Raw genomic sequence first — 50,372 nt, 5'->3', positions numbered from 1 at the left:
CCACTAGGTTATCTTCTCAAGCAAGGCTTAAAAATTCTAATGGTGTGCAGAGGCTTGGTGTATTGTGTGCTGATCCTATTTATTTGGCTTATTACTGATTTTTTGTACCTCATTTGCAGTTAGGCTTCCCAAAATCCATATTAATAAAAAAGATCAGCTAATAACCAACCATTGATTGTTTATAAGGCCAAGATCAGCGAAAATAGTCTTCAATTACGATTAACATAACGGATCGCATGTGAAGGGCCAATTTAGGGCTTTTCTGATGGTGTGTTGAGCTTTCGAGGTTGCTCTATACCAATTTTATTAAAACAAGATCGTTCTAGCGTATTAAATAACTCACTAACTACGTTAAAAATTATTCATAGAGAATAACTCTATGTGATAATTTCGCCTTGTTATTGCGCTATTTTATTATCGCTATAATAGAACGCTAATTTAATGCAATTGGTATTATTTAAGCCTTGAAAGCTCAGCATACTTAAAGTGGATAATATCCGTATACAAACTAAAAGAACTTTTTTAATGGCAGATCAAAATCTCCTTAGCGAAATTAATAAACGACGAACCTTTGCTATCATCTCTCACCCAGATGCTGGTAAAACAACCATTACCGAAAAAGTATTGTTATTCGGACAAGCGATTCAACGAGCCGGTACCGTAAAAGGCCGTGGTTCTAACCAACATGCAAAGTCTGACTGGATGGAAATGGAAAAAGAGCGTGGTATATCTGTTACTACCTCTGTAATGCAGTTTCCATATAACAACGCACTTGTTAATTTACTTGATACGCCAGGACACGAAGACTTCTCGGAAGATACTTACCGCACATTAACTGCGGTAGATTCGTGTTTAATGGTTATTGATGCGGCAAAGGGTGTAGAAGATCGTACCCGTAAGCTAATGGAAGTTACACGCCTGCGTACAACGCCAATTGTTACGTTTATGAATAAATGTGACCGTGAAATTCGCGACCCAATGGAAGTGCTTGACGAAGTTGAAACAGAGCTAAATATTGCCTGTGCACCCATTACTTGGCCAATTGGCTGTGGTAAAGAGTTCAAAGGTGTTTATCACATTCATAATGACGAAGCTGTTTTATACAAAACAGGTCAGGGTCATAAAATTCAAGAAGTTCGTACCATTAAAGGTCTTGATAACCCAGAACTTGATATTGCCATTGGTGAAGATTTAGCTGCGCAATTACGCGATGAGCTTGAGCTTGTTATTGGCGCATCAAACGAATTTGATTTAGATCTGTTTTTAGCAGGTGAGCTTTCGCCAGTTTATTACGGTACCGCACTTGGTAACTTTGGTGTTGACCACGTTTTAGATGGTTTAACTAAATGGGCACCAACGCCACTGCCTCGTGAAACCGAAGACAGACTTATTGTCGCAACTGAAGAAAACTTTACTGGTTTTGTATTTAAAATTCAGGCCAACATGGACCCTAAGCACCGTGACCGTATTGCATTTATGCGTATTGTATCGGGTAAGTACAGCCAAGGCATGAAAATGAATCACGTGCGAATTGGCAAGCAAGTGAGCATTTCTGATGCGGTAACCTTTATGGCGGGCGATCGTGAGCGCGCAGCTGACGCTTACGCGGGCGATATTATTGGTTTGCATAACCACGGTACCATTCAAATTGGTGATACGTTCACACAAGGCGAAAAACTTAAATTTAGCGGTATCCCTAACTTTGCGCCTGAATTATTCCGCCGTATTCGTCTTCGCGATCCACTTAAGCAAAAGCAATTATTAAAAGGCTTAGTACAGCTTTCTGAAGAAGGTGCTGTGCAAGTATTTAGACCGCTTATAAACAACGATTTAATTGTGGGCGCGGTAGGTGTACTTCAGTTTGATGTAGTTGTAGCGCGCTTAAAAGCCGAATATAACGTAGATGCTATTTACGAAGGTGTAAACGTAAATACAGCGCGTTGGGTAAGCAGTGACGATGTGAAAAAGTTTGAAGACTTTAAGCGCAAGTGCGAAAGTAATTTAGCACTCGATGGTGGTGATAACTTAACTTACATTGCGCCGAGCCGTGTAAATCTTAATTTATCCGTAGAGCGTTACCCAGAAGTGACATTTAACCACACTCGCGAAAACTAGAATCGACTGACTACAGTTAACTGAAAGCCTGCTTTGGCGGGCTTACAAAGGTAAAAAATATGAATATTCGTACTATTTTAATCGAAAAAGCCATTGCCGCTATGGCGGGCGCAGGCTTACCTGAAGATACAAACCCAGCAGTAACACAAAGCACACGTCCACAATTTGGTGATTACCAAATTAATGCAGCAATGGGCGCGGCTAAAAAAATGAAAAGCAACCCACGTGAGCTTGCGCAAAAAATTATAGATAATCTTGATGTAAGCGATATTGCTCAAAAGACTGAAATTGCTGGCCCAGGTTTTATTAATATTCATTTAAAGCCTGAGTTTTTAGCGCAAAGCGTACAAGCCGCTAACAGTGATGCAAAGCTTGCTGTAAACGAGCATGCTAACCCGCAAAAAGTGGTTGTTGACTATTCATCACCAAACCTTGCTAAAGAAATGCACGTAGGCCATTTACGTTCAACCATTATTGGTGACTCAATTGTGCGTGCGCTTGAATTTAGAGGTGATACGGTTGTACGTCAAAATCACATGGGTGATTGGGGCACGCAATTTGGTATGTTAATCGCGCATTTAGAAGATCAAATTAGCCAAGGTGTAGATTTAGATTCTGTAGCGCTTGCTGATTTAGAAACCTTTTATCGCGATGCTAAAAAGCGCTTTGACGATGAAGAAGGCTTTGCAGATAAAGCACGTAATTACGTTGTTAAATTACAAGGCGGCGACGCACACTGTGAAAAACTTTGGAAACTATTTATAGCCACCTCAGTTAAGCACTCTGAAGAAGTATACAAACGTTTAAATGTAACGCTTACTCAAGCCGATATTATGGCTGAAAGCGCATACAACGCAGAGCTCAACGATATTATTAGCCTACTTAAAGATAAAAACATTGCCGTAGAGTCGCAAGGTGCACAAGTTGTATTTTTAGATGAGCTAGCTAATAAAGATGGCGAGCCTTCAGCGTTTATCGTACAAAAATCTGGCGGTGGCTTTTTATATGCAACAACAGATTTAGCAGCATGTGATTACCGTTCAAATAAATTAGGTGCTGATCGTATCTTAATTTTTGTAGATGCACGTCAAAACCTACACTTTAATCAAGTAGAGCTTACAGCGCGTAAAGCAGGTTTATTACGAGACGAAACAAGTTACGAGTTTTGCCCGTTTGGCACCATGATGGGCGCCGATAACAAACCATTTAAAACACGTACTGGCGGCACAGTAAAACTTGCTGACTTATTAGAAGAATCAATTAACCGTGCAGCTGCAAAACTAGCTGAACGTGAATCGGATTTAAGTGATAGCGATCGCAGCGAGATTGCACGTAAAGTAGGTATTGGCGCAGTTAAATACGCCGACCTTTCTAAGCACCGTACCAGCGATTATATTTTTAACTGGGACAGCATGCTAAGCTTTGAAGGCGCAACCGCCCCTTACTTACAATATGCTTATACACGTATACGCAGTATTTTCCGTAAGTCAGGCGTTGATGCAGCTACATTAAATTCAGATGTTGCAATTATTGAGCCTCAAGAAAAAGCACTAGCACTTAAGCTACTACAGCTTGAAGAAGTACTTGATTTAATGATCAGCGAAGCAACACCGCACGTACTATGTGGTTACTTATATGAGCTAGCAAGCTTATACATGACATTTTACGAAGCCTGCCCAGTACTTAAAGAGGGCGTAGAGCCAAGCGTGCGCGATAGCCGCTTAGTGCTGTGTAATTTGGTTTCTAAAACATTAGAAACGGGATTAGATTTGCTAGGCATTGAAGTTATGGAGCAAATGTAATCACCGTCGTATTTTAACCTAATACTGCGTTATCCAATCCGACTTACCCTAATCACATACAAACCGTATGCTCATAGGGATAAGCCGGATTGGACGCCTTGTCTTAGGCTAAACTACTTAGGTAAACCGTATGCTGCGTGTAGTTCGCTTTGACTGCGTTGTCGTGCTTTTTTAGCCTAAGTCACATACTAAATGTATGCTCCTTGGCATAAAAAAGCACTCCGTCTTGTCAGCACTTCTACACTTGCAGATATCTGAGTTGTGTAGTTTACGTTGTAGGTTGGGTTGAGTGAAACGAAACCCAACGATACGCCTGAGACTCTATGTTTATTACTATCGAATGCACCTGAGGCTCTGTGTTTATTGCTATCGATACACCTGAGACTCTATGTTTACTGCTATCGAATACACTCGAGACTCGGTGTTATTGCTATCGAATGCACCTGAATCTTAATATTTGTTATTACTCAACATCTATTGTTTTAAGCTCGCTACTCTAAGCTCTTTTCTAAGGCTTTATTTAAAGGATTTGTTATGAAACTCGAAGATATCCGCCGTGAATACCTGCAAGACGCGTTAAGCGAAGATAACTTGCAAGATGATCCATTCAAGCAGTTTGAAACATGGCTTGAGCATGCAGTGGCAAGCCAGTTACCCGATCCAACTGCGATGGTTGTAGCAACTGTTGATGAAACCGGTCAACCTTCACAGCGCATTGTGCTTTTAAAGCATCTGGATGATAACGGTTTTGTCTTTTTTACCAATACAGGTTCGCGTAAAGCGCAAGAGCTTAAAGGTAATAACAAAATATCGCTGCACTTTCCGTGGCACCACATGGAACGCCAAGTTATTGTATATGGCGAGGCTAAACCATTGCCTACCTCTGCTGTGGCAAAGTATTTTTTATCTCGTCCTAAAGAAAGTCAATTAGCAGCGTGGGCGTCAGCGCAAAGTCGTCCGGTGTCATCACGTAAAGTACTCATGGAAACCTTCGCCAACATGAAAAATAAGTTTGCTAAAGGTGAAATACCACTTCCTGATTTTTGGGGCGGATATTGTGTAGTGCCCACTAAAATTGAGTTTTGGCAAGGTGGGGCGCATCGTTTGCATGATCGCTTTATATATCAGCGCCAAGCAGATAATAGCTGGCAAATTACACGCTTAAACCCTTAATAAATAGATGAGTAAGTAACCGTGCAATTTATTGACTCTCATTGCCACCTCGACTTTAGCGAGTTTGATTCGAATCGTGAATCGCTCATAAACGAGTGTGTAGCAAAGGGAGTTAATCAGTTTGTTGTGCCGGGGATTACGCTTGCTCAATCGCATACTCTCATAAAACTCAAAGCAACTTACCTAAGTATAAAAATAGCCGCAGGGCTACATCCTTACTTTTTAGAGCAACATAACGAATCGCACATAGAAGCGTTATTTGAATTCGCGACTGCAAATAAGCATCAGTTGGTAGCTATTGGGGAGTGCGGGCTTGATCGAAGTATTGAAAACCTTCCTAAACAAACTTATTTATTTGAGCAGCAAATAGGGCTTTCTAATGAGCTTAACTTACCGCTTATTGTGCATCATAGGCAAAGCCATGATTTAATTGCGCAATCGTTTAAGCGGTGTAAGCCAAAAAACGGGGGAGTGATTCATGCCTTTTCGGGCTCACTTCAACAAGCGCAGTACTATATTAAGCAGGGTTTTAAGCTTGGCGTAGGCGGCATTATTACCTATGATCGCGCAGTTAAAACACGCGCTGTTATTGCTGCTATTGAGCCTGAGCACTTAGTGCTTGAAACCGACTCACCTTCAATGCCGTTAAGCGGTCATCAAGGTGAAGTTAACACGCCACTGCATATACCTGATGTATTTAACGCGTTATGTGATTTAAAGCCACATAGTGAAAGAGGGACGCTTGCAAAGAAGCTTTACGATTCTTGTTCAGATGTTTTTTGCATATAGCGATTTACCTGCCAGCGTTTTAATCCTCGGCCTAATTGCCACGTAAAAATACACGCAATCACTAGCATTAATAGTACCTGCCGACCTAAATCGTGAAAATGGTTGTGGCTGTCGGATATTGCGGCGCGAGTTAAATAAGTAACAGACACAAAGCCTATAGGGCGGTCATCATCGCTTATCACGGGTTCCATAAAAGGTGTTTTTAGCTTACTAATACCCGGTGTAGAGTCAGGAAGTTGTCCATAAATATGGTGTGACTGCCAATTGTCACTGCTAGCAATTAAAATGCCTTGTTGATCATAAATAGTCGCAGAAAGTACAAATTCATCTTTACTTATATCGTTACAAATGGCGTTGAGCTGTGGTTTGTTTTTTTCAATAAGCGGTGTTTTAACATTTAAAGCCATAAACTGAGTGAGGCTTTTTGCCGTGCTATCGGCACTATCATAAAGTAACTGATGACTCTGAAAACTACTATTAACACCTACCCAGCTTAGTAATACAAAACAACCAGCCGCTAGTATTAAGCGAACAAGTCGTTTTCTTTGAGAAGCAGTAATAGGGTTTTTAATATGGTTATTTTTCATAGTCACCGTTTATGCTACTGACAGCATTTTGATTTGATGTTACAACTACACTAACTATAACCTTAAACCCCACCTGATGGCGAATTTAGTGTTGAGAATACCAGTTATGATATGCCAATTATCAGGAAAATAAAAATAAACACGGAGATCCCATGTCGCAAATCAACATGGCACAGCAAGCTGCTGAGCAACCATTACAACACTTAACTCTAAATAAATGGTTTAGCTATAGTGGTGGTGTATTTACACCTCTCAATTATATACCAAACAAAGCATTAGGGTTATTTAGCATCGCATTTGCGGGTGATTTTGAAGAAAAACACATTGTTAGCATTATTGATTTTTTAGCTACGCATAACCAAACAGTCAGTGCTATATGTCAATATCAACCAGATTTAGGGTTAGCTCCAGCACTGTGTTTTTACGTGCAAAACTCCGATCAAGCTATAAACCCGTTAGTGCTACAAGAGTTTTCAAACACCCTAGATTGTCAATTAGTGCAAGTTGCTACTGCGCCTAATTTATATGAGCCTGGTTTATTGGTTATGGATATGGATTCAACTGCAATAACTATTGAGTGCATAGACGAAATAGCACGCCTTGCGGATGTTTACGACGAAGTAGCCTCTGTAACCGCACTTGCAATGGCGGGTAAACTTGATTTTAGCGAGAGTTTAAATCAGCGCGTAGCTAAACTGGCTGGTATTGAAAAAAGCTTAATTGAAGAACTAAAAAGTGCATTGCCACTCATGCCGGGTATTAAAGTGCTGTGTCAAATTCTAAAACAGCATGACTGGTATTTAGCAATTGCATCAGGTGGTTTTGTACCGTTTGCAGAGCGCGTTCAAGAGCTTATTAATTTAGATGAAGTGCACGCTAATGTACTCGAGTTTAAAGACGATAAACTAACAGGTAAAGTACTGGGTACAATTGTAGATGCACAACAAAAAGCAATTATTCTAGAGTCGTTACAACATAAACTAGGGCTTGAGAAGTCGCAAACAGTTGCTATTGGCGATGGCGCAAACGATTTAGTCATGATGGGAAAAGCTGGCCTAGGTGTAGCAGTGCATGGCAAACCTAAAGTAGTTGAGCAAGCACAAGCGGCTATTTGTGAAGGGTCATTATTACAATTGTTGTATATGTTGGCCATTCCGTTAGATAAAGAGCCCGCTCTTTAAAGTTGTTTAAGTTAAACCGCTTAGCGTAAGCGGTTTAACCAAATTAGTTTACGGCGGCCCATTTGTTCAACTTGCTCTTTTTTAAGCTCTAAATGGCTTAGAGCTTCTTCAGTTATATCTACTACGTCCCCCACACCCGCAACAGCCCATAAAGCTTCCTCTAAATCTTTTGCTTTATGCATAGCGTATTGGCTTACGTATTTTAGCTCGTTTGATAGGTAGTCAGTATCGGGGCGACCTGTGCGCGAAATATACAAACGCATCACAAATATAAGTTGTGATGTAATGTCTTTACTAATTTGTTTATAAAAGCTGGAGTAGTCTTCACCTAAAGCGCATTGGCTAACAATAGCCTCTTCAATTTTGCCCTTACGAGGGTCGAAATTAATAGCGAGTGTAAAAGCAAGCGGTGCATCTTGGCGACTGCGATCTTTAATATTAGGCGTTATTACATTAATAATTTGCTCTTCGGTAAGAATACTCGAAAAGTCAGTTTTGTTACCTAATAAGCCAAAGTTTTGCAAAATAACATGCATAGGACTGGCGTATAAGCCATAACCAATTGCACCTGTTTTAAAGTGTGCAGCTTCTTTGTGTAAATACAGCGGAAATTGGCATACACTTTTTGTAACCATATTTCTAAGTGCAGTAGATAAGCCTTCTACTTTTGGCGCTTCTTCAGATACTTTAAGTTTGTCTTTATTACCTTCTATTAGCTGAGTGAAAAAAGTCACGCCAGCATGGGGTAAATCAGCAACACGATTCGCTTTTAGGTTAATAGTAGTGAATGACTTACTAATGGCCATTATTTCGTACTTTAGTTCGCTAAGTTTATGCTTTTTAGTTATTTTTTGAAGCTCAGGAAATGTTAAAAGTACTATATCGCCTTTTTTAAATGTGACTGGTTGCTCGCACTCTAACTGCAAACCCATTACAGAAAAGTCACGTGTATAACCGTTAAATACTTCATCATTAATAGTGACACTAACTGGTGTTTTATAAAGGTAGCGCTTATGCGAGCGTAAATTTACGTATTCAAGTGGCACAATATCTAAATAAGGTGGCGTTTTATGTTTGGCGTGGCCAAAATGCTTAAGCTGATTTACTAACGCTTTATCAAAAGTAAGTTGTTTATAATCTGCTTGCTCTGTTTTATTGCCAATACTTGTAAGTACAACAATATATTTAACGTCTTTTATAAGGCCTTTAACTCGAGGGGAAGGCGGCTTGTTGAGTTTTTCAATATTAGCGCCAGCACTATTAGGTAATGAAAGCGGTATAAAAGAATCATCTGGATGACTTGGCATTATTTGTATTTTAAAGCACTGCCAACTTTCTTTTTGGCTACCAAAACCTAAAAATAGATCACGTAATTTAGGGTTATTATTTAGCTCAGTTCGTGTCGCGGAGTAATAGTAAATTTTACCCGATGATATATGTGTAAATGTATAGAGGTAATCTTCTTTGACCGCGGTAATTTGGGTTAGTAATTGTGTAATGCGCTGATGATTGAGTATATTGTACAAACACGGTGTTTTTCTTTCATTGGTAAAATAGCGCTGGATAAAAATATTATTTTCAGTAGTAAGGCTAAGGCTTGGGTAATACTGTTCATCTTTTTTGCTTAAAAATACATATAAAGACGTTACACGAGGGATGTAGTATTGCTCATACCCCTTTGATACTACAGCATCGAGCGTGTTATCTAAATTTACTTTATAACGACGTTTATTACCGTGAATAAAGCTTTCTAAAAAGTCATTAAAGGCATCGTTATTTTCGATATAAGTGCGTTTTAAGCGAATGTGGTTGTATTCACGAGAGATATTTTCAACGGCAACAACCTCGTATTGAATACCGTTCTTTAGGCCAAGTTCAAAGTCTTGTTCAAGGCCTACCAAGCGCATTGCTATTAGTTCACCTTTTTTTATAGAGTAGCGCGTTGCAAGCTTAACTTTACAACCGCTTAAAGATATATCTGAGGTGCTAGCAGCAATGTTCTTTTTATCTTTGTAATCAATAGTTACTTTTATTGAGTAATTCATCCGTTCTTCACGGCGGCTCTCGTAAGAGGCAAACTTAATTACTTCAGTGCTTAAGTTACTTTCTGATTCTTGTAGTTCTGATTTTTCGGCGGCTTGTTTTTGTAATACGCGGTGGTTATTTTCTGTATTCATTACGGCTTCGTAAACGGCTAGGGTATATTCACCATGCTGTTTAAGTGCTTTTTCAAACACTTCAATGGCTGTGTCATCCATAAAGTGCTGTTTGCCGTTATGCTCATACGGTTTTACTTGGCCCGTCACTAATCCACGAAGATCAACAAAGCGTGCCACTGGCTGAGATAAGCGTGACATTTCCATTTTCATCAAAAATTGCTCAGGTTTGGTTAACCCAGCGGTTTTTGATTTGAAAATTAGGTCAAATTTAGCATTGCCTAAATATGTTTTTAACTCATTCACGAGGTCTTCGTGTTTGAGCATTATGTCATCAGCCATTTATAAAACCATCACCGTCTAATTGAAAAAGTAGGTATACTGTTAAGTCCATTTATTAGAAGTTCAATAAACGTTAAATCGCGCTATGTTATTAATATAGGTACAATTATTTTAGTTACTACTGTTTAGCTCTTGTTATTATGTGTTATATGCCATTTTGTTGGCAAGTTACTTTAAACTATTTCAAAGCAAAAAGTATGCCCTAAATTATAGCTAAAAAGAAACACCATGTGTATTTAATGATTGTGACGCTAGATTTTTACGCAGGCAAGAGTTTGTTGCTAAGTAAATGCTTGAAGTGGCAAAATAAGTTATTAACAGTAAATGTTTTTAAAATTAGAGAATCGTAGATAAGGTTATAAATGACTAAAGCGGCAAAAATAGAGTTTGTGTGTACAGAATGTGGCATGAACTACCCACGTTGGCAGGGTCAATGCCGCTGCGGTGCGTGGAACACATTAGCAGAATTTAAACCTTCAGCAGGGCAGAGTAAAAAAGCGTCAGTTCGAGCAAATGTAGGTGGTTATGCTGGCGGTGCTGGTGGCGGCTCTAAAAAAATTAATGATATTGCTACGTCAGAGGCAGAAAAACAGCTGACAGAAATTGGCGAGCTCGATCGTGTGCTAAGCGGTGGTGTAACTACCGGCTCTGTTAATATAATTTCGGGTGATCCAGGTGCTGGTAAAACAACCTTGCTATCTGACCTAGTCGCGAGAATGTCACAACGTATGCCGTCACTTTACTGTACGGCCGAGGAGTCATTATCGCAGTTTAAAAACAGGGTAAATCGTTTAAAGTTAAACTATAACCCTGACGAGCTTTATTTACTTTCAGAAACCAGTGTTGAAACCATCATTGAAGAGCTCGAGAAAAATAAAATTAAGTTTGCTGTTATTGACTCTATTCAAGCGGTTGTAACCGAAACGGCAAATGGTAGCCCAGGTTCCCCTTCGCAAGTAAAAAGTGCCGCCCAAGCATTGACTCAATACTGTAAGCAAAATGATGTAACCATGTTCATTATTGCTCATGTAAATAAAAATAACGAAATAGCAGGTCCTCAAACACTTGTACATATTGTCGATGCGCTTTTACACATAGACACCAATGATGGGCAAATTCGAACCCTTAGGGCAAATAAAAACCGCTTTGGTGATATAGATACCGTTGGCATTTTTAAAATGTGCGAACGTGGGATGTTAAGCGTTGATAACCCGAGCGAAATATTTTTATCGGGGTCTACAACTGACTCGCCAGGCTCTACAATTACCTGTATCCGTAAAGGTAATCGAAATTTACTACTTGAAATTCAATGTTTAACTACCGAAACCGAGGCGGAATTTCCGCAGCGTGTTTGCGTTGGTTTAAACATGAACCGCATAAAAATGCTGACTGGCATATTACGCAAACACACTAAAACCAAAATATTCCACGATACGTTTTTTAATATTGTGGGTGGCCTAAGAATAGATGAAACAGAAACTTGTATTGATTTAGCATTAGTAACCGCGTTACTTAGCAGCTTAAACGAATTTGTTGTGCCTCGTACCACGTGTATCATGGGTGAGCTTAGCTTAAATGGCGATGTACGCCCAATTGACAGTGGAGTACCACGTGTTAAAGAAGCGGCACAACATGGTTTTACAGAAATATATATTCCATTTCGTAATTACCATAAGTCGATGGAAGGGCTGGGCGCTAAAATTACCCCAGTTAAAACAGTACATGAGTTGCTTAGTTTAATTAATTAATACTTACGGGTGTTAATGTGTAATGTTACTCTTAATAAAACTCGGTTTACACAAAGAATAGAATAAGGAAATAACATGAAAAAGTTAGTAATAGTTGCAGCGATTGTAGCTGCGGGCGTTGGTGGCGTGAGCTATGCAAATTATGTAGCTACACAAGAAGTGCGTGCAGAAGTAGATAAGCAACTTGCTCTAGTAAGCGAGCAAACTGGCGCTACATTTAAATACGCTGGTTTATCGGCAAGTGTTATTTCAAAAAGCGTAGAAATAACAAACATGGAAGTAATAAGCCCAGAGGGCGACAATGTTGCTAATATTCAAAGCATTGAAATAACCGGTTACGAGCCAGATAAAATATCACCGCATACATCATTTGATGTAAAAAGCTTTCAGTTTGATAAAGGTTTTGTTTCAAAATTACCTGCTGATACAAACGAAATGCTCGCGTCGGCAAGTTACGACTTACATTCATCACTTGACTACGATGAAGAGTCTGGCAATAGTGATGTAGTAGTTAAGCTTGATGCAAAAGACATTGTTAGTTTTAATATGGATATGGGCTTGGCTAATTCAAAAGCATTAATGGATGCTTCATTGGCGATTAGTAAAGCGCAGCAAGAAGCGGGTAACCAGCCACTTACTTATGAGCAAGAGTTACAGCAGCAAACACTTGTTATGCAAGCAATGAGTAAGTTAGAGCCGCGCAATGTTAGCTTTGCCTTAAATAACCAAGGTAAGTTAAAAGACTTACTATCAAGTGAGCTTGAAAAGCAAGGCATGACGCTAGAGCAAATGGAAATGATGTTAGAGCAGCAGTTACAACAAGCTCCTGTAACTGAAAATATTGCAGAGGCTTTAACAAGCTTTGCTAAAGGTTTAAATTCATTCAGTGTGTCTGCAAAGCTACCTGAAGGTAAAACTATGATGGAAATTAACCAACAAGTTATGATGCTAGTAGGGCAACCTGAAGAGCTAGTTAAGTTTATTAACTTAGAAGTTAAAGGTGATTAAGCCTTAGTTTTGTATTAATAAAGGCGCCAATTGGCGCCTTTATTATTTTGTGTTGTTATAAGCAGTTAGTAACTCTGATTGCTAAAGCAGTTTGCTTTTATGATATTGGTGATTATTTGTTGTGATGGTTTTATTTTTTCCATCGCTAAAAATTCATCAGGTTGATGCGCTTGGTTAATTGAGCCGGGACCCATTACAATTGTTTCACAGCCAAGTTGTTGTATAAAAGGAGCTTCAGTACAGTAATTTACCGCGAGCGCTTTTTGCCCCGCTATTTTTTCAGCCATTTTTACTAAAGCACTGTCGGTGCTGCCACTAAATGCCGGAATGGGTTCGTGTAAATCAATAACACTCACAGCGTTAGGGTATTGATCATTAATTTCTTTCGTTGCATCGTGTACTAATGCTTGTAGTTCTTTAATGCTTAAACCCGGTAATGGGCGCATATCTATATGCATTTCACAGCAACCACAAATTCTATTCGCGTTATCGCCACCATGAATATTACCTAAATTTAATGTTGGATAAGGAATTTCAAAGTGATTTATTGAATACTTATGCTTTAGTTGCTCTTTTAAGAACATCAATTTTGTAATCACTTTATGCATTACTTCAATGGCGTTAAGGCCACGTTCGGGATCTGAGCTATGCCCAGAGCGACCAACTACTCTTATTGCTGTACTCATATGGCCCTTGTGCATAAATACTGGAGTCATATCAGTAGGTTCGCCAATTATACAGCGCGCAGGTTTTAAATTAGGGTGCTTACATATTTGCTGTGCACCTGCCATAGTTGTTTCTTCATCGGCAGTGGCGAGTATTAAAATAGGTTGAGTTTGCTGCTTTTCATCAAGCTCACTAATCGCATGTAATACAAAAGCAAAAAAGCCTTTCATATCAATGCTTCCTAGCCCGTACAATTTATTGTCGAGTTCGGTAAGTTTAAACGGATTGTGGTTCCAGCGGCTGTCATCAAAAGGCACTGTATCAGTGTGGCCCGCAAGCATTAATCCGCCATCGCCTTTCCCGCGTTTTGCTAATAAATTAAAGCGGCCCTTACCACCTTCTAGTTCAATAATTTCACACGTAAAACCAAGTGTTTCACACCAGTTTGCAAGGAGTTCGATTACGTTTTTATTGCTCATACACAGGTTGTCTTCAATTGCGCTAATAGAAGGGGCTGCAATCAATTGTTGATACATAGAAATAAACGAAGGCAAAGGCATAAAAAAATCCAAAATTATTATTCAATTTAATTGCATAACAATATAAAAGTATTTATGATGAATATCAATTCACTTTTTAAGCATAAATATATTAAAGTAAAGCTATGAAAATAATGCGACGATAATCTACAAATTCATTAAATTAAGTCTTAATTTAGCGTTTTAGCTAGTTTAAGCGAACAACATATATATTTAGCAGTAAATTTAAAAATAACGAGTAATCAATGAATGTAGTTATTATTGGCGCAAGCGGTTACAGCGGCGCAGAGTTAGCAAGCTTAGTTGCTAATCATCCAAACCTTACCTTAACAGGCTGTTATGTATCTGAGGGTAGCTTAGATAAAAATAAATTACTAAGTGATTTATATCCAGAGCACCTTGGCTTACTAGATTGTCCTTTACTTCCTCTTAGTGCATCAGCTTTTGATGACATTCAAAATGATGCTGACTATGTATGTTTATGTACCGATCACAAAGTAAGTGTTGATTTAGCGCCTCAATTTTTAGCTATGGGTAAAAAAGTATTTGATTTGTCTGGTGGTTATCGCCTAGCAAGTAATGATGATTACGTTACTTACTATGGTTTTGAGCATCAACACCCAGAGCTTTTAAATGAAGCGGCTTACGGTTTAGCAGAGTGGAATAGTGATGCTATAGCTAACGCAAAGCTAATTGCTGTTGCAGGCTGTTACCCAACTGCCGCACTTAATGCACTTAAACCGCTTAAAAAAGCAGGCTTATTGAGCAGTGAAAGTATTATTATTAATGCCGTATCGGGTGTTACGGGTGCCGGGCGTAAAGCGAGTGTAGGAACACATTTTTGTGAGGTATCGCTTGCACCTTATGGTTTGTTTAACCACCGCCACGGTCCTGAAATTGAACAACACCTTGGCCACAAAGTGTTATTTACACCGCATTTAGGTAATTTCCCGCGCGGTATTTTAGAAACTATTTATGTACAACTTAAGCCAGGCGTTACCAAGGAAAACGTTGCATCGGCTTATCAAGTACTTGCTAACGAGCCATTAATTCGTTTGTTAGGCAATAAAATACCTTCAATTAAAGGTGTAGCTAAGCAGCCATTTGTTGATATTGGTTGGCAACAACAAGGCACGCAGTTAATTGTAGTGTCTGCGATTGATAACTTATTAAAAGGTGCTGCTGGTCAAGCTTTGCAATGTATTAATATTTCTATGAATTTAGAGCACACGACCGGCTTAAAAGGGGCGTTTTAAATGAGTAAAAAAACGTGGGTTATTAAACTCGGTGGTGCAGTACTTAATACAGAAAATGCAGCAAAAGCGTTATTTGATGTACTCAATGAGCAAAAAAATAATGAGTTTGTCATTGTGCACGGCGGTGGCTCTTTAGTTGATACATGGCTAAAGCAAGCCGGTTTTGCTAGTGCTAAACACCAAGGCTTACGTATTAGTCCAGCAGAGCAAATGCCTTATATAGTTGGGGCACTTGCAGGTTGTGCTAATAAACAATTAATGACTCAAGCGATTAATGCAGGGCATAAACCTGTTGGCTTAAGCCTTTTTGAGGCGGGTGTGACTGCTACTCAAAAGCTAAAAGCGCTTTGCTTAGTAGGTAAGTGCAAAAGCAACGACGATTCTATCATCAATGATTTACTTAGAATTTCTCGTTTACCTATTGTTAGCTCTATCGGCTTTGATGAACAAGGCTTGTGGTACAACGTAAATGCAGATGAAGCTGCAGCGGCTATTGCCAGTAATTTAAATGCAGAACTAATTTTTATGACGGATGTAGAAGCGGTACTTGACGCAAATAAACAACCGTTACATCAACTTGACACAAAACACATTGATACTTTAATTACAGATGGAGTAATTGTGGGCGGGATGGAGGTCAAAGTTAAGACCAGCCTTCACGCTGCCCAACATTTACGACGCGGTGTGTATATTTCCAGCTGGCAAAAGCCAGAAAATTTAACTGCTCTGCTACAAGGTGAGCATGTCGGAACAAAGATTACACCATAGGTTTATTATGTTTGAGAATTTTTTAACGGGTTTAGAGTTAGACAAAGAAGGCGCACTTAATTTATTAAAGTTAGCGCGCGATATTAAGGCAAAGCCAGAAAAATACAGCCAAGTATTATCAGGAAAATCAATCGTAACATTGTTTGAAAAACAAAGTTTACGTACACGTTTATCATTTGATATAGGTATTAATCGCCTTGGCGGCCATGCTGTTTATTTAGATCAGCAAAATGGTGCTATGGGTGCACGCGAATCAATTAAAGATTTTGCACTTAATATTTCTACTTGGGCCGACGGTATTGTAGCGCGTGTAAATCAACACAGTACATTAACTACGTTAGGTGAATATGCATCAGTACCTGTAGTTAATAGCTTATGTGACTTGTACCACCCTTGCCAAGCTCTTGCTGATTTTTTAACACTTCAAGAAGTACATGGGGATGTAAGTGAGCTTAAAGTAGCTTACTTAGGTGAGGGCAATAACGTGACTCATTCATTGATGTTACTTGCTGCAACGCTAGGTACTGACTTTGTTGCTGTAACCCCAAAAGGATGTTCACCAGATTCGCAAATACTTAAGAAAGCTGAGCAAATTGCAGCAATGAATGGCGCATCAGTTATGGTGAGCGATAGAGTTGAAGCTGCGGTTGGTGCAAATGTTGTATACGCAGATACATGGGTATCAATGGGTGATACAACGCCGCTTGAGCAAGTAAAAGAAAAATACATGCCTTATCAATTAAATCAGGCATTGCTAGATCAAACTGGTGCGACTACGGTATTACATTGCCAACCGGCACACCGTGAATTTGAAATTACCTCTGAGGTAATGGATGGTCCAGCATCAAAAATCATTCAACAAGCAGAGAATCGCATGCATGCGCAAAATGCTCTGCTAGTTACATTACTAAATCCAAATTTTGTTAAGGAACACCTATGAGTTCAATTAAAAAAGTCGTTTTAGCCTATTCTGGTGGTCTTGATACGTCGGCTATCGTGCCATGGTTAAAAGAAAACTACGGCTGTGAAGTAATCGCGTTTGTTGCCGATGTAGGTCAAGGCGCTGAAGAACTTGAAGGCGTAGAAGCTAAAGCAATTGCCTCTGGTGCTTCAGAATGTTACGTAGTTGACTTAAAAGATGAAATGGTAAGTGATTACATTTACCCAACGCTTAAAACGGGCTCAATTTACGAAGGTACTTATTTATTAGGTACTTCTATGGCGCGCCCAATTATTGCTAAAGCACAAGTTGAAATTGCACGTAAAGTAGGTGCTGATGCACTTTCTCATGGTTGTACTGGTAAAGGTAATGACCAAGTTCGTTTTGAATCATGTTTTGCGGCCCTTGCCCCTGATTTAAAAGTAATTGCGCCATGGCGTGAGTGGGACTTATCGAGCCGTGAATCATTACTTGATTACTTAGCAGAGCGTGACATTCCGTGTTCAGCATCTGCTACAAAAATTTATAGCCGTGATGCTAACGCATGGCATATTTCGCACGAAGGTGGTGAGCTTGAAGACCCATGGTGTCAACCAACTGAACAAGTATGGACTTGGACTAACTCTCCAGAGCAAGCACCAGATAAATCAGAACTAGTAACATTAAAAGTTGTTGAAGGCGAAGTGGTTGCTGTAAATGGCGTAGAGCTTAAACCTTACGATTGTTTAGTCAAATTAAACGATATTGCATCGCCTCATGGTGTTGGACGTGTTGATATTGTAGAAAACCGTTTAGTTGGCATGAAGTCACGCGGTTGTTATGAAACGCCAGGCGGCACAGTCATTATGGCTGCGCTTCAAGCCATTGACGAGCTAGTGCTTGATAAAGCAAGCCGTAAGTGGAAAGAAGTACTCGGTGGCGAGTTCTCGCATTTAGTATACGACGGCCGTTGGTTTACGCCTCTTAAAGATTCTATTTTAGCCGGTGCTGAAGCACTTTCTAAAGTGGCAACAGGTGAAGTGGTACTTAAGCTATACAAAGGCCAAGTAACTGCAGTTCAAAAGCAGTCACCAAATAGCTTATACAGCGAAGCATTTGCTACATTTGGCGAAGATGATGTGTACGACCAATCACACGCTGAAGGCTTTATTCGTTTATTCTCGCTTTCAAGCAGAATTTCAGCACTCGCTAAAAAGTAATTTATTACGCCCCTTATAAAAGGGGCACTACAGGGTTTGGAGAGATTTCATGGCATTATGGGGCGGACGTTTTTCTACGGGTCCAGATGAGGCGTTTAAGCAATTTAACGACTCTCTTCCCTTTGACTACCAGTTAGCAGAGCAAGATATTATTGGCTCTGTGGCATGGGCTGGTGCACTTGAACAGGTAAGTGTACTTTCAAGTGACGAGCACACAAGATTAGTGGCTGCATTAAATGAGCTGCTTGAAGAAGTTAAAGCAGATCCACAAGCGGTAGCTACTTCAGGTGCAGAGGATATTCATTCACATGTTGAAGCAGCTCTAATTGAAAAAGTAGGTGATTTAGCTAAAAAATTACATACAGGCCGAAGCCGTAATGACCAAGTTGCCACCGACTTTAGATTATGGTGCCGTGATACGGCTGACCATTTACTAGATGCTATTGCACAGCTTAAAGGCGAGTTTGTAGCGCTTGCAGAGCGAGAGCTTGGCACAATATTACCAGGTTACACGCACTTACAGCGCGCACAACCAGTATTGTTTAGCCACTGGTGTATGGCGTATGTAGAGATGCTAGAGCGTGATGAAAGCCGCCTGCAAGATGCTAAAGCGCGCATGAATTTTTGCCCATTAGGCAGTGGTGCATTAGCAGGTACAGCTTATCCGATTGATCGCCAAGCATTAGCACACGGATTAGGTTTTACAGCGGCTACAAAAAATAGCCTTGATGGCGTATCTGATCGTGATTTTGTGTTAGATCTTTTAAGTTGTGCGTCTATTTCGATGATTCACTTATCTCGTATGTCAGAGGATTTGATTTTTTATAATTCGGGTGAAGCCGGATTTATAGAGCTTGCTGATAACGTAACATCAGGCTCATCGCTCATGCCTCAGAAAAAAAACCCTGATGCACTCGAGCTTATTCGCGGTAAAACCGGACGTGTGTTTGGTGCATTTAGCGCTATGATGATGACGTTAAAAGCGCTGCCACTTGCATACAATAAAGATATGCAAGAAGACAAAGAAGGCCTGTTCGACGCTATGCCAACATGGCTTGCATGTATTCATATGGCGCAAGCATGTATTAAAGGCGTTAAAGTAAACGGTGATAAGACACTTGCTGCAGCAAAAGGAGGGCATGCAAACGCCACCGAACTTGCTGATTACTTAGTTGCTAAAGGTGTGCCATTTAGGGAAGGGCATCACATTGTAGGTGTACTTGTACAGCTTGCGATTAGCGAAGGTAAAACGCTTGAAGAGCTATCGCTTGAGCAGTACAAATCAGTAAACACTGTATTTGAAGACGATGTTTACCCAGTACTTGAAATTGATGCGTGTATAAAAGCACGTAAAGCCCTTGGTGGGACGTCTATTGAACAAGTAACGAATGCTGTTAAAGAAGCCAAAAAAAAACAGCAAATAACGGTACGTGATGCAAATTTAGATGATGTAGAAGCAATTGCCACGCTTATACAGCATTGGGCAACGGTAGGTGAAAACCTGCCTCGTGCAAAAAGTGATATGGTGCACTCTATTAACGAGTTTGCAGTAACAGAAATAAATGGAAAAGTGTCGGGCTGTGCGTCGTTATACATTTACGATACCGGCCTTGCTGAAATACGCTCATTGGGTATAGACCCAAAAAGTAAAGTGTCGGGGCAGGGTAGACAGCTTGTAGATCATCTACTTACTAAAGCCAAAAAATTGGCACTTAACCGAGTTATTGTATTAACACGCGTACCAGATTTTTTTGAACAACAACGTTTTACTTTTTGTAGCAAAGACTCTTTGCCTGAAAAAGTAATGAAAGATTGTGAACTTTGCCTTCGTAAAGAAAATTGTGACGAAGTAGCAATGGAATATATTTTGAAGCTAAGTACACGTGCGGAGATCCCGTGTAAATACGTAGCTTAAACTCCCTGGATACAAAAAACGTACGGTTATCCCTGTGCGTTTTTTTATGTTTGCAGTAAACTGGTCGGAGCTGTTTGGTTTGATTATATAAGTATGTTTTAAGTGAGTTTTAAGGTGTCAAAAAAAGTTGGCACATTGGTTGCTTTATATAAGGTAGATAGCAAAATAGCTATCACTACTTTAAACAGGTGATGCATTTATCTACATAATAATGTGGTTAAAAGTTGCACCAAATATAATTAAAACTTTTACAAGGATCAATCACATGCAAGTTTCAGCTAATAGCCAATTACAAATGCAAGCATACAACAAAACACAACAATTAAAGCCTGCAATGGAACAAACTGCTAGCCCTAAAACCCTGCAATCTGATACAGTGAGCTTTTCTCAAGAGGCTATTGCTGCAGCTGGTGCAGAATTACAGCGCGGTGGTGGTATGATACCTATAAAACCTAAGTGATTAATTAAGGTTATAAATGTTTTTAACTGAGTTTTTTGGCTTTTTTTCGCTTTCTGCATTTACAATGTGGGGGTTTTTAATGGCATTTTTTTTCAATGTCTTTGTTTACTCCCTAAATGTGAAAAGAGATACAAACCTATTATTCAGTTCGTTTGTAATGATGGTTTCTTATACACTATCAGATTACTTCTTTACATGGCTGTCGATAAAAACTACAGTATATTTGGATTGGGCAATATATGATGTTCTAACTATTCTAATTCTTTCTGTGAGCCTAGCCTGTAAGAAAAAAACCTCCGTTTCATTCATATACTTGACCGTAGGACTATCAATAAATTTAACTTTTTTTCTTTTGATGTATTTTGATTTATATGTACATCAAAACAAAGAACGGTGGTTATTATGGGACATTTACGCAGTTTCAGTTAATATTATAGACGTAATGATGATAGTCGCATTAATTGTTGATAGAGACTTCCTCGGTCTTCATAAATTAAAGAACAAAATCCTCAGCTACTTCAAGTCAAACGATACCCATAAAGTAACCTAGTTTAAAATGTACTTAACTGGTGCTTTTCTGGATTATATAAATGCTTTTACACAATGGGGCTTTTTAATGGCCTTTTTGTACTGCTTAGTATCTAGTGTCAATATTAAAAATAAATCCCTTCTCATTACATCAAGCATTATGTTGTGTTCATATTTTTTAAGTGGATACTTTACTATATTGAATGCTCCTTATTTAGATTGGATTTTATATGATTTTCTTACCATAGTAGCGATACTCTTTTTTATAAAAATTGACTTTATTAAATGTTGCCCAAGTGCCAATTTTATTCTGATAGGTTTAGTCATTAATAGCCTCCTCGCATCAGTAATGCATTACGATCTATATATTCTTTACCACTTAGATGAGTGGTGGTATTGGAGTTTTTATTCTGTTGGGAGTACTTTAATAGATGTATTGATGATGCTCTCGCTAATACTTAATAAAAATCTTATAAAAATGTCGCCTTTAAAAATTATTAATTTGAATAAAAAAAATCTTAATAATAATGAGTGAACTCATAATTAGCCCAACAGTTTCTTTGTACATAGGTGCATTTGTACAATGGGGATTCCTTATGGCCTTTTTGTACTCCCTTGCTCATTCGATTAATAAGCCTAATAAAGAAAGAGTGTATTTGTCTTTGGTTATGAGTATTTCATATTCATTTAGTATATTTACAAATCTGGATACGGTAACTTATCTAGATTTTTTGTTTTCCGATATTTTAACTCTCCTAGTTATTATTTCCCTTAGGCGGCTCTGGCATGATGGTATTACCTATCTATATATCATTACTGGTTTAGCTATAAACTCAACTCTACATTTTCTCATGCATTACGACATCTATATATCAAATAATACAAGCTACTGGTGGCTTTGGAATGCTTACGCAATAGGGGTCAACGCTGCTGATTTCATAATGGTAGCTATATTTTTTATAAACAAAGATTTTTTATACTTGATGAAATTTAGAAATGGTTTGATTGCGAGTTTGAAGAGGATAGTTAGTGTCTGACATACTGTGGGATCTGGTAGCGATTAGAGATTATGTAGGTATTTTTATTACATGGTTCTTTGTAATTGCATTTCTTTATAATTTATCAGCAAGCATAAATAGTCCCTATAAAAATACAATGTACCTTTCTGGTATTATGATGATTTCGTATACCTTAAGTACACTGTTCGATATGGTTATAGTGTCTCACTTAAACTATTTTTACTTCGATATTGTAACTCTAATTATTATTTTTACGTTTAGGTACTACAGCCGAAGCCCAATTCCTAACGCATTTTATTATCTTGTATTTGGTCTGAGTATTAATGCATCTTTATTTTTAGCTATGCATTACGATATAGAGATTCTAGGTACTCTATATTATTGGTGGTTTTGGAACGTTTATGTATTTGGTATGTACTTTACAGATTTGATAATGCCATTAGCGCTTATCTTTAACAAAGATTTTTTAGGTCTAGTTAAGCTTACTAAATTTTTAACTGAAAAATTTAAAAGGTCACGCAATGCATGATTTTTTATGGCAGCTGGCTAGTTTATACGACTATATAACTATTTTTACTACATGGTCTTTTGTACTCGCTTTTTTATATAATTTGTCTGCAAGCATTAACAAGTCTGACAAAAGCTGCACACAACTTGCATTCATTATGATGGTATCTTACACCTCAAGTATTTTTATGGATCCCTTGAGCAACACACCCCATTTGACCCTTTTTATATTTGATATCGTAACTATGTTTTTTCTGATTATATGGCTGATATACTTTAGTAAAAACCTCCCCGTAGCCTTTTATTATCTTTTAGTTGGACTTAGCTTTAACGCATTTGTTTTTTTTGGAATGCACTACGACAGTATTGTTTTAGGAAATTTGGATTACTGGTGGTTTTGGGCCTTATATGTAATAGGGCAAATAATTTCTGATTTAACGATGCTTTTAGTTCTCCTAATTAATAAAGACTTTTTAGGTTTGGTTGCATTAAAACGGTATTTACTTAATCGTATAAAAAACACCCATCAAAAGGTTGAATAAAATGGAGGAGCTATTTTGGCAATTAAATTCAGTTAACGAATATTTTGGAATATTTATTACATGGCTTTTTGTTTTTTCTTTTTTGTTCACTCTATCAGCGGCTATTAATAAGCAAGATAAAAGCCGAGTTCACCTTTGCTTTATTATGATGGCTTCGTATACATTTAGTTTGTTTATGGACATAACTACTGCGGCTCCGCATTTAAAGTTGTTTATATTTGATGTGCTAACAATTGCCGTTATTTTTATGTGGCGTATTTTTTTAGGACGTAAAATACCGTACGGATTTTATTATCTTATTGTAGGGCTTGCTATCAATGCCTCACTGTTTATGGGGATGTACATTGATAATACTCTTTATGGCAATTGGGATTTTTGGTGGTTGTGGATGCTGTATGGTTTTCTTATGCCTATTATTGATATCACTATGGCGCTAATACTAATTATCAATAAAGATTTGCTAAAACTTGTTTGGTTAATTAAAAAATTAAAATCATCTATACAAAAGCCGAATTAGCGCATACAAGTTATGCGCTAATTCGGGAAGTGTTATTGGGCACCACAGCCCAATTTAGTTTTTAGCGCTTTAACAATTACCGGGTCTACAAACTCGCTTACATCACCATTGTGGCGAGCTACTTCTTTAACGAGTGTTGATGAAATAAATGAATTTCGCTCAGCGGGTGTTAAAAATACACTTTCTAAGTCGGGGTTCAGGCGGCGGTTCATGTTAGCTAATTGAAATTCATAGTCAAAATCAGATACAGCTCTAATACCGCGAATAAGCACATTAGCATTGTGCTCGCGTGCAAGATCAGCCAATAAACCAGAAAAACCAATCACCTTAACATTATCTATGTGGCTTAAAATAGAGTTTGCAAGCTCAACACGTTCTTCAAGGTTAAAGCAGGGTTTTTTACTCGGGTTATTAGCTACCGCAACTAATACAGTATCAAACATTTTAGCTGCACGTTGAATAAGGTCTGTGTGCCCATTAGTTAGTGGATCAAAGGTGCCAGGGTAAATTGCAATAACTTTCATAATGTTCACTATTTATTATTTTAGCGCTAGTTTAACAGTGTTTATGCCACAAAGCAGCCTAGCTAAAAAAGCATATAAACACTTACTTTCTTTAAACAGGTCAGTCCATGGTGGGAGTGTTTTAATGATTCATATTTGTTTATACTGTTTACCTCTTTTGAGTGTAATGTAGCCTATAGATAATTTGAGTATTAGCATATGAATACCAAGGATAAAATAATACACACCAGTATTTTGTTGTTTAACGAAAATGGTGAGCGTGCAATAACGACAAATCATATTGCATCAAACTTAGGGATGAGCCCGGGTAATCTTTATTATCATTTTAAAAATAAAGAAGACATTATCCGTCATATTTTTGCGCTGTATCGCGATCATTTAAATACTCACTTTAAACCTATTAATAAAGATGATGATGCATTTAATCATTTAACGGCTTACCTAGATTCGTTATTTGAGCTGATGTGGCGCTATCATTTTTTTTACGATAATCTCGGGGATATTCTCTCTAGAGATGCTGATTTAAAACAAGCTTATATTGATTTTCAGTTAGAGTTGTTAGAGCAAGTTCGTAAAATTATTTTAGGACTTCGCGACAGTGAAATGATTGCTATTGATGAGCAAGATGTCATTGATTTAGCACATACACTAAAGCTAACGGTTAGTTTTTGGACGCCTTATATTAAAGCCCGTAGGCCAAGTGGTACGCTTGCTGAGCAAGATATATATCATGGCATTTTAAAAGTACTTACATTATTTAGAGCGTACAGTACCGATAAAAGCATTGATAAAATGAACCTGCTACGTGAAAAATATACTGAATTAGCGCAACAAGCCTTAGGGCCTGTTGACCTTTCAGGATTAAAATTTGTTCAATCTAGGGGCGATTAAATCGCGACGCGAGGTTTGTAACCTAGTGGGCTAAGTAAAAACCAAGCAACAAAGAGTTAATCGCCCCTAGGCTAAACCCTTTGGGCAGCGCTTGTTTGGTATTTATGCTACGTTATCGCCTATTTATGGGGAATAACCACACTACATAGGCTCTGCCTTGCCTAAATACCAAACACACTGCTGCAAATTTAACCTCGAAAGATAAACAGGCCCTAGCTGTAGTTTAATCGATAGTAATAGGCTGTTTCCTAGGCGCTGAATTTTTTGCTATAATCCCGCGCCAAATGCCTGGGAGCGCGAATTCCCGCAGTCTAAGAGTGAACTATGCTTAAATTTATCGTCAAACTACATCCTGAAATAGCCATTAAAAGCCGTTCAGTCCGTAAACGCTTTACTAAAGTGTTAGAAAATAACATTAAAATTGTATTGCGCCGTGTTGACGAAAAAGTACAAGTAAGAAATAACTGGGATAACATTTCAGTTGTTACAAAGCTTGAAGACGCGCAAGTTCGCCTTGATTTTATCGATAGCCTTAAACGCATCCCTGGCATTGTTCAATTTATTGAAGTAACCGAAACACAATTCGAAACTCTTGATGATATTTATCAAAAAACCATCGCTTTAGTTGGTCATACTATTGTAGGTAAAACCTTTTGTGTTCGTGCTAAGCGCATAGGGCAACACGATTTTACCTCAACTGATTTAGAGCGTTATGTTGGTGGTGGATTAAATCAACATATTGAAGGCGCAAGCGTAAAGCTTAGCCGCCCAGAAGTAACAATACGCCTAGAAGTAAAAGACGATAAAGCTTACATTGTTTCTCATACACATTTTGGTATGGCTGGTTTTCCTCTGCCAACTCAAGAAGATGTGCTTTCGCTTATGTCTGGTGGTTTTGACTCTGGCGTAGCAAGTTACCAAATGATTCGTAAAGGCGCACGAACACACTTTTTATTCTTTAATCTAGGTGGCGCAGCGCACGAAATTGGCGTTAAGCAAGCAAGCTACTACTTATGGAAAAAATACAGCTCTACACATAAAGTTAAATTTGTAACGGTTGATTTTGAACCTGTTGTTGCTGAAATTTTAGAAAACGTTGAAAACAGCCAAATGGGTGTTGTACTTAAACGTATGATGATGCGCGCGGGTAGTGTAGTTGCGCAAAAGTTAAACATTCAAGCACTTGTCACTGGTGAAAGTATTGGCCAAGTATCTAGTCAAACATTAGCGAATTTAAGCGTGATTGACCGTGTTACTGAAACGCTTATTTTACGCCCGCTTATTCAACACGATAAGCAAGAAATTATTAATATTGCTCGCCAAATTGGTACGGCTGAAATGGCAGAAACAATGCCTGAATACTGTGGTGTTATTTCTAAAAAGCCAACGGTTAAAGCCAAAATAGACGTTATTCTTGGTGAAGAAGAAAAGTTCGACTTTGATGTACTTGATACCGTTGTAAACAACGCACGTATAATGGACGTGCGTGATATTGACGTAGAAGCCAAACAAGAACTTAAAGAAGCTGAATCGGTTGCTGATTTGCCTGTAGGCTCTGTGGTAGTTGATATTCGCTCACCAGAAGAAGAAGAAGCTGCACCGCTTGCAATCGACGGTGTTGAAGTGGTTCATTTACCGTTCTTCCGTCTGGCGACTAAGTTTGGTGATTTACCAAAAGACACCGACTACTATTTATATTGTGATCGAGGCGTAATGAGCCAACTACAGGCACTTATGCTGCACGAACAAGGCTTTGAAACGGTAAAAGTTTACCGCCCATAAGGTTTGTCGTCTTAAAGTTAAGAATTTATATAAGCGTGGTTTATACCACGCTTTTTTTTGCCTGAATTTTGACAAACAACTCATCATTGTAAGGTGTAGGAATACCGTGAAGTTTACCTTGTTGGCTAATATAGCCACATATAGCTGATATTTCAGTTTCTCTGCAATGCGCTACGTCTTGCTGCATTGAAGAGTAATTGTCAGACGTTAATTCCATTATTTTATAAGCGGTATTAAGTGCTTTAATCAATGGGATATTAAGCCCTTGTACGTTTGCTATATTGCATGCTTCAGTGAGTGCATTAAAAATTATAGCGTTGTACTTAGGTGCGCGTAACTCACCATTTTTTACATTACTTAAAGCGCTTAATGGGTTAATGGCAATATTTACGAGTAGTTTTTCAAAACGAAGCTGCTGAATGTTATTAGTAAACTTTAGGCTGGGTATTACTTTAAAAATATCAGCTATTGGCGCGCTATTTTGAAAAGCTAATTCATTACAAGCACCAATAACACTTTGTCCCTCACCAGTGTGCTGCACAATGTATTGGTTTGATTTAAAGCCCGCTATGCTTGTCGTTAAAAAGTAGAGTGCTTGGTGAGTGCTTAGCTGGCTATTTACCTCATCAACATTACCCATTCCGTTATGCGAAAGTACAACAGAGCAATGATTTGGTAAAAACGGCTTTATTTGCGTAAATGCATCAAGTACTTGAAAGGCTTTAACGGTAAATAAAACAACATCAAATTCAGCCGCTTTATTTAGCTGATTTAATGAAATAAATTGTGCGTCAATTTTTTTAGATGCACCCTTTCCTCGACTATAAAAGCGGGTATTTGTTGGGCTTTTGCGAGTTAAAACACTGACATTATGCGACGCACTTAGAAAATGACTAAGTAACAAGCCAATAGCACCATCGCCGACAATTAAAATATTAGCCATATGGGTTCTTTTTTCGAGGTGTAAAAATTACTCTAAGTAAAAAGTAGCTTGCGGCACCTGCAAAATCAGCAAAAAAATCACCGAGTGATGCTTGCCTATATGGAAGTGCGTCTTGCATTATTTCTATAGAGGCGCCATAACCTGCCAATAAAAGTATTTGCGCATATAAAGGAAGCTTAAACGCTTTATCCATTATTATGGCTAGTATAAAAAAAATCCCAAAATGGGCCACTTTATCAACATGAGGAAATAAATTTACAACGCCACCTTTTATTTCTTTGGCAAATAAAAAGGTAAAAGCTACTATGCTGATTAAAAAAATTGCTTGATAAACACGCCTTGTCACGACAAATCCTAAAATCGCTTAAAAAAGAGGCGCAAGTATATCAAACTAATTTAATATCGCACCTGAACAAGATGCAGAAAAATGTAAAGATTTATAATTTTAGCGTTATAATTACCACATAAAATTAAGATTAAATAGTTAGGAGCAAACCAATGCCTTCATTTGATATTGTATCTGAAGTAGAAATGAACGAAGCTAAAAACGCAGTTGATAATGCAAATCGTGAGCTAGAGACTCGCTTTGACTTTAGAGGCGTTGATGCATCTATTGAGCTAAATGACAAAACAATTAAGCTTAAAGCTGAAGCAGACTCTCAGGTTATGCAATTATTTGATATTTTAGCTAACAAAATATCTAAGCGTGGTATGGATGTATCAAGCTTAGAGCTTCAAGATATTACCCGTGCAGGTAAAAATGTATTTCGTAACGTTGGCTTAAAGCAGGGTATCGAAAAGGACATGGCTAAAAAAGTAGTTAAAGCCATTAAAGACTCTAAAGTTAAAGTTCAAGCTGCTATCCAAGGCGAAGAAGTACGTGTAACGGGTAAAAAACGTGACGATCTTCAAGAGGCTATGCAAGTAGTGCGCAGTGCTGAGTTAGGTCAGCCTTTTCAGTTTAAAAATTTCCGCGATTAATTAATAAATAGTTTTAAATTAAGCATGCTTTAATCTGTTTATACTTACAGACAGATTGAAGCTACTTACTCTTTTTAAATATCTCACTATTATCCCTCTTTGCTGCCTAGATACTCCCGTATGTATTAATCTTCTTTTTGATATTTAAGCTATTATATTTAATCACATGCAATTAAGTACTTCACACTAGAAGGTATTAAAATGAAACGTCATCAATTATTTTTGTTATTTGTTTTGCTTACATTTACCAAACCAAGCTTATCAAAAACAGTTGATATTGATGTACTGGTTGAAGATGGCTACTTTCCCATTATTATTAATGCGCAAAAAAAGCAGGGTTTTGCTCCTGAGTTTATTAAGATTTTAAACGGCGCACAGCAGGAGTTTAATTTCGTACTTAAGTCTCTACCTGTAAAAAGGCTTGCTTTGTCAGTTGAAAAAAATAATTTTGATGTTTTATTTTTAATGGCACTGCAATGGATACCACAATCAGCGCAAGAGAATATTAAAAAAACCGAATTTTATACCATTACCAAAAATGAGCTTTATACGCTTAAAGAAAATACAAATGAGCAAGCTTACTTTGACGACATTACGTCATTAACAAAGGTTGGGGTATTGGGGTACTCGTATCAATTTGCTGGATTTAATACAGATGCCGAATTTTTAAGTGAGGAACATCAGGTAAGTTTAACCATTGATGAATTCAATGTGGTTAAAATGCTGCTATTAAAGCGCGCGGAAGTAGGTGTTTTAAATAATATTGCTTACCAATATTTTAAAAATAAAAATACTTTTAATATGGATTTACTCTATAAAAGTAACGTACCAGATGCCGTTTATAAAACGCACTTTTTAGTTAACTCTAAATCAAATAAGATCACTAGTAATAAAATGGATGAAATACTAAGCTTACCTACTGCACAAATACAACTTCAGAAGCTACTTGATAAATATGGCGTTTCTTCAAACTATACTAGCCCCTAACTGCATTTTAAAGGTTTTTAGCTGTATAGACGTCCATTGACATTTGTAAACAAAATACTCACAATAGCGACATATTTTCAAGGTGCTTGCTAGCCACTTCATGTAATGATTTTTTTAGCAGGATAATCGGGAAGTTGGTGCGTTTTCATGATGACTACAAGCCCAACACTGCCCCCGCAACGGTAAAGTATTGCATATTTTGATGTGCTTACTGAGTCCGGAGACCGGCCTTGATGCAATCTTACTTACTTAAATCTTTGCGGTGGGCAAAGGTAGGGGACCTCATGTTAAACAAAACAACTCTAGGCGTTGCAATTTCTGCTGCGCTTTCATTTTCTGTGTCTGGTGCAGAGCAATCAATTGAAAAAATAACCGTTACAGCTAATAAGTTTGAGCAATCAATTAACGACGTTTTAGCGAGTGTAAATGTTATTGAACGTGCTGAAATAGAAGCTAGTAACGTACGCGATTTACCTACACTTTTAAGCACGCGAGTGGGTTTTCAAGTTAATCCAAACGGTGGTTTTGGTCAAAATACAGGCGTGTCACTTCGTGGTACGGGCTCTGGCGATACGTTGATTTTAATTGACGGTGTACGTACAGGCTCAGCAACACTTGGTCAAAAAGCATTAAATAATGTCCCTTTAAATAGTATTGAACGCATTGAAATTATTAAGGGTTCTCGCGCGGCTGTTTACGGCTCTGATGCACTTGCTGGCGTAATTAACATTATAACGCGTGAATCAGATAACTTATCTGTGAGTGCTACGTTTGGTTCTGATTCTTACCAAAATTATCAAGTGGCAGGCTCTGTAAAATCAGGCGATATAACAACAGCATTTAATGCAGGCTTTGAAAAAACAGATAACTTTGATGTACTGCAAGGCGTAGCACCAGATGAAGATGGCTATGAAAATAAAAATCTTGGTTTTAAAGTAAATTATACTGATGCACACTACGGCGACTTTAAGTTATTAGGTCAATACAGTGAAGGTTTCGCAGATTACGACAGCCGCTTTAGCCCAGCCGACAGTACGATTGAACGAGATGATTTTAAAAACTATCAGCTTTCTGCAGGTTGGAGTAAAAACTACACTAACCAAACGCACAGTATTGATTTAGCGCTAGCAACGGATGATTCAGACAATACATATGTTGATTTTTCAGTTGGACCAACAACAAGTACTTTTATAACTAAACGCACACAAATTGATTATAACGGCCAATACCTATTATCTGATGAGCTTAACATTAGTGGTGGTATCAATTGGTACAACGATGATGTATCTCATAGTTCGCAACTATTTGTTGAAGACAGCCGAGATGTACTTGCTGTGTTTGTAGGTGCTTACTACGATGCAGATAAAGTATTAGCTAATTTAACTGTTCGCCAAGATGACGACGAGCAATTTGGCGACGAAACAACGTATACAGCCGCTGCGGGTTATCATTTATCTGAAAATGCAACATTTCGTATAAGCCAAAGTACTGGCTTTAAAGCCCCTACATTTAACGATTTATATTTCCCACTTTATGGTAACCCTGATTTACAGCCTGAAAAATCAGTAAACCGTGAGTTAGGTTTGAGTGTGGACTTTGATATTGCGCAAGTTGATGTTGCAATTTTTAGAAACGATATAGAAGATAAAATTGATTACGATGCAAACTTTGCATTAGCTAATATTGATGAAGCACGCTACGAAGGGGTTGAATTTAGCTTATCTCAGCAGTTTTTTGGTTTTGATAGCAACCTTAACTTTGCTTACTTAAGCGCTGAAGACGAAGAAACGGGCGCAGAGTTACGTAATGTTGCTAAACGTACTTTTAACTGGGAACTTGCAAAACAGTTTGGTGCTTTTGATGCAAGCTTAGACATGCAATACCGTAGCGACCGACAAGGTGCTGTGACGCGTTTAGGATCATACACGCTTTGGAACTTAGCGGGTAATTATCAAGTAAATGAGCATATTGAAGTTTCGCTTCGTGTAGAAAACTTATTTGATAAAGAGTATAACGCTGTTGATTCAAATACTGATTTTACAACGGGTCAAGTGTATTACTACAACACTCCAGAGCGTCGCTTTTTTGCAGGCGCAAGCTACCAGTTTTAACGGTATTTATTAATATTAAAAAGCCCGACTTACGTCGGGCTTTTTAATGTGTAGCTAAGTTTAACTAATCAATTTAACTGCTCAAATTAGCTAGTCAGCTAAGAACTCTTTAAATACGGTTTCAAACTTATGTAATTTAGGTGCTATTAAAATACTACAGTAACCCTGCTGTGGGTTTTCGTTATAGTAATCTTGATGATAATGCTCTGCTGGATAATACGTAGTGGCAGGGCTGACTTCTGTCACAATTGACTCACTCACATGGCTTTGCAGTTGAGCTACCATTTCATTGGTTTGCTTTAGTTGCGCTTCATCGTGATAGTAAACAACGCTTCTGTACTGTGTGCCTATATCGTTACCTTGGCGATTCAATTGTGTTGCATCATGCAAAGTGAAAAACATTGCTAGCAGTGTTTCAAAGCTAACTACAGTGGTATCAAATTCAATTTTAACAACCTCAGCGTGCCCGGTTGTGCCAGAGCATACAGAATTATAGGTTGGGGTGTCGGTTTCGCCACCGGTATAGCCAGAACTCACATCTAATACGCCATTTACACGTCTAAATGCTGCATCTATACACCAAAAACAGCCGCCACCAAATGTTGCTACTTGCGTTGTTGAGCTCATAAGTATTCCTAAAATGTATATGGAGTTTAAAGGCGAGCATAAATTGTATGCGCCGCAACAACAAGGTTACGGCGCAATAAAGAGATTAGATCTCTTCGAAAGGCTTTTCAGCAGCTTGTTTATTCAGCTTTTGTTGTAAAAACTCAGGTGACTGTGTATTTTTCGATAGAGCATAATACGCAGCAGGTACAACAAAAAGAGTCAGCAGGGTAGATACAATAACCCCTGTAAACACAACTACACCAATTACCATACGGCTTTCAGCGCCGGGGCCTGAAGCAAAAACCAAGGGAACAGAGCTCATAACGGTTGTAAGTGAGGTCATTATTATTGGGCGAAGGCGCTGGGTAGCTGCTTGTAGTATTGCTTCACTAAACTCAACGCCTTTGTCGCGTAATTGGTTAGTAAATTCTACAATCAAAATACCATTTTTAGCACTTAAGCCTATGAGCATGACAATACCTATTTGGCTGTAAATATTTAAGGTAAGCCCTGTAGCCCAAAGCCCAAACATAGCGCCCATTAAACCAAGCGGTACGGTAAGCATAATTACAAATGGGTGCATAAAACTTTCAAACTGTGCAGCAAGTACCAAGAAGGTAACGGTGAGTGCAAGTATAAATACGTAGGTCATCGCTGATGCGCCTTCGTAATAAAGCTGCGACTCACCTTTGTAATCTACTGCGCCATCTATATCGTTTTCTTGCGCGGCTACTTCGTTTAAAAAGTTAAGCGCTTGCTCAAGGGTATAACCGTCGGCTAAGTTGGCGCTTAATGTAATTGCGCGCATACGGTTGTAGCGGTTTAAGCGCGATGCTGTTGCTTCTTCTTTTAAGCTGATAAGGCTATCAAGTGGAACTAGTTCACCGCTTCGTGATTTAAGGTATATATTTGAAATATCAGTAGGATTGGTAAAATCTTCTTTTGTCCCTTTTAAAATCACATCGTATTCTTCACCGCGGTCAATAAAGGTCGTAACACGGCGCTGGCCAAGCATTGTTTCTAGTGTACGGCCTACATCAGATACCGAAACGCCTAAATCGGCAGCTTTGTTTTTATCTATGCTAACTAAAAACTGTGGGAAGGTTTCTTTGTAATCATGATCGATTCTTACTAAACCAGGGTTTTGCTCAGCACGCTTTATTATACGGTCACGCCAATCGGCCAGTTGAGCGTAATCATTACCTTGCAGTACAAACTCAATTGGGCGAGATGAGCCACCACCACCAATACCACGGCGCATAATGGCAAATGCACGAACATCGGTAACTTCTTGCATTTTACCGCTTATTTCGTCCATTACTTCCCAGGTTGAGCGTTTGCGTTTATCCCAATCGGCCATACCCACAATCGCAACACCGCCGCTGCCACCCCAGCCAGGCACTCGAACAAGTACGCGACTTAGCTCACCGGCTTGCGAGTAAGGCATTAAGCGCTCTTCAATTTTAGCCATATTAGCGGCGTTATTTTCGTAACTTGCGCCCTCAGGGCCGCTCATCATAATAAAGAACGTGCCACGATCTTCTTTTGGCGTTAGCTCAGAAGGAACTTGTAAAAACAACGAGTAACTAACAAAGCCAGCTAATAATAAGCTCACCATTAAACCCCATTTACGGGTTATGTTGGTGGAGAGTGAATTACGGTAACTTACTTCAATTTTAGTAAACTGGCGGTCCATCCATTGGCTAAATTTATTTGGTTTGTCTGATACTTTAAGTACTTTAGAGCACAAGGCTGGTGCGAGAGTCAGTGCTGTAACACTTGAGAAAAATACGGCAGCACTTACCGCCATAGCAAACTCAGTAAATAATGCACCTATACGGCCATCCATAAATACTAATGGCACAAACACCGATATTAGTACAAGAGTGGTTGCTACTATAGCAAAACCTACTTCACGCGCGCCTCTAAATGCAGCTAGTAACGGCGGCTCACCCAGTTCAATACGGCGGTGAATGTTTTCAAGCATTACAATGGCATCATCTACTACTAAACCAATGGCCAGTACTAAGGCAAGTAAAGTGAGTAAGTTAATTGAGTAGCCCATTGCCAATAAAAACATAAAGCTACCAACAAGTGCGACCGGTACGGTGACCGCAGGGATAAGCGTTGCTCGTATATTGCCTAAAAACAAAAATATAACGAGTACGACTAAACCCATAGAGATGGCAAGTGTGCTGTAAACTTCATTAATAGACTCTTTAATAAATACAGACGAATCGTAGCTGTCTTGAATTGTAGTGCCTTCAGGTAGGTTGCGTTTGATTTTTTCAAGTTCACTGCGTGCGTTATCTACTACGGTAAGTGTGTTTGCTTTAGCTTGTTTTACAATACCTAAGCCAATCATATTACGCCCGTTACCACGAAATAAGCTTTCGTCATCGGCAGCTTCTAAACGTACATCGGCAACTTCACCTAAACGTACTAAGTAACCTTCATCACCACGTTTAATTACCAGGTTTTTAAAATCGCGCTGATCTTTATAACTACGGGCAGTACGCACGGTAAAGTCACGATCTATAGATTCTATTTCGCCAGCCGGTAACTCAACGTTTTCTGTACGAAGTGTGTTTTCTATATCGCTTGAGGTAATACCCCGTGCGGCCATTGCTTGGCGGTTAAGCCAAATTTTCATGGCGTATTGGCGCTCACCACCAATACGTACGTTAGATACACCATCTACTACGGCTAAGCGGTCAACAATAAAACGCTGCGCGTAATCAGAGAGCTGTAACGAGTCCATTGTTTCGCTGTTTAATACAAACCAGGCGATTGGGCTTTCATCACTATTTGATTTAGATACTTCTGGCGGGCGTACCTGATCAGGCAAACTATCAAGTGCACGTGCTACACGTTCGCGTACATCGTTAGATGCTGCATCTATGTCGCGGTTAATATCAAACTCAATGGTAATGTTTGAGCGCCCATTACGGCTCGAAGAGTTAATACTTTTGATGCCTTCAATACCTGAAATTCGATTTTCTATTATTTGCGTTATTTTGGTTTCTATAATTTCGGCAGAAGCACCTGTGTATTCAGTGCTGATATTTACAATCGGCGTTTCAATATCCGGGTATTCACGAAGTGGCAGCATAGTAAACGCAACCAGTCCAAAAGTAAGAAGCAGTAAATTAATTACAATGGCAAAAACGGGGCGCTTGACGCTAGTATCTGTAATTTTCACGTATTACCCCTTTACGCTTACTTTACTTCCAGAGCGAATTTTTATTAGCCCCTCAGTAACAATTTGCTCGCCATCAGTTAGGCCTTCGTCGATAGCAACCCAGCCATTATTTCTGCTAGCAACATGCACTTCAATTTTATTAGCTATCCCATCTTGAATTTGAAAAACAAAGTGTTTGTCTTGCAAAGGTATAACCGCTTTTTCTGGCACCATTAAAGCTTGGTTGCTGCTTAGCTCAAGTGCTGTATTTAGTAACATACCAGGGCGAAGTAATCCTGATTTATTGGCAAAACTTGCTGTTACTTCAACACTGCGAGTAACCGAATCAATACGCGAGCTAATATGCGTTACCTTGCCGTTAAATGTTTGTCCTGGGTAGGCATCGTTTTGCGTAAGCACTTTCATGCCCATATTTAATTGTGCTAAATATTTTTCAGGTACTTTAAAGTCAACTTTAATAATACTAATATCATCAAGTGTTGTGATTATTGTTGTATTACTTACGTAAGCACCTATTGATATTTCACGCTTACCTAACAGGCCTGAAAAGGGCGCACTAATAGTCATTTCGTTTAATTTAGTTTTAGCGCTTTCTAGTTGGGCCTCTGTTGCATCAACACGAGATAACTGCTCCTCAAGTAACGACTTTGCCGTTGATTGCGAGCGTGAAAGTTCGGTTAGGCGATCTAACTGACGTTGTTCTTCACGTAAGTTAATGCCAAGCTCTTTAACGGCAAGCTGTTCTTGTTGGCTCTGTAACTGTACTAACTTTTGTCCTTTACTGACTAAGTCGCCGTCTTTAAAATATATATCTGTGACATAATCGTTTTGCGCACTTTTTATATAGATTGCTTGGTTTGCACGCGCGCTACCGATCGCTTCTATCATCACTGCGTTTTCCTGAGAAGTAACAGTATGAGCTGTTACTTGAGTAGACATTTGTGATAAATCGGCCTGTTCGCCGTGGCTAGCGGGTAGATATAAATAAACGCTAAATATTAGAAGTAACGTAATAATAAATGGAAAAAGTGCTTTACCTGATTGTCTTGAGTACATTGATTTCATACCTGAAAATGAATTGTAAGTATTGTACGAAATAAGACCGGGAAAAGACGGTTATGTGTCTCATAAATTTGTGCGTTAAGCGTAAAAGTAAATAAGATTTATTCATTGTTCCTATTTTGTTGAGGAAAAAGCGGTAATGTATGAAATTTAAAACCACCTGTAACTTATGTATAACAACAAGAAAGGTCATAATTTGGGCTGTTATTATGCTTGTTTTTTATATGGCGTTTTACCAATATGGATAAATCTAACAATGCCATTAAGTTTCGGGCACAAGGTGCGCGAAACGCAATTGAGGTGCTTGTTGCAGGTGCAATTGGTTTAGTTTTTATTATGTTGTTTAATTTACTGAGACCGGGTGAGATTAGCATACTTGAAATATTTTTAGTGAGCTTGTGTATTGCCGCTATTTTTATTGGATATTTAAAAACTCAAGAGCCATATCATAGCCTTATATTAAATGAGTCTGAGCTCGTTTATTACCATAAGTACGGAGCTTGGTGTATGCCTCATAGTAACTTTCATCACAGTGGTATACCCAAAATAGAAGATGGCTTTGATTACTTAGAATTAAATGCGGTTGGTATAAAGGTAAACGACATAGATGACTTTTTAACAAGCATAGCGCCTCGAATTGCAGGGAAATTATTAATAGAGCAGCGTAATTTATTTATGCAAGTTGTTCAAAAACATTGCAAAAATGGCAATTGCCCATCAGAATGGCTAATAGAAGATACACATTACACATCCCATAAAGGGATAAGCTATACTGGTCTTATAGCTATGTTTGCTAACAGGACTAAGCACCTTCAACTGTTAACCGGTTACGATTTATTATTACCAGCCAGTGTGTTAGATAGAGATATCTGGGCATTTAGTGCTAACTTAAATAAGTGGAAGCGCGAGCCTAGTCAGTTTATAGCGTCGCAAATTAATAATTAAGCTGCGACTGTAGGAAAGAAAAATGAGTCAAGAGAGAGCCTTTTTAAAAAGTGGTCGAAACACCATAATACATAAAGATAAAAAGCATGATTTAGTGATTGTAAACTCTGAAATTCATCCTAAAATTAAAGTGACTCAACATGGCTTAGAGCCATTTAAAGAAGAGTTACCTAAAAACCGCCGTGATGCAAAAGATCGCTATTTAGAAATAGTCTATGTTGGAAGCCCTGATATATTTGGCGAAGAAAAACAATTACTATTTATTCAAGCTTTAGATGGGCGTGAATACAAAGTAGATTACAGTAAAATCGGTACGAAATTGTTTGTACGCATTCATCAAGATACATATATGTAGTACTTTAATGGCATCTTTATTGCTAGTAATTACACTATAGTAATTATTTGACATAATAAGGTGCTGCGTATGAAAGCGTTTGCTTTAATCCCCCTCATTTCTTGCGGTTTGCTGAGTGCGTGTGGAGGTGGTGGCGGTGATAGCGATAATACAGTTGTAGAAACATCTGTTAATGCTGGAACCGATTTACAAATTATCGAAAAAACTGAATTTACTATCACAGCACAAGGTTCCCCCGCTGATGGTACGTTTTCATGGCAACAAGTTAGCGGCCCAAGCTTAGAAGGTTTTCCGCTTGAAGGCGCTGAGCAAACATTGACAGCCCCTGACGTAAAAACTGATAGTGAAATAATCTTAAGAGTAAGCTATCAAAGCACCGGTAGTAGCGCTGTTAGTGACGACATTTCTATTTCAGTGAGCTCTAATAATCAACTTCCTCTTGCTGTTGTTACCCAAACATCTCCTGAAACACTTCCTTCTGTATACAAAGACACAGTTACTTTGAGCGCCCTTGAGTCGAGCGATCCTGATGATAATGGCCAAATTGATAGTTACTTGTGGCAACTGCTATCAGGTCCTGATTTAGATATTGCTAGCTTTAATGAGTCAACTCTTAGCTTTTCTCATCCATTACTAGAAAGTAACGTAAATTTATCTTGGCAGCTAACAGTCACTGATGATGAGGGCGGTGAGGCAAGTACTCAATATTCAATGACGCTTAATAAAACAAATGAACTAGTGGATGCAAATGCAGGCGCTGATCAAAATGTCGAAGAGTTTGAAGAAGTAACACTTGACGCAACGAATAGCGAAACTGTCACCGATACCTATCAGTGTAAGTGGCAACAACTTACCGGTAATAGCGAAACATTAAGTAATAGCGACCAATGTACAACGACATTTTTTGCCTCTGATGTAGATACTGAATCCACGTTGAGCTTTGAAGTAACGGTAACCGACTCAAAAGGACGCACCGATACAGATTCTTTATTTGTTGATGTATCACCAAAAGCGCTTGGGCTTATAAACGATAGTGGTGTTGGTGAGTGCTATAACAACACCCAACGCATTAACTGTGAAAGCGATGACTTTCCAGCGCAAGATGCTGAACTTGGACGCGATAGCTATGCAAACCGCTTAGATAAGGTTGGTAAAGGTAATTTAGCGTTTGATTACACTAAACTTAATCAGTTTGCTGATGAAGTTGGTGATGATAGTAGTGACTTTACCTGTATACGCGATAATGTTACTGGACTTGTATGGGAAGTAAAAAGTGAATCCTCAGGAGTATTGCCAAATACAAGCTTGCGTGAGGGTCAAAATCATTACTTTTGGGATTTAGGCGATACTACTTTTACCGATACCAGTACAGCCAATTCAACTTGTCCGGATGATACGAGTTGTGGAGTACAAAGTTATATAAACGAAGTGAATAACTTAGATTTTTGTGGTGGTACAAATTGGCGGTTACCTACTTATACAGAGCTTTTAGGTTTAATTGATTATGGTAAGCAAGGGCAAAGCATATTAATTGATGAGGTGTTTTTCCCCAATATGCCAAGTGAAAGTGCATTAAGCCACTTACGTTATTGGACTTCACAAACCGCAGCCGATGGTACAAGTTTATCGCAAGCGTACATTATTGATATGAGTGATGGTAACGATCTTGCTTATCCAAAAGAAAATACCGCGTATGTTCGTTTAGTTAGAAGCCGTTAGGAGAAAATAATGAGATTAAAATTACTCTATGCACTAGCAACTATAAGCTTGAGCTTTAATATTGCAGCGGCGCAAACGTGCTACGACGGTGCAGATACCACAACGCCGACAGATAGATTTACCATAAATACAGATGGCACAGTGTCTGATACCGAAACAGGCCTTATGTGGCAACGTTGTAGTTATGGGCAAATTTATAATACAGAGACGCAGCTTTGCGAAGGCTCTACACCTTCTCTTACTTGGCAAGAAGCACTACGCGGTGCTAAAAATGATACAACCGCAGATTACGATGATTGGCAAATGCCTAACATTAAAGAGTTGGCGAGTATTTTAGAGCACAGTTGCACCGAGCCGAGCATTAATGAAGAGGTGTTTTTTGGTACTAAGCTTCAAAACTATTGGTCAAATACATCGGGTGTGAGCACGATGAGCTCTGCATGGGTTTATCAATTTGATAGTGGCCTGAATAGTTTGCACGCTAAAACAAGTAATGTGTATTTACGGTTAGTTCGCTACGAAGAGTAAATTACATACTAAGATTAGACAGATGAAAGTGCAGCCTTAAAACCGCTGCATTTTTTTGTTTTACATAAATTTACGTTATTTCAATAATAAAGCGCTTACAACGTTGTCACTTAGTGCGTTTTTTTGCCATTATAGGCCGTGATTTAATTACGAAGGAACATCACGGTGTATTTAAGCTATTTTGGCCTGAATGAAAAACCTTTTTCAATTTCGCCCAACCCTCATTACTTATTTTTAAGTGAACGACATAAAGAAGCCTTAGCACACCTTACCTATGGATTAGGTGAAGACGGTGGTTTTGTATTATTAACAGGCGAAGTGGGTACTGGTAAAACTACAATTACCCGCAGTATGTTAGAGCAGTTACCCGAAAACACGCAAGTAGCGATGATCCATAACCCAGCACTTTCAGAGCTAGAGTTATTGGCTAGTATTTGTGATGAGCTCAACATTAGTTACGATGCTAATAATGCGACGCTTAAAAGTCTTACCGATATTATAAAAAAGCACTTAGAGACCAATAATAAATCGGGTGGGCACACCATACTTATAATTGATGAAGCGCAGTTACTTGCCCCTAATGTGCTTGAACAATTACGCTTGCTAACAAATATAGAAACCGATCATAAAAAATTATTACAAATAGTATTGGTTGGTCAACCTGAGCTACAAGAGCTTTTAAAGCGCAATGAATTAAGGCAACTCGCCCAGAGAATAACAGCTCGTTACCATTTATTACCACTTACGCAAGGCCAAACAGTTGCTTACATAAAGCATCGGTTACATGTTGCAGGATGTGATAAAGGAATTTTTTCGATGGATGCCATGCAAGCTGTTCATCAATTAACCGGTGGTGTGCCACGATTAATGAACTTGGTATGTGAGCGAGCTTTGGTAGGCACTTTTGCAAAGCAGCAGTTGATAGTTGATAGCGATATAATAAAAAAATCAGCACATGAGTCATTACCCATGGATTTTGTAGCGCCAGTTAATGAGGCCAACAAAGCAACGTCATTTGTACCATATAGCCTTGCATTCGTTGCTTTATTTGCCGTAGGCATTGGGCTTTCATTTATTTTATAGTTAGGTAAGTTATGTCTTATTTATTAGATGCGCTAAAGCAGTCGCAGCAATCAGATATGAGTGCTGAGCAATACGACTTACAATCAGAGCAGTTAAAGCAACAGCAAGCACTAAAGCGTTATAGACGATTAGCGTTAGTATTTGGTACAAGCTTAGCTGCTTTTATTGCTGTAGCTGGTGGGTTTACTACGGGTAAGTGGTTTCAAGGTACTACTTTATTAAACATATCGGAACCCGCTGTAATTAAGGTGGTTGAAAGCGAAAAATCGTCAACTAAAGAAAAAGTTAAAGAGGTAGATGCCGCAGTTGAAAAGCAGCAAATAGCTAAGTTAGAACCCGCTAAAATAGCTCCAAATAATACTGCAACGATTGAAGGGCAACTTGTACATGTGCAAACACCTAATGGTGTACAGCAAATGTTATTAACGCCTAATGGGCAATATATTCCTATGCCATCGAGTCCGGTCACGAGCGCAACGGGTTATAATCAGCAGAACGTGCAACAAGTAATGCCAGTTCAAAATTATAATCAGCCAGTATTTAATCCACAAAATAATTACAATCCAAATAATACACAGAACGCTTCGGTATTTGGGCAAAGTCAAAATACAGCATCAGCTCAACTAGATATGAGTAAATATAAAGTACTAGGTAAGCCAATTAATGGTAACAACCAATCTCAACAGATGAGCGATCCTGAGCTTGATGAGGTGCCTACAACACTTAAAAATGCGTTTGCGCAAGCTATACAAGACGTCGAAAAAAATCAGGATTATGAAGTGACCCATGCATCAAAAACGTCATCACGTGTTGAGCCTGTAGAATTGCTACCAGATGGCTTGCAATCAATGTTACCTAGTATTAAATATCAAGCGCATATTTATTCATCGAGCGCTGACAAGCGTTGGATCAAGCTAAATGGCCGAGAGCTACATGAAGGAGAGAGCATAGGCGCTTTAACTGTAAGAGAGATTACACCTGAGCAAAGTGTACTTGATTTTGATGGTTATGAGTTTAGCTTAAAAGCTTTGCAAGACTGGCCGCAGTAAACGCTTAGCTATTATGTTGAGAGCTCGGTAGAATGTTGAGCTCTCAATATTGCTTAGGATAATATTGAGTTTTTATAAAAGCGTTCTAAATCAATATTATATTCTTTAGGTTTCACCGCTGACTCAAGGGTATCTAGGGTTTTTTTATTAGCTAAATCGATATCTTTTATCTCTGTATAGCGACTATGCTTAGCACTGTAAAATGTTTTAACGATAGGTTTTAGCGGTGTGCTAGGGTTACTCTCGGTCACTAAACCAACTTTTTGACTCGATAATCTAACGAGCGTTCCTACCGGATGAATACCAATACATTGAATAAATTTATTAAGCAGCTCGGGATCGAAGCTATCTGGGCATCCGTCTTTTAGTATTTTAAAGGCTTTTATTGGCTCCATGCCTGCTTTGTAAACACGTTCTGCGGTAAGTGCATCATATACATCCACAATTGACGCCATACGTACGTATTGACTTATTTCGTCGCCCTTTTTAGCAAACGGGTAGCCTTTACCATCAAGCCTTTCGTGATGCATGCCAGCAATATCAACTGCAATACCCGTTAAACCAGACTCTTCTAATATCTCTTTACTGAAAAGCGAGTGCATTTTCATTATTTTAAATTCATCATCGGTAAAGCGACCTGGTTTATTGAGTATTTCATCAGGAATTTTTATCTTACCAATGTCGTGTAAAAGTGCGCCGGTAGTCAGTTCAACGATAATGTTTTTTTCTATACCTAAATGCTTAGCAAAAATCCCCATTAATATCGATACATTAATAGAGTGCTCAAGTAGGTAAGCATCTTTTTGGCGCATTTGGGTAAGGCAGGCTAGGGCATCTTGGTTTCTAAAAACAGAGTCCATAAAGCCACTTGCCAGCTCTCTGAATGGCGTAATATCTATATCGCGGCCTGCTTTAATATCTTTAAATGCTTTTATTTGCAGTGTTTTAGCTTCGTCATACAGCTTTTTTGCCTTTCCCATTTCTTGTTCGGCACTGTGTGTTTTTTGCCAAGGGTCACGCTTTATTTTTGTTGCAGGTACAGTGATAGGAGCTTTTTCAGGGACTGAGTCAATGAGGGTTTTATCAGGGTCTATTTCTACTTCTAAAATTCCTGCTTTTATTAGGTTATTAATACCAGCCTGAGTTTTAACCCAGCCTTGATTTTTAATTTTAATACTGCCAGTTTGCCTGGTAACACTTTGCACAAACATACCAGGCAGTAACTGACCAACAGGAATTATTTTCAAATTTATTACTTCTATTGTTAATCTTTCATTAAGCTAACAAATATATATGTTACTACCTAATAAAAAAGGCACTTTTCAGTGCCTTTTTTTATTTTTTAGTTAAAAAGCATTAGCTTAATTATTCATCATCTTCAACAAGCGTCATTAGTGATGTGTTACCACCTGATGCTGTTGTATCAATACTGATTGTTTTTTCAGTAATAAGACGTTTGATTAATGTATCGTAATACTCAGAGCTAATTACCGGTAAAATAGCACCTTTACGCTGTGCAAGCTGTTGGCTAAAGTAGCCTAAGCGAGACGAACGAGCAGCAACTACCGCACCGGCTAAATGAGGGTGCGCCAAAATAGCTTGTAACTGATTAGGTTTAGCTACTTGGAAAACACCTTCTGCAACACCTGTAGAGATAAATTTATCTTTAAAGGCAACGGCTTCATCATAAAACAGCTCAGACGCTACAGTAATTACCGTATTACCTGCGGCAATAGCAGTGATGATAGACAATGCCCAGAAGTTAAATGATGTGCTCTTATCTGCATAACACACTACACAACCACGTGCTTCTAGATGAAGTGTATTAGACTCACCCGTTGGCCCAGGCAGGGTAGTAAACTTACGCATGTGCTTTTCAAGGCGGTTAAGCTGTGCACGTGCTTCTGATAATGTTAATGCTAAGTCGTCTGCTAAATCGTCGATAATTTCTACCGTCGCGATTTTAGCAAGCAACTGACGTACAGCCGAAACACGGTCGTTTAGTGGTGTTGCGCGCCAGATTTTTTCATCGCGCATTGAGTTGGCCATTAGCTTTTTAACTTGCTCATTCGCACCGCTGTAGTGGTGCAAATCAAGTTCGTCAGGCGTTAGGTTAGTCATTTGTACGTTATCTGGTGATGCTTTTTCTTTTACTAAACGTTGTAGGTAGTTAGGGCCACCGGCTTTAGGGCCAGTACCTGATAAACCACGGCCACCAAACGGTTGCACACCAACAATGGCACCAATCATGTTTCGGTTAATGTAGACATTACCCGCACGTGACATTTTAGCAAGGTACTCACAGCGCTCTTCAATACGTGAATGAACACCCATTGTCAGACCATAGCCTGTGTTATTTATTTGATCCATCACATCATCAAGTTCATTCGATTTAAAGCGAACAATATGAACACATGGGCCAAATACTTCACGTTTAAGTACTGATAAGTCTTTGATTTCGTATAAACGAGGAGCAAAAAAGTATGCGCCATTTTGTGTATTATCAGGAATTTTACATTCGTAATGAAGTATAGAATTACCTTTTAAGTACTCAACGTGCTCGTTTAAGTTTTTAAGTGCTTTTTCATCAATTACCGGACCAACATCAGTTGATAGTAACGATGGATCGCCAATGTGTAACTCAGCTAGAGCACCTTTAAGCATTTCGATAATGCCATCTGCTACGTCATCTTGAATGAATAAAACACGAAGAGCAGAACAACGTTGGCCAGCACTTTGAAAACCAGAACTGATCACATCATCAACTACTTGCTCAGGAAGCGCCGTTGAGTCAACAATCATACAGTTTTGGCCACCTGTTTCTGCAATTAACGGTACTTGAATGTCGTTACGTGCAGCAAGTGTTTGAGAAATTAATGTGCCTGTTTCAGTAGAACCTGTAAACATAACCGCTTGAATGCGCTCATCAGGAACAATTGTTTTACCTACTTCTGAGCCGCGAGCGATAACCGGTTGAACAACGTGCTCAGGTAAACCAACAGATAGCATTAGTTCAATGGCACGAAGGGCGATTAAACTTGTTTGCTCAGCAGGCTTAGCAATTACAGTGTTACCTGTAACAATCGCAGCAGCAACTTGGCCTAAGAATATTGCAAGCGGGAAGTTCCACGGGCTAATACATAAAATAACGCCACGGGCTTCAAAACGTTCATCTTTAGACAACTCTTCAGCGCGCGCTGCGTAGTAACGACAAAAATCAACCGCTTCACGTACTTCATCAATACCATCTTGCGCTACTTTACCCGCTTCTTTAATACAGATAGCGACTAGTTCGTCGTGATGACGTTCTAAAATGTCAGCAACGCGGCGCAGTAAATTAGCTCGCTCTTTTACTGGTGTTTGTGACCATGATTCAAGTGCCGCTTCAGCGTTAGCCAGTAATACTTTCATCTCTTCGCCAGTTTGTAACTTAACGTGGCCGATGATTTCTTTGTGATTTGCTGGGTTTTTAACAGCCAATGAGCCTTCTGGTACTTGGCTTTGCTCAATTAAGTGCTCGTTAAACCATGTTTCAAGATTCTCTTTGAAAGGGGTAATAACATTAATATCGGTTAAATCCATGCCTTTAGAGTTAGCACGTTCTTCACCGTATAAATCAATTGGCATTTTGATTTGCGTATTGTACTTATTACGCAAGCCTTGCAATGTTTCTACAGGGTCTGGTAGTAATGATTCAACAGGTTTTGTTGTATCTACAATCGCGTTCACAAATGATGAGTTAGCACCATTTTCTAACAAACGACGAACAAGGTAAGCAAGTAGGTCTTCGTGTTGACCAACTGGGGCATATACACGACATTGAATTTTTTCTTCGTTAACGATTTGGTCGAATAAAGATTCACCCATACCGTGCAAACGTTGAAATTCAAAACCGGTGTTGTCGCCTTTCGCTACTTCTAAAATAGTCGCGGCAGTGTAAGCGTTGTGTGTTGCAAACTGCGGATAAAGTACGTCGCGCGCTTCAAGCATTTTAATAGCACATGCTTTGTAAGAAACATCGGTTGTTGCTTTACGGGTAAATACAGGGAAATGCTCTAAACCATCTTGTTGTGTGGTTTTGATTTCAGTATCCCAGTACGCGCCTTTAACTAAACGTACCATCATTTTACGACCAACACGGCTTGCAAGGTCGGTTAGCCATTCAATTACAAAAATAGCGCGTTTTTGGTACGCTTGAACCGCTAAGCCAAATCCTTGCCAATCACCAAGATCTTCATCACTAAATACTGCTTCAATTACATCTAATGAAATATCTAGACGGTCAGCTTCCTCAGCATCAACGGTAAAGCCGATATCGTATTTTTTAGCTGCAAGCGCAAGCTCTTTTAACTTTGGTACAATTTCTTCCATCACACGGTCTTTATGAGTGAACTCATAACGAGGATGAATAGCAGAAAGCTTAACTGAAATGCCAGGGCTCTTAATTGGACCACGACCATTTGCCGCTTTACCAATAGAGTGTATAGCATTCATGTAGCTGTCAAAGTAACGCTTCGCATCTTTCATTGTGCGCGCGCCTTCGCCTAGCATATCGTAAGAATATACATAACCTTTTTGCTCTGTATCGGCAGCACGTTCAATTGCTTCGTCAATGGTACGACCCATAACGAATTGCTTACCCATAATTTTCATAGCAAAATTTACAGACTTACGAATAACTGGCTCACCCAAACGACCAATGGTCTTTTTAAGCATGCCGAACTGTTGTTCTTTCGTTTTGTCTGTGTAGTTAACCATTTTACCGGTAACTAATAATCCCCAAGAAGACGCGTTTACGAATAAAGAATCGCTGCTCCCTAAATGGGAGCTCCAATCACCTTTCGCTAACTTGTCGCGAATCAGTACATCTTGAGTTGCTTTGTCTGGAACTCGAAGCAGTGCTTCGGCCAAACACATTAATACAACGCCTTCTTCACTAGAGAGTGAAAATTCATTTAAAAGCGCATCAACACCGCCTTGCCCATCTTGCTCTTTACGAATGTTTAAAACAATCTGGCGGGCTCTTTCCCAGGCACGACTTCGTGCTTTTACGCCTACTTCTGCAAGCGGTAAAATATGATCAATAACCGCATTTTCATCTATGCGGTAGAAGTCACGGATTCTTTGTCTAATAGGACAAATCGTTGTTAAATCGCCGTTGAATAACATAAGCAACCCTCAGGAGTGTTAAGAATTAAAGTAAAATTAATTACCAATAAATTACCAGTGATATTGTGAGTGCATTCTAATTAAATTTCAGCAGAATATGCTGGTTAAATTTCGCGTTTTACGATAATTTACAGGGCATAAATTTAACTTATCCGCATAAAATTCTGTTATGACAATTCCAAATAGATTACGCATGCTAGATCGTATTGATTTAGCCATACTAGACGTTCTACAAAAGAACGGCAGAATTTCAAATGTTAACCTCGCAAAACAGGTTAATTTGAGTGCAAGCCCGTGTCTTGATCGTGTAAAACGATTAGAGCAAGAAGGCTATATCGAAGGCTACTACGCTAAGCTTAGCGAAGCAAAGCTTAATCAAAGCTTAGTAGCACATGTTCAAGTGTCGCTTGTTGCTTCAAATACAGCAGTATTTAAGGTATTTAGAGAGCATATATTAAGAATACAACAAGTCGTTGAATGCGACATGGTGGCAGGCGGTTATGATTATTTATTAAAAATCCGCGTGTCTAATATGGAAGAATATAGACAAGTTCTTGGCGACTTAGTCGATATTCCCGGCGTGGGCACTCATCATACTTATATGGTGATCGAAAAGATTAAAAAAGACGAAGGGCTGCTAATCGACATTTAAGCTTTTCTCAAGTAATAAAAAACCGCAATTGCGGTTTTTTATTTTAGTAGATAAAGGCTATACCAAATAGTTAGTACATCACCTTATACATAATTTATTACGACCTTCCGACTTCGCTCTATATAAAGCCGTATCAGCCGCGCATATTAATGCCTCAGATGTTCTGTATTGATTATCGTATTCACACGCTAAACCCTGGCTTACACTTATCTTTACATTCGCTGGCAAACCAATATCTCTAAAATTAATGTTGAGTATTTTTTCTTGAATACGTTTTGCGATCATTTCTGCATTTGAGACATGTGAGCGGGGTAATACAACAGCAAACTCCTCACCACCATAGCGTGCTACTAAACTATCTTTTGAGGGGAGGCAGTCTTCAATTGTTTGAGCTACTTTTTGCAAACATTTATCACCCTTTACATGACCAAAATTATCATTAAACAGTTTAAAAAAATCAATATCGATCAAGATAAAACTCAAAGGCTGTTTGTCTACTATGCATTCTTGCCAATTTTTAATAATCGCCTTTTCTAAAGTGCAGCGATTAGCGACGCCTGTAAGGTGATCTATTTTGGCTATGTTTTCGAGTACTTTATACTTTTTAACATGCCTAGAAATATCATGCATAATACAAATAAATAGAGGGATATTGTTTGTAGTTGATGCGGGTATACAAGAAATTGAGAGCTCTATATCTAAACAGTTACCATTGTTTTTTATTATTTTAACTTCTTTCGGGCCATGATTGAGTGGTGTTTGATAGTTGTTTTTCCAACTTTCAAACATGTATTGATAGTCATCGCGATACTGTTCTTGTAAACAATCTTGCCATTTTTTACCTATTAATGAGTCAGACGTAACATTAAAAAAACGAGCTGCAACGGGATTTACTGATTCAAACACTCCATCTGCATTAACAATAAAAATAGCATCGGCCATGACATTAGTGACATTAATAATTGCGCTTATTTTTTCATTGTTAACGGTATTAGAAATGCTGCTGATTAATGCAGATACAGCGTTGTCGGTGTTGTTTGCTCTGCTATTTTCATTATTGTTAGACATGGTGTTGCTCATTTTTATTGTTAATGAAACTTTATGTCTAGCAGTTTATTTAATTTATGTTTTTTAAACCTTTCGGTAACCTTCTTTTTTAATTTGTTGATTTTATTTGTTTTTATTGAAGTGTGTCAGTGCTTAGCTAAAAGGTAGTTAGGTTATAAATAAATTGCACTGGGGAAATTATGCTTGTGCAATTTAAAATCAATAATTAATTTTTGTCTTTATTTATAACTTGTGGGTCAGGGCTTGAATAAGGTTTATCATTACACTCAACGTTAAATATTAAACATGCAGTGCCTGAGTTTTTTGCTGTATCGGTGACGGTGATTGCTTGGCGGTTATCACTAAGTTCATAACTGAAATCTTGGGCACATGTTCCGATTTTATTAGTAATTGTAGCCCCCGTGAAAAAAAAGCCTAGCCCAACTGTTACAGGAGTTAAAGTGTAAGTACCTGCAGTTTCGGCTCTTACTGTACCGCCGCCGTCAACGGCTTTACCATTTTCTGTATAGCTAAAAACGGCCTCTTTTTTATCGTTAAACTCAATATGTACTTGAAAATCGACTTTTTCTAAGGTGGTATTCATGTTATTTCCTTTGTATTTATAGTTTAAAGTCAGTAATGCCTAGTTTTATCAGGCTTGCTGTTATTGCTGGTATTTCGTTTGCTCGGTTTAAGCAGGTATATGCTTGTACCTGCGGGTACTTTACGTGAATACTTTGGTTTATTTTTACTGTTTGAGTAATAGCTTTAAGCGCATTTACGCAAAATTGCTCTCGCTGTTCGCTGGTCGAAGCTAATTTAGCTTTGAGCAGGTTTATATTTATGGGAGCTAAGTTATCTCTATTCTTCATTTTATTGGTTATGTAACGTTTATATTCGCCATCATTCTCAAGGGTTGTTAATAACTCTTGCGCTTTAAGAGGGAAGTTTCTGTCAATAAAATAGCGAGCCAGAC

At 38.6% G+C, this 50,372-nt stretch carries 42 protein-coding genes and 1 riboswitch (1 of these 43 only partly in view); of the genes, 28 read left to right on the top strand and 14 right to left on the bottom strand.

What is annotated here, in order from left to right:
- Positions 1-525 precede the first annotated feature (525 nt).
- The 4 genes from prfC (at position 526) to CXF76_RS18225 (ending at position 5,879) form a co-directional block, all read left to right on the top strand.
- Positions 526-2,115, top strand: coding sequence for a peptide chain release factor 3 (gene prfC / locus CXF76_RS18240; RefSeq protein ID WP_007581628.1), 1,590 nt, complete (start codon positions 526-528; stop codon positions 2,113-2,115).
- Between the two features lie 59 nt (positions 2,116-2,174).
- Positions 2,175-3,917 (top strand): arginine--tRNA ligase, encoded by a 1,743-nt coding sequence (argS, locus tag CXF76_RS18235; protein WP_007581630.1) that lies wholly within the window; start codon positions 2,175-2,177, stop codon positions 3,915-3,917.
- Positions 3,918-4,451: 534 nt separating this feature from the next.
- Complete coding sequence (pdxH, locus tag CXF76_RS18230; RefSeq protein WP_010553172.1) at positions 4,452-5,090, top strand: pyridoxamine 5'-phosphate oxidase; 639 nt, start codon at positions 4,452-4,454, stop codon at positions 5,088-5,090.
- Between the two features lie 21 nt (positions 5,091-5,111).
- The gene (locus tag CXF76_RS18225; RefSeq protein ID WP_024590042.1) at positions 5,112-5,879 is read left to right on the top strand and encodes a TatD family hydrolase; all 768 of its coding nucleotides are present in this window, start codon (positions 5,112-5,114) and stop codon (positions 5,877-5,879) included.
- Here the strand turns inward: CXF76_RS18225 and CXF76_RS18220 are convergent.
- The gene (locus CXF76_RS18220; protein ID WP_007581635.1) at positions 5,846-6,466 is read right to left on the bottom strand and encodes an AhpA/YtjB family protein; all 621 of its coding nucleotides are present in this window, start codon (positions 6,464-6,466) and stop codon (positions 5,846-5,848) included. The genes CXF76_RS18225 and CXF76_RS18220 overlap by 34 nt on opposite strands.
- Positions 6,467-6,618: 152 nt before the next feature.
- Here CXF76_RS18220 and serB point away from each other — a divergent pair, with 152 nt between their 5' ends.
- Positions 6,619-7,647 carry a phosphoserine phosphatase SerB gene (gene serB / locus CXF76_RS18215; protein ID WP_024590041.1) on the top strand — a complete coding sequence of 343 codons (1,029 nt, stop codon included), beginning with the start codon at positions 6,619-6,621 and terminating at the stop codon, positions 7,645-7,647.
- 20 nt (positions 7,648-7,667) lie between these two features.
- Here serB and CXF76_RS18210 read toward each other — a convergent pair whose 3' ends face one another.
- Complete coding sequence (locus CXF76_RS18210; RefSeq protein WP_024590040.1) at positions 7,668-10,145, bottom strand: PilZ domain-containing protein; 2,478 nt, start codon at positions 10,143-10,145, stop codon at positions 7,668-7,670.
- Between the two features lie 362 nt (positions 10,146-10,507).
- Between CXF76_RS18210 and radA the strand changes: the two genes are divergently transcribed.
- Both radA and CXF76_RS18200 read left to right on the top strand, forming a co-directional pair.
- A complete protein-coding gene (gene radA, locus CXF76_RS18205; RefSeq protein WP_024590039.1) occupies positions 10,508-11,893 on the top strand; it encodes a DNA repair protein RadA in 1,386 nt (461 codons plus the stop codon).
- Positions 11,894-11,968: 75 nt separating this feature from the next.
- Positions 11,969-12,901 carry a hypothetical protein gene (locus tag CXF76_RS18200; protein ID WP_101164313.1) on the top strand — a complete coding sequence of 311 codons (933 nt, stop codon included), beginning with the start codon at positions 11,969-11,971 and terminating at the stop codon, positions 12,899-12,901.
- A gap of 65 nt (positions 12,902-12,966) precedes the next feature.
- Here CXF76_RS18200 and argE read toward each other — a convergent pair whose 3' ends face one another.
- Entirely contained in the window at positions 12,967-14,127 is a 1,161-nt protein-coding gene (argE, locus tag CXF76_RS18195) for an acetylornithine deacetylase (RefSeq protein WP_101164312.1), read from the bottom strand.
- Between the two features lie 224 nt (positions 14,128-14,351).
- Here argE and argC point away from each other — a divergent pair, with 224 nt between their 5' ends.
- From argC to CXF76_RS18135, 9 genes are all read left to right on the top strand, one after another.
- Complete coding sequence (gene argC, locus CXF76_RS18190; RefSeq protein WP_101164311.1) at positions 14,352-15,362, top strand: N-acetyl-gamma-glutamyl-phosphate reductase; 1,011 nt, start codon at positions 14,352-14,354, stop codon at positions 15,360-15,362.
- On the top strand, positions 15,363-16,130 hold the full coding sequence (argB, locus tag CXF76_RS18185; RefSeq protein WP_101164310.1) for an acetylglutamate kinase: 768 nt from the start codon (positions 15,363-15,365) through the stop codon (positions 16,128-16,130).
- 7 nt (positions 16,131-16,137) lie between these two features.
- Positions 16,138-17,070: an ornithine carbamoyltransferase gene (locus CXF76_RS18180; RefSeq protein ID WP_024598615.1), complete on the top strand. Its 933-nt coding sequence runs from the start codon at positions 16,138-16,140 to the stop codon at positions 17,068-17,070.
- Entirely contained in the window at positions 17,067-18,269 is a 1,203-nt protein-coding gene (locus CXF76_RS18175) for an argininosuccinate synthase (RefSeq protein ID WP_007581653.1), read from the top strand. The genes CXF76_RS18180 and CXF76_RS18175 overlap by 4 nt, the downstream gene beginning before the upstream one ends.
- 49 nt (positions 18,270-18,318) lie before the next feature.
- Complete coding sequence (gene argH, locus CXF76_RS18170; RefSeq protein ID WP_007581654.1) at positions 18,319-20,184, top strand: argininosuccinate lyase; 1,866 nt, start codon at positions 18,319-18,321, stop codon at positions 20,182-20,184.
- 265 nt (positions 20,185-20,449) lie between these two features.
- Positions 20,450-20,644 carry a hypothetical protein gene (locus CXF76_RS18165; protein ID WP_101164309.1) on the top strand — a complete coding sequence of 65 codons (195 nt, stop codon included), beginning with the start codon at positions 20,450-20,452 and terminating at the stop codon, positions 20,642-20,644.
- 1,557 nt (positions 20,645-22,201) lie between these two features.
- On the top strand, positions 22,202-22,720 hold the full coding sequence (locus CXF76_RS18145) for a hypothetical protein (protein ID WP_101164305.1): 519 nt from the start codon (positions 22,202-22,204) through the stop codon (positions 22,718-22,720).
- Positions 22,713-23,240: a hypothetical protein gene (locus tag CXF76_RS18140; RefSeq protein ID WP_101164304.1), complete on the top strand. Its 528-nt coding sequence runs from the start codon at positions 22,713-22,715 to the stop codon at positions 23,238-23,240. The genes CXF76_RS18145 and CXF76_RS18140 overlap by 8 nt, the downstream gene beginning before the upstream one ends.
- 1 nt (position 23,241) lies before the next feature.
- Complete coding sequence (locus CXF76_RS18135; protein ID WP_024590027.1) at positions 23,242-23,757, top strand: hypothetical protein; 516 nt, start codon at positions 23,242-23,244, stop codon at positions 23,755-23,757.
- Positions 23,758-23,789: 32 nt separating this feature from the next.
- On the opposite strand, the gene coaD is transcribed toward CXF76_RS18135, so the two are convergent.
- Entirely contained in the window at positions 23,790-24,281 is a 492-nt protein-coding gene (coaD, locus tag CXF76_RS18130; RefSeq protein ID WP_101164303.1) for a pantetheine-phosphate adenylyltransferase, read from the bottom strand.
- A gap of 198 nt (positions 24,282-24,479) precedes the next feature.
- On the opposite strand from coaD, the gene CXF76_RS18125 reads away from it, so the two are divergent.
- Positions 24,480-25,172 (top strand): TetR/AcrR family transcriptional regulator, encoded by a 693-nt coding sequence (locus CXF76_RS18125; RefSeq protein ID WP_024592300.1) that lies wholly within the window; start codon positions 24,480-24,482, stop codon positions 25,170-25,172.
- A gap of 324 nt (positions 25,173-25,496) precedes the next feature.
- Positions 25,497-26,954 (top strand): tRNA uracil 4-sulfurtransferase ThiI, encoded by a 1,458-nt coding sequence (thiI, locus tag CXF76_RS18120; RefSeq protein WP_101164302.1) that lies wholly within the window; start codon positions 25,497-25,499, stop codon positions 26,952-26,954.
- Between the two features lie 40 nt (positions 26,955-26,994).
- Here the strand turns inward: thiI and CXF76_RS18115 are convergent, their stop codons facing one another.
- Together CXF76_RS18115 and CXF76_RS18110 are read right to left on the bottom strand one after the other, a co-directional pair.
- Positions 26,995-27,897 (bottom strand): ketopantoate reductase family protein, encoded by a 903-nt coding sequence (locus CXF76_RS18115; RefSeq protein WP_101164301.1) that lies wholly within the window; start codon positions 27,895-27,897, stop codon positions 26,995-26,997.
- Complete coding sequence (locus tag CXF76_RS18110; protein ID WP_007581666.1) at positions 27,890-28,243, bottom strand: VanZ family protein; 354 nt, start codon at positions 28,241-28,243, stop codon at positions 27,890-27,892. The genes CXF76_RS18115 and CXF76_RS18110 overlap by 8 nt, the downstream gene beginning before the upstream one ends.
- A gap of 152 nt (positions 28,244-28,395) precedes the next feature.
- Here CXF76_RS18110 and CXF76_RS18105 point away from each other — a divergent pair, with 152 nt between their 5' ends.
- The 3 genes from CXF76_RS18105 to CXF76_RS18095 all read left to right on the top strand — a co-directional run bounded on the left by CXF76_RS18105 (position 28,396) and on the right by CXF76_RS18095 (position 31,976).
- Entirely contained in the window at positions 28,396-28,878 is a 483-nt protein-coding gene (locus CXF76_RS18105) for a YajQ family cyclic di-GMP-binding protein (protein ID WP_007377833.1), read from the top strand.
- Positions 28,879-29,079: 201 nt separating this feature from the next.
- Complete coding sequence (locus CXF76_RS18100; RefSeq protein ID WP_101164300.1) at positions 29,080-29,865, top strand: ABC transporter substrate-binding protein; 786 nt, start codon at positions 29,080-29,082, stop codon at positions 29,863-29,865.
- 63 nt (positions 29,866-29,928) lie between these two features.
- Positions 29,929-30,112: riboswitch (cobalamin riboswitch) on the top strand.
- A gap of 37 nt (positions 30,113-30,149) precedes the next feature.
- Complete coding sequence (locus tag CXF76_RS18095) at positions 30,150-31,976, top strand: TonB-dependent receptor domain-containing protein (RefSeq protein ID WP_101164299.1); 1,827 nt, start codon at positions 30,150-30,152, stop codon at positions 31,974-31,976.
- 90 nt (positions 31,977-32,066) lie between these two features.
- Here CXF76_RS18095 and msrA read toward each other — a convergent pair whose 3' ends face one another.
- The 3 genes from msrA to CXF76_RS18080 form a co-directional block, all read right to left on the bottom strand.
- Positions 32,067-32,603, bottom strand: coding sequence for a peptide-methionine (S)-S-oxide reductase MsrA (gene msrA, locus CXF76_RS18090; RefSeq protein WP_101164298.1), 537 nt, complete (start codon positions 32,601-32,603; stop codon positions 32,067-32,069).
- An 85-nt stretch (positions 32,604-32,688) separates the two neighbouring features.
- Complete coding sequence (locus tag CXF76_RS18085; protein ID WP_010553194.1) at positions 32,689-35,787, bottom strand: efflux RND transporter permease subunit; 3,099 nt, start codon at positions 35,785-35,787, stop codon at positions 32,689-32,691.
- Between the two features lie 3 nt (positions 35,788-35,790).
- The gene (locus CXF76_RS18080; protein WP_024590017.1) at positions 35,791-36,843 is read right to left on the bottom strand and encodes an efflux RND transporter periplasmic adaptor subunit; all 1,053 of its coding nucleotides are present in this window, start codon (positions 36,841-36,843) and stop codon (positions 35,791-35,793) included.
- 246 nt (positions 36,844-37,089) lie between these two features.
- On the opposite strand from CXF76_RS18080, the gene CXF76_RS18075 reads away from it, so the two are divergent.
- The 6 genes from CXF76_RS18075 (at position 37,090) to CXF76_RS18050 (ending at position 42,528) form a co-directional block, all read left to right on the top strand.
- The gene (locus tag CXF76_RS18075; protein ID WP_024590016.1) at positions 37,090-37,794 is read left to right on the top strand and encodes a DUF2982 domain-containing protein; all 705 of its coding nucleotides are present in this window, start codon (positions 37,090-37,092) and stop codon (positions 37,792-37,794) included.
- A gap of 22 nt (positions 37,795-37,816) precedes the next feature.
- Positions 37,817-38,149 carry a hypothetical protein gene (locus CXF76_RS18070; RefSeq protein ID WP_024590015.1) on the top strand — a complete coding sequence of 111 codons (333 nt, stop codon included), beginning with the start codon at positions 37,817-37,819 and terminating at the stop codon, positions 38,147-38,149.
- 69 nt (positions 38,150-38,218) lie between these two features.
- On the top strand, positions 38,219-39,868 hold the full coding sequence (locus tag CXF76_RS18065) for an Lcl C-terminal domain-containing protein (protein WP_007581674.1): 1,650 nt from the start codon (positions 38,219-38,221) through the stop codon (positions 39,866-39,868).
- 9 nt (positions 39,869-39,877) lie between these two features.
- Entirely contained in the window at positions 39,878-40,396 is a 519-nt protein-coding gene (locus tag CXF76_RS18060; RefSeq protein ID WP_024590014.1) for an Lcl C-terminal domain-containing protein, read from the top strand.
- A gap of 165 nt (positions 40,397-40,561) precedes the next feature.
- Positions 40,562-41,479 (top strand): ExeA family protein, encoded by a 918-nt coding sequence (locus CXF76_RS18055; RefSeq protein WP_024592309.1) that lies wholly within the window; start codon positions 40,562-40,564, stop codon positions 41,477-41,479.
- An 11-nt stretch (positions 41,480-41,490) separates the two neighbouring features.
- Complete coding sequence (locus tag CXF76_RS18050) at positions 41,491-42,528, top strand: general secretion pathway protein GspB (RefSeq protein WP_101164297.1); 1,038 nt, start codon at positions 41,491-41,493, stop codon at positions 42,526-42,528.
- 53 nt (positions 42,529-42,581) lie between these two features.
- Here the strand turns inward: CXF76_RS18050 and CXF76_RS18045 are convergent, their stop codons facing one another.
- Together CXF76_RS18045 and putA are read right to left on the bottom strand one after the other, a co-directional pair.
- Positions 42,582-43,775 carry an HD-GYP domain-containing protein gene (locus CXF76_RS18045; RefSeq protein ID WP_024590011.1) on the bottom strand — a complete coding sequence of 398 codons (1,194 nt, stop codon included), beginning with the start codon at positions 43,773-43,775 and terminating at the stop codon, positions 42,582-42,584.
- 118 nt (positions 43,776-43,893) lie between these two features.
- Positions 43,894-47,697 carry a bifunctional proline dehydrogenase/L-glutamate gamma-semialdehyde dehydrogenase PutA gene (gene putA, locus CXF76_RS18040; protein WP_024592081.1) on the bottom strand — a complete coding sequence of 1,268 codons (3,804 nt, stop codon included), beginning with the start codon at positions 47,695-47,697 and terminating at the stop codon, positions 43,894-43,896.
- Positions 47,698-47,866: 169 nt separating this feature from the next.
- On the opposite strand from putA, the gene CXF76_RS18035 reads away from it, so the two are divergent.
- Positions 47,867-48,349 (top strand): winged helix-turn-helix transcriptional regulator, encoded by a 483-nt coding sequence (locus CXF76_RS18035; protein WP_024590009.1) that lies wholly within the window; start codon positions 47,867-47,869, stop codon positions 48,347-48,349.
- A 78-nt stretch (positions 48,350-48,427) separates the two neighbouring features.
- Here the strand turns inward: CXF76_RS18035 and CXF76_RS18030 are convergent, their stop codons facing one another.
- The 3 genes from CXF76_RS18030 to CXF76_RS18020 all read right to left on the bottom strand — a co-directional run.
- Complete coding sequence (locus CXF76_RS18030; protein WP_024609015.1) at positions 48,428-49,417, bottom strand: sensor domain-containing diguanylate cyclase; 990 nt, start codon at positions 49,415-49,417, stop codon at positions 48,428-48,430.
- A gap of 205 nt (positions 49,418-49,622) precedes the next feature.
- Entirely contained in the window at positions 49,623-50,000 is a 378-nt protein-coding gene (locus CXF76_RS18025; RefSeq protein ID WP_024590008.1) for a DP-EP family protein, read from the bottom strand.
- 16 nt (positions 50,001-50,016) lie between these two features.
- Positions 50,017-50,372, bottom strand: the 3' end of a protein-coding gene (locus CXF76_RS18020; protein WP_024609016.1) for an nSTAND1 domain-containing NTPase. It continues 2,899 nt past the right edge of the window; 356 of the gene's 3,255 nt are visible here — the last part of the coding sequence; the start codon falls outside the window, past its right edge; its stop codon occupies positions 50,017-50,019.

Origin of the sequence: Pseudoalteromonas sp. 78C3, assembly GCF_002836695.1 — a bacterium.
GTDB classification, from domain to species: Bacteria; Pseudomonadota; Gammaproteobacteria; order Enterobacterales; family Alteromonadaceae; genus Pseudoalteromonas; species Pseudoalteromonas arctica.
The sequence above is the reverse complement of the archived record's forward strand: the minus strand, read 5'-3'. Positions and strand labels throughout refer to the sequence as shown.

Bases quoted from the DNA above. Each gene is read 5' to 3' on its own strand.
- prfC (WP_007581628.1), top strand. From the start codon at position 526: ATGGCAGATCAAAATCTCCTTAGCGAAATTAATAAACGACGAACCTTT.
- thiI (WP_101164302.1), top strand. From the start codon at position 25,497: ATGCTTAAATTTATCGTCAAACTACATCCTGAAATAGCCATTAAAAGC.
- argC (WP_101164311.1), top strand. From the start codon at position 14,352: ATGAATGTAGTTATTATTGGCGCAAGCGGTTACAGCGGCGCAGAGTTA.
- CXF76_RS18060 (WP_024590014.1), top strand. From the start codon at position 39,878: ATGAGATTAAAATTACTCTATGCACTAGCAACTATAAGCTTGAGCTTT.
- CXF76_RS18025 (WP_024590008.1), bottom strand. From the start codon at position 50,000: ATGAATACCACCTTAGAAAAAGTCGATTTTCAAGTACATATTGAGTTT.
- radA (WP_024590039.1), top strand. From the start codon at position 10,508: ATGACTAAAGCGGCAAAAATAGAGTTTGTGTGTACAGAATGTGGCATG.
- CXF76_RS18070 (WP_024590015.1), top strand. From the start codon at position 37,817: ATGAGTCAAGAGAGAGCCTTTTTAAAAAGTGGTCGAAACACCATAATA.
- pdxH (WP_010553172.1), top strand. From the start codon at position 4,452: ATGAAACTCGAAGATATCCGCCGTGAATACCTGCAAGACGCGTTAAGC.
- CXF76_RS18125 (WP_024592300.1), top strand. From the start codon at position 24,480: ATGAATACCAAGGATAAAATAATACACACCAGTATTTTGTTGTTTAAC.
- CXF76_RS18200 (WP_101164313.1), top strand. From the start codon at position 11,969: ATGAAAAAGTTAGTAATAGTTGCAGCGATTGTAGCTGCGGGCGTTGGT.
- CXF76_RS18175 (WP_007581653.1), top strand. From the start codon at position 17,067: ATGAGTTCAATTAAAAAAGTCGTTTTAGCCTATTCTGGTGGTCTTGAT.
- argH (WP_007581654.1), top strand. From the start codon at position 18,319: ATGGCATTATGGGGCGGACGTTTTTCTACGGGTCCAGATGAGGCGTTT.
- CXF76_RS18075 (WP_024590016.1), top strand. From the start codon at position 37,090: ATGGATAAATCTAACAATGCCATTAAGTTTCGGGCACAAGGTGCGCGA.
- CXF76_RS18135 (WP_024590027.1), top strand. From the start codon at position 23,242: ATGGAGGAGCTATTTTGGCAATTAAATTCAGTTAACGAATATTTTGGA.
- CXF76_RS18080 (WP_024590017.1), bottom strand. From the start codon at position 36,843: ATGTACTCAAGACAATCAGGTAAAGCACTTTTTCCATTTATTATTACG.
- CXF76_RS18050 (WP_101164297.1), top strand. From the start codon at position 41,491: ATGTCTTATTTATTAGATGCGCTAAAGCAGTCGCAGCAATCAGATATG.
- CXF76_RS18140 (WP_101164304.1), top strand. From the start codon at position 22,713: ATGCATGATTTTTTATGGCAGCTGGCTAGTTTATACGACTATATAACT.
- CXF76_RS18210 (WP_024590040.1), bottom strand. From the start codon at position 10,145: ATGGCTGATGACATAATGCTCAAACACGAAGACCTCGTGAATGAGTTA.
- putA (WP_024592081.1), bottom strand. From the start codon at position 47,697: ATGTTATTCAACGGCGATTTAACAACGATTTGTCCTATTAGACAAAGA.
- serB (WP_024590041.1), top strand. From the start codon at position 6,619: ATGTCGCAAATCAACATGGCACAGCAAGCTGCTGAGCAACCATTACAA.
- CXF76_RS18180 (WP_024598615.1), top strand. From the start codon at position 16,138: ATGTTTGAGAATTTTTTAACGGGTTTAGAGTTAGACAAAGAAGGCGCA.
- CXF76_RS18165 (WP_101164309.1), top strand. From the start codon at position 20,450: ATGCAAGTTTCAGCTAATAGCCAATTACAAATGCAAGCATACAACAAA.
- CXF76_RS18095 (WP_101164299.1), top strand. From the start codon at position 30,150: ATGTTAAACAAAACAACTCTAGGCGTTGCAATTTCTGCTGCGCTTTCA.
- coaD (WP_101164303.1), bottom strand. From the start codon at position 24,281: ATGAAAGTTATTGCAATTTACCCTGGCACCTTTGATCCACTAACTAAT.
- CXF76_RS18105 (WP_007377833.1), top strand. From the start codon at position 28,396: ATGCCTTCATTTGATATTGTATCTGAAGTAGAAATGAACGAAGCTAAA.
- CXF76_RS18035 (WP_024590009.1), top strand. From the start codon at position 47,867: ATGACAATTCCAAATAGATTACGCATGCTAGATCGTATTGATTTAGCC.
- CXF76_RS18065 (WP_007581674.1), top strand. From the start codon at position 38,219: ATGAAAGCGTTTGCTTTAATCCCCCTCATTTCTTGCGGTTTGCTGAGT.
- argE (WP_101164312.1), bottom strand. From the start codon at position 14,127: ATGCCTTTGCCTTCGTTTATTTCTATGTATCAACAATTGATTGCAGCC.
- CXF76_RS18220 (WP_007581635.1), bottom strand. From the start codon at position 6,466: ATGAAAAATAACCATATTAAAAACCCTATTACTGCTTCTCAAAGAAAA.
- CXF76_RS18100 (WP_101164300.1), top strand. From the start codon at position 29,080: ATGAAACGTCATCAATTATTTTTGTTATTTGTTTTGCTTACATTTACC.
- argB (WP_101164310.1), top strand. From the start codon at position 15,363: ATGAGTAAAAAAACGTGGGTTATTAAACTCGGTGGTGCAGTACTTAAT.
- CXF76_RS18115 (WP_101164301.1), bottom strand. From the start codon at position 27,897: ATGGCTAATATTTTAATTGTCGGCGATGGTGCTATTGGCTTGTTACTT.
- msrA (WP_101164298.1), bottom strand. From the start codon at position 32,603: ATGAGCTCAACAACGCAAGTAGCAACATTTGGTGGCGGCTGTTTTTGG.
- argS (WP_007581630.1), top strand. From the start codon at position 2,175: ATGAATATTCGTACTATTTTAATCGAAAAAGCCATTGCCGCTATGGCG.
- CXF76_RS18030 (WP_024609015.1), bottom strand. From the start codon at position 49,417: ATGTCTAACAATAATGAAAATAGCAGAGCAAACAACACCGACAACGCT.